General features: G+C 65.7%; 59 protein-coding genes and 1 pseudogene (1 of these 60 cut by a window edge). 23 read left to right on the top strand and 37 right to left on the bottom strand.

Features of this window, described 5'->3' with window-relative positions; translation table 11 throughout:
* Positions 1-221 precede the first annotated feature (221 nt).
* The 4 genes from FXF75_RS00005 to FXF75_RS00020 form a co-directional block, all read right to left on the bottom strand.
* Positions 222-1562 (bottom strand): glutamate-1-semialdehyde 2,1-aminomutase, encoded by a 1341-nt coding sequence (locus tag FXF75_RS00005; RefSeq protein ID WP_163519534.1) that lies wholly within the window; start codon positions 1560-1562, stop codon positions 222-224.
* Positions 1563-1615: 53 nt separating this feature from the next.
* On the bottom strand, positions 1616-2248 hold the full coding sequence (locus FXF75_RS00010) for a DsbA family protein (protein ID WP_163519535.1): 633 nt from the start codon (positions 2246-2248) through the stop codon (positions 1616-1618).
* A 74-nt stretch (positions 2249-2322) separates the two neighbouring features.
* Positions 2323-2739 (bottom strand): DUF5518 domain-containing protein, encoded by a 417-nt coding sequence (locus FXF75_RS00015; RefSeq protein ID WP_163519536.1) that lies wholly within the window; start codon positions 2737-2739, stop codon positions 2323-2325.
* A 173-nt stretch (positions 2740-2912) separates the two neighbouring features.
* The gene (locus FXF75_RS00020; protein WP_163519537.1) at positions 2913-4586 is read right to left on the bottom strand and encodes an ammonium transporter; all 1674 of its coding nucleotides are present in this window, start codon (positions 4584-4586) and stop codon (positions 2913-2915) included.
* 429 nt (positions 4587-5015) lie between these two features.
* Between FXF75_RS00020 and FXF75_RS00025 the strand changes: the two genes are divergently transcribed.
* Together FXF75_RS00025 and FXF75_RS00030 are read left to right on the top strand one after the other, a co-directional pair.
* Positions 5016-5510 carry a cupin domain-containing protein gene (locus FXF75_RS00025; protein ID WP_163519538.1) on the top strand — a complete coding sequence of 165 codons (495 nt, stop codon included), beginning with the start codon at positions 5016-5018 and terminating at the stop codon, positions 5508-5510.
* 148 nt (positions 5511-5658) lie between these two features.
* Positions 5659-6141 carry a hypothetical protein gene (locus FXF75_RS00030; RefSeq protein WP_163519539.1) on the top strand — a complete coding sequence of 161 codons (483 nt, stop codon included), beginning with the start codon at positions 5659-5661 and terminating at the stop codon, positions 6139-6141.
* 14 nt (positions 6142-6155) lie between these two features.
* Here FXF75_RS00030 and hemB read toward each other — a convergent pair whose 3' ends face one another.
* On the bottom strand, positions 6156-7139 hold the full coding sequence (gene hemB / locus FXF75_RS00035) for a porphobilinogen synthase (RefSeq protein ID WP_163519540.1): 984 nt from the start codon (positions 7137-7139) through the stop codon (positions 6156-6158).
* 181 nt (positions 7140-7320) lie between these two features.
* Here hemB and FXF75_RS00040 point away from each other — a divergent pair, with 181 nt between their 5' ends.
* Positions 7321-7995, top strand: coding sequence for a DedA family protein (locus tag FXF75_RS00040; RefSeq protein WP_375335514.1), 675 nt, complete (start codon positions 7321-7323; stop codon positions 7993-7995).
* 297 nt (positions 7996-8292) lie between these two features.
* On the opposite strand, the gene FXF75_RS00045 is transcribed toward FXF75_RS00040, so the two are convergent.
* From FXF75_RS00045 to FXF75_RS00060, 4 genes are all read right to left on the bottom strand, one after another.
* Positions 8293-10479, bottom strand: coding sequence for a heterodisulfide reductase-related iron-sulfur binding cluster (locus FXF75_RS00045; RefSeq protein ID WP_163519542.1), 2187 nt, complete (start codon positions 10477-10479; stop codon positions 8293-8295).
* Positions 10480-10562: 83 nt separating this feature from the next.
* Positions 10563-11270, bottom strand: coding sequence for an energy-coupling factor transporter transmembrane component T (locus tag FXF75_RS00050; RefSeq protein WP_163519543.1), 708 nt, complete (start codon positions 11268-11270; stop codon positions 10563-10565).
* Between the two features lie 22 nt (positions 11271-11292).
* Positions 11293-12000: an energy-coupling factor ABC transporter ATP-binding protein gene (locus FXF75_RS00055; protein ID WP_163519544.1), complete on the bottom strand. Its 708-nt coding sequence runs from the start codon at positions 11998-12000 to the stop codon at positions 11293-11295.
* Positions 12001-12024: 24 nt separating this feature from the next.
* Positions 12025-12609 carry a biotin transporter BioY gene (locus FXF75_RS00060; protein WP_163519545.1) on the bottom strand — a complete coding sequence of 195 codons (585 nt, stop codon included), beginning with the start codon at positions 12607-12609 and terminating at the stop codon, positions 12025-12027.
* 118 nt (positions 12610-12727) lie between these two features.
* Here FXF75_RS00060 and FXF75_RS00065 point away from each other — a divergent pair, with 118 nt between their 5' ends.
* Both FXF75_RS00065 and FXF75_RS00070 read left to right on the top strand, forming a co-directional pair.
* Positions 12728-13330, top strand: a complete 603-nt coding sequence (locus FXF75_RS00065) for a conditioned medium-induced protein 4 (RefSeq protein WP_163519546.1) — start codon at positions 12728-12730, stop codon at positions 13328-13330.
* Positions 13331-13627: 297 nt separating this feature from the next.
* The gene (locus tag FXF75_RS00070) at positions 13628-14296 is read left to right on the top strand and encodes a hypothetical protein (RefSeq protein ID WP_163519547.1); all 669 of its coding nucleotides are present in this window, start codon (positions 13628-13630) and stop codon (positions 14294-14296) included.
* A 119-nt stretch (positions 14297-14415) separates the two neighbouring features.
* Here FXF75_RS00070 and FXF75_RS00075 read toward each other — a convergent pair whose 3' ends face one another.
* From FXF75_RS00075 to FXF75_RS00090, 4 genes are all read right to left on the bottom strand, one after another.
* Positions 14416-14733 (bottom strand): HalOD1 output domain-containing protein, encoded by a 318-nt coding sequence (locus tag FXF75_RS00075; protein WP_163519548.1) that lies wholly within the window; start codon positions 14731-14733, stop codon positions 14416-14418.
* 209 nt (positions 14734-14942) lie between these two features.
* Positions 14943-15533 carry an L-threonylcarbamoyladenylate synthase gene (locus FXF75_RS00080; protein ID WP_163519549.1) on the bottom strand — a complete coding sequence of 197 codons (591 nt, stop codon included), beginning with the start codon at positions 15531-15533 and terminating at the stop codon, positions 14943-14945.
* A gap of 81 nt (positions 15534-15614) precedes the next feature.
* Positions 15615-16127, bottom strand: coding sequence for a redoxin domain-containing protein (locus FXF75_RS00085; protein ID WP_163519550.1), 513 nt, complete (start codon positions 16125-16127; stop codon positions 15615-15617).
* The gene (locus tag FXF75_RS00090; RefSeq protein WP_163519551.1) at positions 16127-16405 is read right to left on the bottom strand and encodes a glutathione S-transferase N-terminal domain-containing protein; all 279 of its coding nucleotides are present in this window, start codon (positions 16403-16405) and stop codon (positions 16127-16129) included. Before FXF75_RS00090 ends, FXF75_RS00085 begins: the two co-directional genes overlap by 1 nt.
* 197 nt (positions 16406-16602) lie before the next feature.
* Between FXF75_RS00090 and FXF75_RS00095 the strand changes: the two genes are divergently transcribed.
* Positions 16603-17925 (top strand): hemolysin family protein, encoded by a 1323-nt coding sequence (locus tag FXF75_RS00095; RefSeq protein WP_240334467.1) that lies wholly within the window; start codon positions 16603-16605, stop codon positions 17923-17925.
* Between the two features lie 103 nt (positions 17926-18028).
* Here FXF75_RS00095 and FXF75_RS00100 read toward each other — a convergent pair whose 3' ends face one another.
* From FXF75_RS00100 to FXF75_RS00110, 3 genes are read right to left on the bottom strand one after another with little or no spacing between them, the layout of a single operon-like run.
* The gene (locus tag FXF75_RS00100; RefSeq protein ID WP_163519553.1) at positions 18029-19222 is read right to left on the bottom strand and encodes an inorganic phosphate transporter; all 1194 of its coding nucleotides are present in this window, start codon (positions 19220-19222) and stop codon (positions 18029-18031) included.
* 50 nt (positions 19223-19272) lie between these two features.
* Positions 19273-19959, bottom strand: a complete 687-nt coding sequence (locus FXF75_RS00105; RefSeq protein WP_163519554.1) for a DUF5828 family protein — start codon at positions 19957-19959, stop codon at positions 19273-19275.
* Positions 19960-20017: 58 nt separating this feature from the next.
* Positions 20018-20239, bottom strand: coding sequence for a hypothetical protein (locus FXF75_RS00110; protein WP_163519555.1), 222 nt, complete (start codon positions 20237-20239; stop codon positions 20018-20020).
* A gap of 185 nt (positions 20240-20424) precedes the next feature.
* Here FXF75_RS00110 and FXF75_RS00115 point away from each other — a divergent pair, with 185 nt between their 5' ends.
* Positions 20425-20799 (top strand): cupin domain-containing protein, encoded by a 375-nt coding sequence (locus FXF75_RS00115; protein WP_163519556.1) that lies wholly within the window; start codon positions 20425-20427, stop codon positions 20797-20799.
* Between the two features lie 490 nt (positions 20800-21289).
* Here FXF75_RS00115 and FXF75_RS00125 read toward each other — a convergent pair whose 3' ends face one another.
* The 6 genes from FXF75_RS00125 to FXF75_RS00150 all read right to left on the bottom strand — a co-directional run bounded on the left by FXF75_RS00125 (position 21290) and on the right by FXF75_RS00150 (position 26120).
* On the bottom strand, positions 21290-23353 hold the full coding sequence (locus FXF75_RS00125) for a carbon starvation protein A (RefSeq protein WP_240334468.1): 2064 nt from the start codon (positions 23351-23353) through the stop codon (positions 21290-21292).
* A 192-nt stretch (positions 23354-23545) separates the two neighbouring features.
* Positions 23546-24514: an ArsA family ATPase gene (locus FXF75_RS00130; RefSeq protein ID WP_163519557.1), complete on the bottom strand. Its 969-nt coding sequence runs from the start codon at positions 24512-24514 to the stop codon at positions 23546-23548.
* Between the two features lies 1 nt (position 24515).
* Positions 24516-24812, bottom strand: coding sequence for a hypothetical protein (locus tag FXF75_RS00135; protein ID WP_163519558.1), 297 nt, complete (start codon positions 24810-24812; stop codon positions 24516-24518).
* Positions 24813-24999: 187 nt separating this feature from the next.
* A complete protein-coding gene (locus FXF75_RS00140) occupies positions 25000-25224 on the bottom strand; it encodes a zinc-ribbon domain-containing protein (RefSeq protein ID WP_163519559.1) in 225 nt (74 codons plus the stop codon).
* 70 nt (positions 25225-25294) lie between these two features.
* A complete protein-coding gene (locus FXF75_RS00145; RefSeq protein WP_163519560.1) occupies positions 25295-25702 on the bottom strand; it encodes an SRPBCC family protein in 408 nt (135 codons plus the stop codon).
* A 91-nt stretch (positions 25703-25793) separates the two neighbouring features.
* Positions 25794-26120 carry a hypothetical protein gene (locus FXF75_RS00150; RefSeq protein ID WP_163519561.1) on the bottom strand — a complete coding sequence of 109 codons (327 nt, stop codon included), beginning with the start codon at positions 26118-26120 and terminating at the stop codon, positions 25794-25796.
* 98 nt (positions 26121-26218) lie between these two features.
* Here FXF75_RS00150 and FXF75_RS00155 point away from each other — a divergent pair, with 98 nt between their 5' ends.
* The 4 genes from FXF75_RS00155 (at position 26219) to FXF75_RS00170 (ending at position 28193) form a co-directional block, all read left to right on the top strand.
* A complete protein-coding gene (locus FXF75_RS00155) occupies positions 26219-26398 on the top strand; it encodes a hypothetical protein (RefSeq protein WP_163519562.1) in 180 nt (59 codons plus the stop codon).
* Between the two features lie 107 nt (positions 26399-26505).
* Positions 26506-27054, top strand: coding sequence for a hypothetical protein (locus tag FXF75_RS00160; RefSeq protein WP_163519563.1), 549 nt, complete (start codon positions 26506-26508; stop codon positions 27052-27054).
* Between the two features lie 29 nt (positions 27055-27083).
* On the top strand, positions 27084-27761 hold the full coding sequence (upp, locus tag FXF75_RS00165; RefSeq protein WP_163519564.1) for a uracil phosphoribosyltransferase: 678 nt from the start codon (positions 27084-27086) through the stop codon (positions 27759-27761).
* A gap of 249 nt (positions 27762-28010) precedes the next feature.
* Positions 28011-28193, top strand: a complete 183-nt coding sequence (locus FXF75_RS00170; RefSeq protein ID WP_163519565.1) for a hypothetical protein — start codon at positions 28011-28013, stop codon at positions 28191-28193.
* A gap of 283 nt (positions 28194-28476) precedes the next feature.
* Here the strand turns inward: FXF75_RS00170 and FXF75_RS00175 are convergent, their stop codons facing one another.
* Entirely contained in the window at positions 28477-29325 is an 849-nt protein-coding gene (locus FXF75_RS00175) for a universal stress protein (protein ID WP_163519566.1), read from the bottom strand.
* Between the two features lie 180 nt (positions 29326-29505).
* Between FXF75_RS00175 and FXF75_RS00180 the strand changes: the two genes are divergently transcribed.
* On the top strand, positions 29506-29721 hold the full coding sequence (locus tag FXF75_RS00180) for a hypothetical protein (RefSeq protein ID WP_163519567.1): 216 nt from the start codon (positions 29506-29508) through the stop codon (positions 29719-29721).
* 333 nt (positions 29722-30054) lie between these two features.
* On the opposite strand, the gene FXF75_RS00185 is transcribed toward FXF75_RS00180, so the two are convergent.
* On the bottom strand, positions 30055-32154 hold the full coding sequence (locus tag FXF75_RS00185; RefSeq protein WP_163519568.1) for a S9 family peptidase: 2100 nt from the start codon (positions 32152-32154) through the stop codon (positions 30055-30057).
* A gap of 97 nt (positions 32155-32251) precedes the next feature.
* Positions 32252-33394, bottom strand: a complete 1143-nt coding sequence (locus tag FXF75_RS00190) for an ABC transporter ATP-binding protein (protein ID WP_163519569.1) — start codon at positions 33392-33394, stop codon at positions 32252-32254.
* A gap of 216 nt (positions 33395-33610) precedes the next feature.
* On the opposite strand from FXF75_RS00190, the gene FXF75_RS00195 reads away from it, so the two are divergent.
* From FXF75_RS00195 to FXF75_RS00205, 3 genes are read left to right on the top strand one after another with little or no spacing between them, the layout of a single operon-like run.
* Entirely contained in the window at positions 33611-34765 is a 1155-nt protein-coding gene (locus FXF75_RS00195) for a PotD/PotF family extracellular solute-binding protein (protein WP_163519570.1), read from the top strand.
* A gap of 1 nt (position 34766) precedes the next feature.
* Positions 34767-35702: an ABC transporter permease gene (locus tag FXF75_RS00200; protein ID WP_163519571.1), complete on the top strand. Its 936-nt coding sequence runs from the start codon at positions 34767-34769 to the stop codon at positions 35700-35702.
* Position 35703: 1 nt separating this feature from the next.
* Entirely contained in the window at positions 35704-36621 is a 918-nt protein-coding gene (locus FXF75_RS00205) for an ABC transporter permease (RefSeq protein ID WP_163519572.1), read from the top strand.
* A gap of 21 nt (positions 36622-36642) precedes the next feature.
* Here FXF75_RS00205 and FXF75_RS00210 read toward each other — a convergent pair whose 3' ends face one another.
* The 5 genes and pseudogenes from FXF75_RS00210 to FXF75_RS00230 all read right to left on the bottom strand — a co-directional run bounded on the left by FXF75_RS00210 (position 36643) and on the right by FXF75_RS00230 (position 41119).
* Complete coding sequence (locus FXF75_RS00210; RefSeq protein ID WP_309221767.1) at positions 36643-37641, bottom strand: prepilin peptidase; 999 nt, start codon at positions 37639-37641, stop codon at positions 36643-36645.
* 103 nt (positions 37642-37744) lie between these two features.
* Positions 37745-38005: a hypothetical protein gene (locus FXF75_RS00215; RefSeq protein ID WP_163519574.1), complete on the bottom strand. Its 261-nt coding sequence runs from the start codon at positions 38003-38005 to the stop codon at positions 37745-37747.
* 99 nt (positions 38006-38104) lie between these two features.
* Positions 38105-38494, bottom strand: coding sequence for a ferredoxin Fer (fer, locus tag FXF75_RS00220; RefSeq protein ID WP_163519575.1), 390 nt, complete (start codon positions 38492-38494; stop codon positions 38105-38107).
* Between the two features lie 63 nt (positions 38495-38557).
* Complete coding sequence (locus FXF75_RS00225; RefSeq protein WP_163519576.1) at positions 38558-39763, bottom strand: inorganic phosphate transporter; 1206 nt, start codon at positions 39761-39763, stop codon at positions 38558-38560.
* 106 nt (positions 39764-39869) lie between these two features.
* A pseudogene (locus FXF75_RS00230) lies at positions 39870-41119 on the bottom strand (inorganic phosphate transporter).
* A 226-nt stretch (positions 41120-41345) separates the two neighbouring features.
* Here FXF75_RS00230 and serA point away from each other — a divergent pair.
* The 5 genes from serA to FXF75_RS00250 all read left to right on the top strand — a co-directional run bounded on the left by serA (position 41346) and on the right by FXF75_RS00250 (position 45713).
* Positions 41346-42932, top strand: a complete 1587-nt coding sequence (gene serA / locus FXF75_RS00235) for a phosphoglycerate dehydrogenase (RefSeq protein WP_163519577.1) — start codon at positions 41346-41348, stop codon at positions 42930-42932.
* Positions 42933-43010: 78 nt separating this feature from the next.
* Complete coding sequence (locus FXF75_RS00240) at positions 43011-43835, top strand: M48 family metallopeptidase (protein WP_163519578.1); 825 nt, start codon at positions 43011-43013, stop codon at positions 43833-43835.
* A gap of 31 nt (positions 43836-43866) precedes the next feature.
* Positions 43867-44100, top strand: a complete 234-nt coding sequence (locus tag FXF75_RS00245; protein WP_163519579.1) for a hypothetical protein — start codon at positions 43867-43869, stop codon at positions 44098-44100.
* Between the two features lie 52 nt (positions 44101-44152).
* Positions 44153-44317 (top strand): zinc ribbon domain-containing protein, encoded by a 165-nt coding sequence (locus FXF75_RS21920; protein WP_205427105.1) that lies wholly within the window; start codon positions 44153-44155, stop codon positions 44315-44317.
* Between the two features lie 163 nt (positions 44318-44480).
* Positions 44481-45713: an MFS transporter gene (locus FXF75_RS00250; protein WP_163519580.1), complete on the top strand. Its 1233-nt coding sequence runs from the start codon at positions 44481-44483 to the stop codon at positions 45711-45713.
* 40 nt (positions 45714-45753) lie between these two features.
* On the opposite strand, the gene FXF75_RS22325 is transcribed toward FXF75_RS00250, so the two are convergent.
* From FXF75_RS22325 to thrC, 4 genes are all read right to left on the bottom strand, one after another.
* Positions 45754-46008, bottom strand: a complete 255-nt coding sequence (locus FXF75_RS22325) for a HAMP domain-containing sensor histidine kinase (protein WP_309221729.1) — start codon at positions 46006-46008, stop codon at positions 45754-45756.
* The gene (locus FXF75_RS00255) at positions 46005-47471 is read right to left on the bottom strand and encodes a histidine kinase N-terminal 7TM domain-containing protein (protein WP_240334469.1); all 1467 of its coding nucleotides are present in this window, start codon (positions 47469-47471) and stop codon (positions 46005-46007) included. Before FXF75_RS00255 ends, FXF75_RS22325 begins: the two co-directional genes overlap by 4 nt.
* Before the next feature lie 181 nt (positions 47472-47652).
* Positions 47653-47961, bottom strand: a complete 309-nt coding sequence (locus tag FXF75_RS00260) for a hypothetical protein (protein ID WP_163519581.1) — start codon at positions 47959-47961, stop codon at positions 47653-47655.
* 90 nt (positions 47962-48051) lie between these two features.
* Complete coding sequence (gene thrC, locus FXF75_RS00265) at positions 48052-49335, bottom strand: threonine synthase (protein ID WP_163519582.1); 1284 nt, start codon at positions 49333-49335, stop codon at positions 48052-48054.
* Between the two features lie 180 nt (positions 49336-49515).
* Here thrC and FXF75_RS00270 point away from each other — a divergent pair, with 180 nt between their 5' ends.
* Positions 49516-49983 carry a DUF6789 family protein gene (locus tag FXF75_RS00270; RefSeq protein ID WP_163519583.1) on the top strand — a complete coding sequence of 156 codons (468 nt, stop codon included), beginning with the start codon at positions 49516-49518 and terminating at the stop codon, positions 49981-49983.
* 39 nt (positions 49984-50022) lie between these two features.
* Here FXF75_RS00270 and FXF75_RS00275 read toward each other — a convergent pair whose 3' ends face one another.
* On the bottom strand, positions 50023-51033 hold the full coding sequence (locus FXF75_RS00275) for a CapA family protein (RefSeq protein ID WP_163519584.1): 1011 nt from the start codon (positions 51031-51033) through the stop codon (positions 50023-50025).
* A 327-nt stretch (positions 51034-51360) separates the two neighbouring features.
* Between FXF75_RS00275 and FXF75_RS00280 the strand changes: the two genes are divergently transcribed.
* A complete protein-coding gene (locus tag FXF75_RS00280; protein ID WP_163519585.1) occupies positions 51361-51831 on the top strand; it encodes a hypothetical protein in 471 nt (156 codons plus the stop codon).
* A gap of 45 nt (positions 51832-51876) precedes the next feature.
* On the opposite strand, the gene FXF75_RS00285 is transcribed toward FXF75_RS00280, so the two are convergent.
* Complete coding sequence (locus tag FXF75_RS00285) at positions 51877-52743, bottom strand: manganese catalase family protein (RefSeq protein WP_163519586.1); 867 nt, start codon at positions 52741-52743, stop codon at positions 51877-51879.
* Between the two features lie 173 nt (positions 52744-52916).
* Between FXF75_RS00285 and FXF75_RS00290 the strand changes: the two genes are divergently transcribed.
* On the top strand, positions 52917-53423 hold the full coding sequence (locus FXF75_RS00290) for a hypothetical protein (RefSeq protein WP_163519587.1): 507 nt from the start codon (positions 52917-52919) through the stop codon (positions 53421-53423).
* Positions 53424-53484: 61 nt separating this feature from the next.
* Here the strand turns inward: FXF75_RS00290 and argF are convergent, their stop codons facing one another.
* A protein-coding gene (argF, locus tag FXF75_RS00295; RefSeq protein WP_163519588.1) for an ornithine carbamoyltransferase crosses the window boundary here: on the bottom strand, positions 53485-54250 show its 3' portion. It continues 194 nt past the right edge of the window; 766 of the gene's 960 nt are visible here — the last part of the coding sequence; its start codon lies beyond the right edge, outside the window; the stop codon is at positions 53485-53487.

A 54250-nucleotide genomic window follows, 5' to 3' on the forward strand; every position in this document is an offset into this window, starting at 1 on the left:
GGGGTCCAGACGGTCGAGGTGGGCGCCGAGAAGATATCCGACTCCGGGAAGGTCCACGGCGTCCGCGTTCAACTCGACGACGGGAGCTACCTCCATCTCCCGTACGCGCGACTCTACGCCGTCGAGATGAGCGAGAAGGAGGGGAAAGTCGATTACTCGGAACCGTAGTTCGCCCGCGGTAGTTCCGGATGCGGGTAGCAGTTCACTGCGCTCCGGTCGCGCTACAGCGCGTTCTTGTAGGCTTCCAGCGTCTCCTCCACGTCCTCTTCGGTGTGGGCGTAGCTGAGGAACTGGGACTCGTACTGGTTCGCGGTCAGGAAGACGCCCTCCTCGCGCATCGCGGGCCAGAAGAGGCGCTCCCAGCGCTCGGTCTCGGCGGCGTCAACGTCGGCCTTGTTCTTCGGGCAGTAGTCGAACCGGGGGCAGTCGGGGTCCTGCCGACACCCGGCCTCGCACTGGCCCGAGAGGTCCCGCGGCCCGTCGCGCGTGAACACGACTTTGAACATGCTGTCGTACCCGGTGACGGTGTACCGGGGAGCCTCGTCTTCGAGGATGTCGGTGAGGCCGGAACGCAACCGGTCGCCGAGGTCGCTGAGGTGGTCGTACACGTCGTTCTCGGCGGCGTACCGGAGCATCTCCAGTCCGGCCGTGAGCGAGAGCGGGTGGCCCGAGTAGGTCCCTGCCTGAAACACGTCGCCCGTCGGCGTGAACGACTCCATGATTTCGGCGGGTCCGCCGACCGCGCCGACCGGGAAGCCCCCGCCGATGACCTTGGCGAAGGTGGTGAGGTCGGGGGTGACGCCGAACTTGCCCTGCGCGCACTGGAGGCCACCGACGCGGAACCCGGTCATCACCTCGTCGAATATCAGGAGCGCGCCGTGGTCGTCGGTAATCTCGCGGAGGCCGTCGAGGTAGCCCTCCACCGGACCCACCGACGCGCAGTTACCCAGAACCGGTTCGGTGAGGACGGCGGCGATTTCGTCGCCGCGCTCCTCGAACACTTCCCGAACCGCCTGCTCGTCGTTGAACGGGACAGTGATGGTCTCTTCCGCGAACGCTCGGGGAACCCCGTCGGAACTCGGCGACCCGACGCCGCCCGACTTCCCCTCCACGAGCGTCGATTCCTGCGCGCCGTGGTAGCCGCCCTGCATGACGACTATCTTGTCCCGGCCGGTGTAGCCGCGGGCGAGGCGGACCGCGGAGGTGGTCGCCTCGGTGCCGGAGTTGACGAAGCGAAGCATCTCGACGCTCTGGACGTGGCGCGCGATGAACTCCGCGAGTTCGACCTCGACCTCGGTCGGCGCGCCGTACATCGGGCCGTCCGAGAGCTGGGACTGAATCCGCGACTCGACCTCCTGTGGAAGGCCGTGGCCCAGAAGCAGGGGACCGTAGCCCATCACGTAGTCGATGTACTTGTTGCCGTCGGCGTCGACGACGTGCGCGCCGTCGCCGCGCTCGACGAAGAACGGGTACGGTCTGACCGCCCGGACCGGGGAGTTGACCCCGCCGGGGAGGACCGACAGCGCCCGGTCGTACAACTCGCGGGAGTTCGCGTCGTGCATACCGTAGCCTTCTGGTTCGGGGCTAAAGTCGATTTCTGTCTGGCCGACCGGCGTCAGGCACCCTCGACGAGTCGCTCGAACTGCTTGGGCGGAATCGCGCCGCGAGCGCCGTGCCCGTCGAAAGTGAAGGTCGGAATCCCCGAGACTCCGCGCTGTTTGGCCGCCTCGAACCGCTGTTTCATCTCCTGTTCGAGTCCGTCGTCCTCGATGGCGTCGTACACTTCGTCAGCGGGGACGCCGGCGCTCTCGGCGATGTCCGCGATGACCTCGGGGTCGCCGATGTCCCGGCCGTCCTGCCAGAGCGCCTCGAACGTGCGCTCGTGGAAGTCGAGGAACGTCTCCTCGTCGTACGCCTGCTTGACGTACAGCGACACCTTCTGGGCGTCCCACGAGTCCACCTCCAGCGAGTAGTCCAGCGTCATGTCCACGTCGTACTGCTCTTTCAGGCGCTCGACGTTCTCGCGGACCTGCGCGAAGTAGTCGTCGTCCTTCCCGTCCTCGACGTCGTGGTCGATGCTCCCGTCCGGTTGGCGCTTGTAGCCCCGCAGGTCGAAGACGTGCCACTCGACCTCCGGCGGGTCCTCGGTCTCTTCGAGGTACTCCTCCATCGCCGCTTTCCCGAGATAACAGAACGGACAGACGTAGTCCGAGAAGACCGTGAGCTTGTCCTCGTCTATCGTACTCATACCCTCTCGTTGGGTTTCGAGAGGCAAAAGCCCCTCACTCGAAGCGGGGTCTGCCCCTTCCGGCCGCGCTCCGCTCACAGTTCGCGTCGGAGGTACGCCCCGAGCGCGCCGCCGAGCGCTCCGGCACCCACGAGATAGCCCACGACGACGACGAAGAGGAACCCGGCGAACAGTCCGCTCAGCGCGAAGAAGGGGTCCGCGCCGAGCAGGAACACTCCCACGACGACCCACGCGAACAGGAAGGCCGGAATCGCCGCCAGTGCACCGGCGACGGCACCGACCGTCGCGCCTTCACCGAGGTCACCCCGCTGGAGGTAGCCGGCGACCCCGCCGCCGACGACGGCCGAGAACGGGAGGACCGGCGCACCCACGACGGTGACGACGGCACCCACGAGCGCGTTCAGCAGGGTGTTCGGGTCGTCGTTCCGCGGGCGCTTCTCGTCGCCGGGAGAGTAGTTCGTAGACCGGACAGTGGTCCGTTCCTCTTCCATACCCAACACTTCCGCCGAGAGATGATATATGTTGGCCGTTTCGCGGACCGAGTGAGAGCGGCGATACTGAAAAATGGAACTCGCAGGAAACCGGGGGAGAGCCGAGAATCGGAACCGCCGGTGTCCGTGAGGGCGTTCAGCGGCGACCGACACTCGCCGCGGACGAGGCCCCCTTACACCGCCTCCGTCCCGCGAACGCCGGTCCGGACCTGCACGGCGTCCTCGACGGGAATCACGAATATCTTCCCGTCGCCGGGTTCGCCGGTGTCGGCGGCCTCGCGAATCGCCTCGACCACCTCGTCGGCGGGCACGTCGGCGACGACGCACTCGACTTTCACCTTCTGGTGGAGGTCCACCGTGTACTCCTCGCCGCGCCACTGGCCGGTCTTCGCGGGTTGGCTCCCGCGGCCCGAGACGTTCGTGACCGTGAGACTCGGCGCGCCGACCTGCGCGAGCGCGGTCTTCACGTCGCTGAGGCGGTCGGGCCGGACGACGGCGGTAATCATCTTGATTTCACCCGTGTTCGGCAGGTCACCGGCTCCGTCAGCACGCAGACCGCCGGCACCGTCGGTCCGCACTGCGCTGCCCTCGGACACCTCGGGACGACCGAACTCGGGGTAGGTGTCCACGCCGTGTTCGGCGATGTCGAGACCCTCGCGCTCGTGTTCGGTGCTGACCCGGGCCTGACCGAGCAGTTTCAGGACGCCGAAGACGAACGCCGTCGCGCTGACGGTCCAGAGCGCGATGACGCCGACGCCGATGGCCTGCGCGACGAAACTGACCTCGTAGCCGGGAATGGCGAAGAACGGGAACAGGAGCGCCCCGAGGACGCCCGCCGACCCGTGGACGGGGAAGACCGCGCACACGTCGTCGATTTTGAGCTTCCGCTCCACGAACTCGAAGACGACCGGAAGCTGACCGCCGGCGATGAGACCGACGACCAGCGCGCCGACCCACGTGATGGCGTTCGTGTTGCTGGTGATGCCCACCAGACCGGCGAGCATCCCGTTCGCGACGTAGAGGGTGTCCACCTTGTCGGTCTTGATTAGCGAGACGGTGCCCGCACCTATCGCGCCCGCCGCCATGCCGAGCGTGGTGGTCAGCGCGACGCGACCCACCGTGTCGGCGAACGCGCCGAGCGCGAGCGCGCCGTTCTCGACCACGAAGACGCTCGCGGCGGTGCCGACGTTGAAGCCGTACCAGCCGAAACAGAGGATGAGCGTCCCGAGGACGGCGAACGTCACCGAGTGGCCGGGGATGACGTTGACCGACCCGTCGTCGTTGTAGCGGTCCATCCGCGGCCCGAGAATCCACGCCGCGGTGAGGCCGGCGATGCCGCCCATCCCGTGGACGATGACGCCGCCCGCGAAGTCTTGGAAACCCGGACCGATGCTCGTGAGGAAGCCGCCCGCCCACGTGAAGCCGACGACGACCGGGTAGATGACCGCCGACAGCAGGACGGTGTAGGTCACGTAGGCCCGAAGCTTCGCCCGGCCCGCGACAGCGCCCGAGACGATGGTCGCCGCGGTCATGGCGAACACCGCGCCGAACAGCCAACCTATCCACGAGTCCGACCCGCCGTCGACGTAGGCGAAGGGGTCGGCCGCCCCGCCGACGACAGACGAGAGACCAGCCCCGACGAGGAAGTAGACGACGACGCCCACGCTCCACGTCAGCATGTTCTTGGTCAACTGGTTGGCGACGTTCTTCGACCGGACCTGCCCCGCCTCCAGCATGGCGAAGCCCGCGTGCATGAAGAAGATGAGGAAGGTCACGGTCAGGACCCAGACGTTGTTGACCCCGCTGGCTATCGACCCGGGGTCAACCTGCAGGGGCGCGCCTAGCATTCCGACCCCTCCGTCGGGAGTTCGACCAAGTCGTCTGGACGACTGTTCAGGAAAATCTCGTATTCTTCTGGGTTCGTGTGTTCGCTCACGATATACTGTGACGGGAAAACAGTACATAAGGATAAGCGTTGAAATTCTACAGAATATTGCGTCTACGATAGACGGTCGTCCGATTTAAAATCGGATAATATCGATATAAGGTTGTATTCCGTCCAGAAACCGGACGTTCGGGCGTTCGGTTTTCGGACGTTCGTAGGGCGGGGTCGGCGGACGGGGTGTCGTCCCGCCGGTCGGAGGCGCGCGCGACGGAAACCGGATTCGGAAGCGCGTCGAAGGCCCGAGAACGGCGACTGCACCGTCCCGACAGGTGCGTTCGCCGTCCCGCCTCGTCGGCGAGACCTTTTCGGAGTCGGCGTCGTATTTCGACGCATGACCGACAGCGAGTTCCGCAAAGTCGCGGTCGAGGACCTGCCCGACGCTCCCAATCCGACTCGGCACAAGAAGGAGGTGGACGAGGCCGTCGGCGCTACCGAGTTCGGGTTCAACGTCTACGTCGCCGACCCCGGCCAGCAGTTGCCGTGGGGCGAACACCGACATCCGAACCACGAGGAACTGCTGTACGTCGTCGAGGGCGAGATTCGCGTCGAGACGCCCGACCGCGACCACGACGTGAGGGCGGGCGAGGCGTTCTTCGTGCCGCCCGACGCCAAACAGCGCACGGTCGCGACGGGCGAGGGACCCGCGCGGGTAATCGCGGTCGGCGCGCCGAAGGCCGACGACGGCGCAGTCATCGAAGAACGATGTCCGGAGTGCGGCGACGAGACCGACCGCGACTACGAGGAACGTGACGGCGGCGACACGTACGTCCTCTACTGCGGGGACTGCGGGACCGAAGTCAGGCGAATGACCGCGGGGCCGGAGTAACCGCAGTTCGTAGCCTACTCTCCTCGTTCAGCTCACGTAACACTCTGAACTGCGCCGGTTGCAGTGTCGCTGTTCTGGGGAACTCCGTCATAGACCCTCTGAACGAGAAATTCACAAAGCATTTGTTACATTTCTGCAATTCCAGCGTATGAATCGCCGTGCCTTCCTTACATCGCTCGGCACAGTCAGTGCGACCGGTCTTGCCGGATGTTCAGATGTCCTGAACGACGATATCCCCGCTGGGAGTCTCCAGTTCGAGAACCGAGACGACTTACCACATGTAATCGGGGTTTCGGTCGTAGACGTTGGTGCCGAACCACGGTCAGAACCGGATAGGTACGGCGTCGCTGGTGACGTATCGGTTCCACCTCAGCAACGAGAGTTGACTGCCTCGTCGTCAGTCGCGCCCGGGGAAACTCAGACGTTTAAGAACATCTTCACCGAACCGGTGTACTACTTGGTCGAATTCACAGTTGATGGTACAGTTCCCGAGACCGGTGGGCGAATTCCCTTCAATCCGTCACCCTCTGGCAGAGAGTACGACAACACCCTCATGGGAGTCGTATATGCGTCTGGTGAGTTTTCGTATGGTGTTAGCTCGACGGGCAACGCTGGTCGATTTGAACAGTAGAGAATTGAGTCCTCTCAGAGGCTCTCGGCCACGTCCTCGGCGAAGTACGTCAGAATCAGGTCCGCGCCGGCACGCTTCATCGACACCAGCGACTCCATCGCCACCTCTTCCAGATTCAGCCACCCCTTCTCGCTCGCGGCGTGGAGCATCGCGTACTCCCCGGAGACGTTGTACGCGGCGACCGGGTGGTCGAACTCCTCGCGGAGGTCCCGGACGATGTCGAGGTAGGGGAGCGCGGGCTTGACCATCAGCACGTCCGCGCCCTGCTCCACGTCGAGGCGGACCTCGCGCAGGGCCTCGCGCCGGTTCGCGGGGTCCATCTGGTAGTGCCGCCGGTCGCCGAACGCTGGCGCGCCGTCCGCCGCGTCCCGGAAGGGGCCGTAGAACGCCGACTCGTACTTGGCGGCGTAGCTCATGACGGGCACGTCCGAGAAGCCCGCGTCGTCCAGCGACTCTCGGATGGCGCCGACCATCCCGTCCATCATGCCCGAGGGCGCGACCATGTCGGCCCCCGCCTCGGCGTGGGAAGTGGCGATTCGGCCGAGCAGGTCGAGGGTCTCGTCGTTCTTCACCGTCAGGCGCTCCTCGCCTTCGCCAGCGCCCTCTTCCAACACGCCGCAGTGGCCGTGGTCGGTGTACTCGCAGAGGCAGACGTCGGTAATCACGTAGGCGTCTGTCTCGGCGGTCACGCGGCGGGTCGCCTCCTGCACCACGCCGTCCTCGGCCCACGCCCGGGTGCCGCGTTCGTCCTTCGACTCCGGGATACCGAACAGCATGACCGCCTCGACGCCGGTGTCGAGGATTTCCTCCACGCGCGCCACCGCGTCCGCGACGGGCACGCGCTCGTGGCCCGGCATCGACTCGATGGGAACTCGTTCGTCGGTCGTCGCGTCCACGAAGACGGGCGCGATGAGGTCGCTGGCGTCCACGTCGGTCTCGCTGACCATCTCGCGGAGTCCGTCCCGTCGGAGGCGACGGGGCCGGTCGGTGAGGTCCATATCGGTCCTTGCGGCCCCCTCGTCAAAACCGCGTCGCTCGCGGTCAGTTCGGTCGGGGGCAGCGCGGACGCGCCTCGATGGAGGTTCTACTCGGTCGGGGTCACAACGCATTTAGTACCGCCAGTCGATACGACAGTCACGAATGCTGTCCCCGCTCGCTCTCGTCGCTTCCGACGCGCCAGTGGCACTCGGAGTCGCGCTGTTCGTCGTAGGTGCACTGCTGTCGAACGCGACCGAACCCGGCGCAGTCCGAGAGTTCTTCGCCGACAACGGTCTCGTCCTGCTCACGGCCGGTATCGTCCTCGCGGCGGTGGTCGGCGTCGGTCTTTTCTTCGTCGGGAACAAGGAACTCGCCAAGGCGTGGCTCGACCAGTACGGCCTGCTCGCGCTCTTTCTCATCCTGATTCTGGAGGGCGCGATGTTGCTGTACTTCGCGCCGAGCGAGAGCCTCGTCCCCCTCGGCGTCACCCTGCTGGCGGAGTCCTCGACCGACTACGCTACCATCGCGGCGGTCATCGCCGTCGCGGTGGTCGGCGCGACCATCGGGCAGTACGCGCTGTTCCTGCTGGCCAAGCGCGGCGGCCGGGAGTACTTGCTGGAGAAGCGGTGGTTCCGCATCGACGAGAGCCAACTCGACCGCTTCGACGGGTGGTTCCAGAAGTGGGGCCGTGTCGTCGTCCCGGTGAGCAACGCCCTGCTGTTCACTCGGGGGATGCTCACCGTGCCCGCGGGATTCGCCGAGATGAACGACGCGGAGTTCGTCGTCCTCTCGGCGCTGGGGACGCTCGTCTTCCAGACGTGGCTCGCGGCCGCGGCGCTCTACGCGCTCGAACTCGGCTTCCTCGGATTCCTCTGAGTCGGACCGCCCGTTCCGCACTCGACGAAACTCGGCCCGCTACCCCGTCGCGTTTTTCGGCGAAGTGGTATGCGTCAGACCTAACAAGTTGCGGGACGTAGACCGATTTGCGCTCGCGTGCCGACCTCATCGCGTGCCATGCCATGAACGCCACGCGAGCGCACTTCTGCCGCGATGGGTGCGGCAGTCGCTCTCTTTCGATACTTCCACTCGCCAACTGCCAACACGTATCGTCCCCGCCTTCGACGACGACTTTGACGTGATAGTCTCCCGTCTCGACCCGAAAAGGCTCGCTACTTAATCCGCCGCGACTTCGACCTGCTCTTTCCGACCGATGGCGTCCACCAGCAACTCCGAGACGTCCACGATTTCGATGTCGTCCTCGTAGCCGCCGGTCTTCCGGCCGTCCTCGTACATCGTCATGCACATCGGGCAGGCGACGACGAACTTCTCGACGCGGCTTCCGGCGTCGGTGTCGTTGAGGGCCTCCCGCAGGCGCTCCTCGCTCGGCTTGGGGTCCTCGTCGAAGTCCATCCAGAGACCGCCACCGCCGCCGCCGCAGCAGAACGAGTTGTCGCGGTTGCGGGGCATCTCGTCGAGTTCACAGCCCGTCGCCTTCACGATTTCCCGCGGGGCCTCGTACTCGTCGTTGTACCGACCGAGGTGGCAGGGGTCGTGGTAGGTGACGGTGTAGTCGAGTTCGGTCCCGGAGAGGCCGAGTTCGGTGAACAGGTCTTCGACGACCTGCGTGTAGTGGAACACGTCGTCCTCGGTCCACTCGCACGCCTCGAACTCCGGATACTCGTTCTTGAAGGTGTTGTAGCTGTGCGGGTCGGTGCAGACGATTTTGTCGTAGTCGCAGTTCTGAATCGCCTCGGCGTTGTCCTCGACGAGCATCTCGTAGAGACCCTCCTCGCCGACCCGGCGCACGTCGTTGCCGTCGGCCTGCTCGTCGTCGTAGAGGATGCCGTAACTGACGCCCGACTCTTCGAGGATGGTCGCCAGCGACCGCGCGACCTTCCGGTTGCGCTCGTCGAAACTCGGGTAGTCGCCGACGTACCAGAGGTACTCGACCGACTCGTCGCGGGCGTCCGGAATCTCGAAGTCCAACTCGTCGGCCCAGTCGGGGCGCTTGCGCTGGGGTTCGCCGAACGTGTTGCCGTTCTGGAACACGTTCATCATCGTGTCCTGCACGTTCGGGTCCATCTGGCCCGACTCGGTCAGGCGGCGGTTCATCTGCGTGAACTGCTCGACGTGTTCGATTTCGACCGGACAGGCGTCCATGCAGGCCATGCAGGACATGCAGGCCTCCATCGTCTCGCTCGCGATGACGCTCTCGCCGGTCGCCACGCCCCCGTCGGTCGCGGCTTCCGCTCTCCGGCCGGGCGAGTAGGTCTCATCGACGGTGGCGTCCGTGATGATGGGCATCTCTTCGACGTTCCCGGCGTCGCGGTCCTCGCGGTACCGCTTCAGGTCGAGGATGACGTCCCGGGGGTCGAGCGGTCGGTCCGACGCCTTCGCGGGACAGACCGACGAACACCGGCCGCACTTGGTGCAGGCGTCGTGGTCGAGCAGTTCCTTCCACGAGAAGTCCTCGATGGACCCGTGCCCGATTTCCTCCGGGCTGGCGTCGTCGGGGACGCCCGGCAGGCGTTTGCCCGCCTTCTCGTCGCGGGTGACGACGTTGGCGAACGACGAAATCATGTGGAACGGCTTGGCGTACGGAACCGAGGCGACGAACGCCAGCGCGAGCAGTGCGTGGGACCACCAGATTACGGGGTAGGCCGCGGTCGCCATCTCGGGGCTGACCCCCGCGACCGCCAGCACGTCGTACACGAACCAACCGACGAAACTGACCGTCTCGAAGGAGACGTCGCGGGTCGCGCTCGTCCCGAGGATGCGGACGCCCTCGGTGACGTAGCCGCCGACCCCGAGCAGGAACAGCGACCAGACGAACAGGTCGTCCTCGGCCGAGGTGTGGCGACCCCACAGTCGGTGATTCTGGACCCAATAGCGCCGGTAGATGGCCATCCCCACGCCGACCACGAACAGCAGGCCCATCGCGTCCATCACCAGCGAGTACGAGAGGTAGAACGCGCCCTTGAAGAACGACTCTTGGCCGAGTCCCTTGGTCCAGAAGTCCATGTCTATCATCAGGATGGTCGTCCCGATGAGCAGAGTCAGGAACCCCCAGAAGACGAACGCGTGCATCAGGCCCGCGTAGAGGTCGCGGTTGAACTGCTTCTGGTTCGAGAAGACGATTTTGGTCGCCGAGGCGATGCGTCCAGACAGGTCGTCGAGGCGGTCGAACCACGAGTCGGTCCCCTTGGCGTACGTGGCGAACCGCTCGTAGACCCCGAACGCGAAGATGGCTATCGCCACCGCCGCGAGGTAGTAGAAGATGGCCTCGCCCAGATGACCAATCTTCCAGAAGGTCGGGCGGGTCGCCTCGCTCCCCGCCTGCGCCAGCACAAATCTTGCCATGTTTTACACGGGGGAGACGATTCGCTTAAGTTTTACCGACTCAGGCAGCTTCCTCTGTCAAAAACGCACTCGAAGTTTACAGTTCAGGCGACCGCCCACGCCAGCAACGCGACGCTCGCGGCCACCACCGGCAGGTCGGCCCGGGAGAACGACAGGGGCGGAAGCGTCGGATTCCACGCGAAACACCGGGCGCGGAGCGCGAGCGCGAACCTGTCGGCCCGCGAGAGCGCCCGCGCCAGCCCCGAGACGCCGACGAGTCGCATCCGCTCGACCAGCCCTCGCTGGTCGCCCAACCGGGCGGCCGAGGCGTCGCGAATCCGGCGCAAATCCGCCTGCAGGACCGGCAGAAACCGGAAGACGAAGCCGACGCCGGTGCCGAGCAGTCGGCCGGCCTTCCCCGGCACGACGCGCTGAATCGCAGCTCGCGAGTCCCGGACGGGGGTCGTCCGGAGGTAGGCCGCGCTCACGAGCAGGACGAGCACCACGCGATAGCTCGCTAACAGGCTCTCGACGCCCGCCTCCCACCGAATCCACGGCGCGCCGAGCGTCAGCGACGAAATCACCGGTCCCGCTAGCAGGAACGGGAAGACGAACCGGTACTCAACGAGGGCCTCGCGCGCGGCGACGCCCGACGCTCGCAGAACGACGAGCGCGACGACCGTCAGCGCTAACAGGCCGCGCGGGGTCGTGTGCGCGAACGCCGCCGCCGCGAACGCGACCTGAAAGCCGAGTTTCGTCCGGGGGTCGAGTCGGTGAGCGAGCAAGTCGCCCGGACGGTAACTCAGTGTCACTGTCGCTCACCGCGCTTCCGCGTCACGGGACGCGAATCCCCAGTTCCGGCAGTCGCTCGCGCACCTCGGCGGGCGGGGCGTCCACGGCCACCTGCCCGTCCGCGAGCGCGACGATTCGGTCCGCGAGTTCGAGCGCGTCTCTGAGGTCGTGCGTCACGAGGACGACGCCGGTCCCCGCGTCGCGGAGCGCTCGGAGTTGCTCGACTACCGACTCGCGCGCCGGAGCGTCGAGACCGGTGAACGGTTCGTCCAGCACGAGGTGTCCGGGGTCCATCGCCAGCGCCCCGGCGATGGCCACGCGCTCGCGCTCGCCCCCCGAGAGTTCGTCGATGCGCTCGTCGCGGCGGCCCGCCATGTTCACGGCCGCGAGGGCCTCGCCGACACGTCGGTCGATTTCCTCCCGCGCGAGGCCCAGATTTTCGGGACCGAACGCAACGTCCGCGCCGACCGTGGCCGCGACGAACCCGTCGCGGGGTTGCTGGAACACCATCCCGACTCGGGTCCGGGCGGCGACGAGGTCCTCCGAGACCGGCGTGTCGTCCACCAGCACCTCGCCCTCGTCGGGGTCGAGCAGGCCGTTGAAGTGGCGAACCAGCGTGGACTTGCCGGACCCGTTCGGTCCGGCCAACACGACGAACTCGCCGTCGGCAATCGTCAGGGAGACGCCGTCTACCGCCGCAGGTCCGTCCTCGCCGCCGTACCGATGGCGCAGGTTTCGAGTCTCTATCATCTGGTCCTCGTGAGTCGTCGGGGGCTACTCCGCCGCTATCTGGTCGCTCCGGACGACGCCGACTGCGGCGGCCATCTTGAACGCCTCGGCCGGGATGAACGCCACCGCGGCCGTGAGAAACGCTTTTTCGAGCGTCATGTCCAGCACGAGCGCGAATCCGACCACGCCGAAGGCGTAGATGATGACCGTGCCGACCACCATCGCGCCGACGAGACGGCCGAGTCCGCGCTCGGCAGGGTTGCGAAGTCGAAGGCCGCCGTGGGCGATAGCGCCGATGGCGAACGCCGCGAGGGGGTACGACCAGAGGTATCCGCTCGTCGGTTGTACCCACAGTACAGCCAGTCCGGCTGACCCACCCGCAAACACGGGTGCGCCGACCGCTCCGGCAGCGAGGTACAGCACCATCGAGACGCCGCCCCAGATGGGACCCAGCAGAATACCGGCGAGGAAGACGCCCAGCACTTGGAGACTCACCGGGGCGGGCGAGAAGGGGTTGGGGAACGAGACGTAGGCGAACGCGCCCGTGAGCGCGGCGAGCAGGGCCGCCCGCGCGACGTTCTCCGCGGTCTCTTCGCCGACCAACTCGACTGACGCAGTGTCGGTACTCATGGTCGCCAGTCTCTCGTCAACTGGGATTATATCTTCGGTTGACGCTGCCCCTCCGGCGTCCGTCTCGCTGCCGACAGATTTTTATACCACGGTCCCGACCCACCCACATCATAGAATAATGGACGAGAAGACTGAGGAACTCCGTGACATCTTCATGGATGTCACCGACGAATCCACCGTCACCGAACAGCAGGAGGAGACCCACGGGTCTCTGAGTTCGGAGGCGGCGGTCGAGGAGCGCCTCGAAGAAGTCATCTCGCGGATGCGCGACCACTACGACTTCGGAACGACGCTCTCGGACGAGGAACTCGTGACCGTGGTCCGGGGCTTCTACGCCGGCGACTCCGACGCGGAGATTGCCCGGGAACTCGGCGACGCCTCCCTCGGCAAGACCGTCTCGCGCGCCCGCATCGACCTCCATCTCATCCGCGACGCCGACGAAGACGCGCCCTTCGACTTGGACGACCTCCGAGACCTCCTCGACGCCGACGCTTCCACCGGCGAGTGCGCCGAGGAACTCGACGTGAGCGAGTCCACGGTCCGGCGCTACCGCCGGGTCGTCGAGGCCCAGCAGGAACGCCGCACCGTCAACGACCGGTTCCGAAACGAGTTCGAGAACGTGCTTCAGGACCGCGAACTCTCCGACCGGATGACCGAGGGCGTGCAGGAGGACGGTCTGGACGACGCGACCGAGGGGATGGAGACGAACGTTTCCTTCTGAAACTTTTACTACGGTCGAGCGCGCCTACGGTGCGCTCTCCCTTGTAAAACTTTCATGAAAAACACCGGGAGAGCGTCGCTCTCCCGAGCCGTCGTTCGCTTTGGTCCTCCCTTGGTCCGCTCGCTCGGGGCGCGCCCTCGCTCGCACGGATGCTAGTTCCGCACCGGTTGCTCAGTCGAGCGTCTGCTGTCGGCAGTCTGGCCGGGCGCTTGCTGGCCGTCAAAGAAACATTTCCCTTTCTTTATCACTGCTAGAGTTGGCCAAACTTTATCTCTGAAGCCGGGACGAACCCTTTCCGTGTCGAAGATTCCGTTCAGCGAACTCGAAACCGCGGCGTACTGCCCGCGGAAACTGTACTACCGGCGAGGGGAGGACGACTTCGAGGTGCCCGAGCGAGTCGCCGAGCGCCGCGACCTCGCCTTCCGGTACGGCGATTTGCTCGACGCCCCCGACGAGCGCCTCGCCGACCTACCGCTGGCGGTCGGTCCGACCGAGTTCAGGTCGAACCTCGACCACGCCAGACGGCGGTTCGACGGGGCGTGGCCCGCCATTCGAGACCCGAACGAGCGCGACCGACTGACCGAGGGCAAGGACTGCCGGGGCGTCGTCCACAAAGTCCTCGCGCTCGACGCGCCGACGCCCGCCATGGTCTTCACCGGCGACCCGCCCGAACAGGGCGTCTGGGAACCACAGACGGTGCGAGCCGTCGCCGCCGCCAAGGCGCTGTCGTGGACGTTCGAGCGACCGGTCGAACGCGCCTTCGTGGAGTACCCCGCCCACGGCGTCGTCCGCGAGGTCGAACTGAACGCCCGCCGCAAAGCCGCGTACCGGACGGCCGTGGGGGCGGTTCGGTCGCTCGACGGTCCGCCGCCGCGACTCCGCGGTAGCGCGAAGTGCGACGCCTGCGAGTACCGCTCGGAGTGCGGCGTCGTAACCCGGTCGTTGAAGTCACTACTGGGGTTCTGAACTACGAGTCCCGGACGAGCACTAGTATCACCGACGGCGCTGGTTCGACCCTATCGAGCACTGCGCTCGGGTCTCGTCGAACACCTCGTTCTGCTTCCCCCGAACACTCAGACTCGGCCTTACCGGACGCTCTGCTCCGGGTTGTCCACGCGTTCGCGGACGACGATGTAGCCGTCGTCCTCGATTGTCACCTCGTAGGCGGAGATGGTGAACGTCACGCGCAATCGTTCGGACCGTTCGGCCGTCGTCTCGTACAGGCACTCGAGCGCGTCGCCGTCGATGCTGTCGTACAGACGAACGTCCAGATTCTGCGGTTCGACGTTCTCGACTGCGGCGAGCGCCTCGACGACGGCATCGCTGACGGGACCGTCACTGTCTCGGTCGTGGTTCGCTCGGTAGAGTATCTCCGAGTTCGCGTCCGTAGTTGCAATCGACATTGTCTGTCCCTACTAACACCGTAGTCGTAGCCTTCCTTTGTTATGTCCCGCCTGATATCTGTGCCACGGACTCTCACCGCGGGTTCAGTCGTCGCTCGTCAGGGAGTAATCACCGCCTACGTCCGACTGCACTCGGTCGGTTTCGAGAGACCGGGGGCGACGACCGCCGCGACCCTCCGACCTCGCGTCGCACTCTCTGCCCTCGCGAGTCACTCCCGTAGCCACGCCGCTACGTCGTCGGCGTTCGGTCCACGGCGGTGAATCTCGGCGGACTCGACGTTCACGACGGTGCTCCCGGTGTCACCCGTCTCGCCGCCGTCGAGGACGACCGCGGCGGCGTCTCGAATCTCCGCGTCGAGGTCGGTCACGTTGGTCGCGCTCGGCCGCCCGCTCACGTTCGCGCTGGTAGCCGTGACGGGCGCGAACTCACGCAGGAGAGCGAGCGCGACCTCGTGGTCGGGGACGCGAACGCCCACGCGCTCGCGGCCCCCGGTCAGTGCGTCGGGGACCGTCTCGCGCTTCTCGCACAGGACCGTCACCGGGCCGGGAAGGAACTTCCGCATGAACCGCTGTTCGCGGTCTGTCGCCCGAACGTACTCCAGCGCGGCGTCGGCGTCGGGCACCGCCAGCGAGACCGGTTTGTCGCGCGACCGGTCTTTGGCCTCGAAGACGCGCTCGATGGCGTCCTCGTTCAGTGCGTCCGCACCGAGTCCGTAGACGGTCTCGGTCGGGTAGACCACGAGTTCGCCGTCCCGAACCGCGGTCGCCGCTCGCTCGATGTCGTCGGCGTCGGCGCTCATCGAGCGAACGTTCGCGTCGAGCGGAAAAATGCGCGTCGGTCCAGCGGTGCGTCCCCCTCGGAGTCGCGGAGTGCGCTGGGGCTACTGCGATTCGATGGCGGCTTCGACCTCGTCGTAGTCCGGGAAGTCGGGCCACTCCTCGGCGACCCACACGTACTCGACAGTTCGGTCCTCGTCAAGCAGGAAGACGGCGGGCCGCGGTTCGCTCACGCCCGCCATCCCGTCGAGGTCGTGGACGATGCCGTACTCCTCGGCGACGCCGTTCTGCGGGTCGCTGAACAGTCGGTAGTCCATCCGGCGCTCCTCGACGAGTTGCTTGTGGGCGTAGGGGTCCGAGATGGAGAGACCGACGACGGTGAGGTCGCGGTCCTCGTCCCAGTTACGGTCTCGAATCTCGTTCCACATGTACGTCGCGGGAAACGCGCCGTCCATCGTGAAGAACACCAGCAGGACCGGCCCCTCGTCGGTCAGGTCCGACAGCGAGGCGTCTTCCCAGTACTCGTCGTTGACCAGCGGTCGGGTGAAGTCGGGCGCGGTGTCGCCCTCCGCGGCGTGGTCGATGTCGGGGAGCGAGACGACGTCGAAGTCCGGCATTACTCGGCACCTCCCGCGCCGTATGTCCGGTCGAGGTAGTCCACGATGTTGGCGCTCTCGCTCATCGTGACGCCGGTGTTCTCGTCCACGATGGCCGGGACGGTTCGCTTGCCCGAGATGCGCTTGACGACGTTGCGGTCGCTGTGCATCGGTTCCACGAACCGCGAGCGGTAGTCGAGGTCGTACTCCTGTAGCTTGTTGACCACGCGCTCGCAGTACGGGCACGCCTGCAAGCGGTACAGGGTTATCGCCGACTCGGCGCTGGTTGACTGGCTCATGAACGAGTATTGTCCCGAAAGCGCCGTAAGGTCTTCGCTCGCGGCAGTCCCGCGTCACGTCGCGGGAAAAGAATAAAGAGTTAATCCCGTCCACTTGCAAGTTGGATTGTCGAATGGTGCCATTCCCGATGTCTACGGTCGCGTTTGTGGGGCCGACCCCGATAGCGGAAGTGTTGGGCGTTCAGGTCTCGAGAGCGATGGTTACGTGGGGTGGTGCAGTAGTCATCGTCCTCCTCATCGCGCTCTCCGGATTCTTCTCGTCTTCGGAAATCGCCATGTTCTCGCTGGCGAACCACCGGGTGGACGCGCTGGTCGAGGACAAGGTGCCGGGCGCGGAGACGGTCAACGAACTCAAGTCCGACCCGCACCGCCTGTTGGTGACGATTCTGGTCGGCAACAACATCGTCAACATCGCCATGTCGTCGATAGCGACGGCGCTCGTCGGTATGCACGTCGAGAGCGCGGGGATGGCAGTCCTCCTCTCCACCTTCGGGATTACCTCTCTCGTTCTGCTGTTCGGCGAGTCCGCGCCCAAGAGCTACGCGGTGGAGAACACCGAATCGTGGGCGCTCCGCATCGCTCGCCCGCTGAAACTGTCGGAGTACGTCCTCCTCCCGCTGGTCGTCCTGTTCGACTACCTCACCAGAGTCGTCAACAAGGTCACCGGCGGGCGGTCGGCCATCGAAACGTCGTACGTGACCCGCGACGAGATTCAGGACATGATAGAGACCGGCGAGCGCGAGGGCGTCCTCGAAGAGGACGAGCGCGAGATGCTCCAGCGCATCTTCCGGTTCAACAACACCATCGCCAAAGAGGTCATGACCCCGCGTCTGGACATGACCGCCGTTCCGAAGACCGCGAGCGTCGAGGAGGCCATCGAGACGCTGGTCCAAGGCGGCCACGAGCGCGTCCCCGTCTACGAGGGGAGCCTCGACAACGTCATCGGCGTCATCCACATCCGCGACTTGGTTCGGGAACAGACCTACGGCGAACACGACCACCTCGAACTGGAGGACGTGATTCAGCCGACTCTCCACGTCCCCGAGAGCAAGAACGTGGACGAACTTCTGACCGAGATGCGCGAGAACCGGATGCAGATGGTCATCGTCATCGACGAGTTCGGAACCACCGAGGGGCTGGTGACGATGGAAGACATGGTCGAGGAAATCGTCGGCGACATCCTCGAAGGCGAGGAGGAGGAACCCATCGAGTACGTGGACGACGACACCATCATCGTGCAGGGCGAACTCAACATCGACGAGGTCAACGAGGCGCTCGACATCGAACTGCCGGAGGGCGAGGAGTTCGAGACTATCGCAGGGTTCATCTTCAACCGCGCCGGTCGCCTCGTCGAGGAGGGCGAGGACATCACCTACGACGGCGTGCGCCTCCACGTCGAACAGGTCGAGAACACCCGCATCATGAAGGCCCGCGTGACGAAACTCGACGAGGTCGAACGCGCCGAGAGCGAGGGCCAGCGAGAGACCGAAATCGAAGAAGGCGTCGAGACCGAAGGGTAGGTTTCTTCTCGAAGTCGCGTTTTCGCGCCCGCGTCACCGCTGAGTCTTCCGCCGCTTTCGAAGCAGAAGTCGTCTCTGCTAAAAGCACTCGTCTACGACTCGATTAGCTCACCGTGTCGATGAGCGTGAACGCGCCGTAACCGACGCCGATGGCCAGCACGAGCGACGCGACCCACGCCAGCACGGTGAAGCCCATCTTCCGCTTGCTCACGCTGCTACCGCCCTCCGCGGCGAACCCGCTCCCGACGATTGCGCTCACGATAATCTCGTTGAACGACACCGGAATCCCGAAGAAGACCGCGACCTGCGCGATGGCGAACGAGGGGATGAGCGCCGCGATGGACCGCCGGGGACCCAGCGCCGAGTAGTCCTGCGCCAGCGCCTTTATCATCCGCGGCGCGCCGGTCCACGACCCGGCGAGCAGGCCGAGACCGCCGCCGACGAGGACCGGCACGAGCGGAATCTCGAAGGGGTCCAGCAGGGGGACCAGCGGTCCGATGGCGAGACCGACCTGCGACCCGCCCGCCGAGAACGCCACGAGGCTCCCGAGCGCGAGCAGGAAGTGGCGCTGTCCGGCGTCAAGGTCCCGGTGGACGTCCCACGCCAACAGTCCGGCGATGAATCCCGCGACCGCGAGCGAGACGACGATTCGGCCGGTCTCGAACCCGGCGACCGCGGGCAGCGACAGCGCGTCGGCCGCGGTCTCGGCGACCGATTGGCTCACGTCCGGCGGCCCGAATATCACGAACTTGACGTTGGCGATGATGAGACCGACGAAGCCGCCGAGCAACGGGATGACGACCCCTTCGGAGGTGCGCTCGGACCGGAGGAGTCTGGCGGTCGTGTACGCGATGGTACTGCCGACGACCGGGGTCAGAACCCACAGCGCGGAAATCTGGCGGTACTTCGCCCACGCCGGGTCGCCGCCCATCGCCAGTCCGACGCCGACGATGGCCCCGGTGACGGTGAACGCCGTGGCGATGGGATAGCCCGTGAAGACGCCGATGGCGACAAGTATCGCCGCGACGAGCAGTCCAGTCGTCGCCGCGATGGCCGTCAGTTGGACCCCGCCGATGAGTTCCGTACCGACGGCTTCCGAGACGTTCGCGCCCTGCAACACGGCTCCGAAGAAGCCGAGGAGACCGACGAAGAATCCGGCCCGCATTACGGAGATGGCGTTCGCGCCGACGGCTGGTGCAAACGGCGTGGACCCGGACGACCCCGCGCCGATGGCCCACGCCATGAAGAGGCTGGCGATGCCTGCGATTACCAACGTTACGACGCCACTCCCGACCATGCTGCGAACCTATCGCCGACGGTAGAATAGTGTACCGGCTTCTGGACGACTCAAGTCGTCTTCGAGTGCGGCTGTTCGGGTTCCTCGGGCGCTTCGACGCCCTCCGCGGCCTCGGCGATGTCCGTGTCCTTCTCGGTGGCGACGTGCCACCGGTTGACCTCGTCCTCGTAGGCAGCCAGTTTGTCGCTGACCGTCTGCTTGAGTTGGTCGTCGTTGATGTTGACCTCGAAGACGAACTCCTCTTCGCCGTCGCCCCGGCCGACCTGCTGAACGTTCGCGCTGATGAGGTCGTTGTCGAAGTAGTAGGGTGCGAGTCGGGTCATCACCTTCTGGTAGACGGTGTCCTCGACCTTCCGCAGGGCCTTCCGACTCGCGGAGTCGGCCGCGCGTGCGACGTAGCTCACCGAGTCCTGCCACTTGCTCACGGCCTCGTCGGTCTCCTCGTCCTCGAGTTTCTCGTAGGATTCGCTTATCTTCTCGCCCGCGGTCTTGAGGTCGTCGTCGGGCGTCTTGCCCTTCTTCTCGCCCTTCCCTTCGCCGACGGACGCCTGCTCGGCGGTCTTCTCTGACACGTCCTCGCCGAGTCGCTCGTGGTGTTTGGGTCGCCACTCTTCCCACTCCTCGTAGGCGTCGCCGGAGACGTCGGCCTCGCGGAGTGCCTCCGTGATGCGCTCGCCGTGTTCGACGATGTCGCCCCACGTTCCGCGGAGCTTGAATCCCGAAACGCTCTCTTCCATTGGTAGACCTTCTAGTTCGGGGTCGGTATACGCTTGTCGGGTGCTGTCCGTCGTGCGACTAGCGACCGTACGTCAAGCGGGTCGCCATCTCGTCGAGGCGGCGCTTGAGTCGGCCGAGCCAGACCTGATGCCTGTTGGCCGCCTGCATCTCGGTTTCCGGTACCTCGATGCGCGCACCGTCGAAGGGGTTGTGCCCGGTGCGCTCGCCGTCCGCTCCCGTCATCGAGACGACGCTGGTCATCGAGCATCGGCCACACGCTTCGGTTCGTTTGTCGTCCATGCGGACCACTTGCACGATGGTTGGGTGGTCGGGGTATTAAGGTTTCGGCGGTGAGACGGAGCGAACGCGAGACCGACCTGTGTCGGAGTTCGCCCGACGTAGCGGACGTACTGCGACCCTCGTGCGACGCAGGAAACCTTCGCCTCGTCCGAGAGTATTTAACCCCGTGAGAACTGTGGTCACGCATGGGATATCACGTCATCGACCCGGACACGGTCGAACCGACGCCCGACCGACCGTGCGTCCAGCGTGCGCTCGGGGACGTCGCCGGGTTGGAGAACGTCGCGCTCAACCTCTACGAGGTCGAACCCGGCGAACAGATTCCGCTGGCGTACCACTATCACGACGACCAGGAGGAGGTCTTCTACGTCGAGTCCGGCGAACTCCACGTCGAGACGCCCGAGGGCGAGAAGGTCGTCCCGGAGGACAACGTCCTCGTCGTGGAACCGGACAGTCCGCAGCGAGCGTTCGTCCCCGACGCCGCCGAGGAGACGGTCCGGACGCTCGTCCTCGGCGCGCCGTCGGTCGACGACGTCCACGCCTACGACCCCGAGTCATGAGCGACGAGACCGCCGAGTCGGAGCGACGTGAGGGCGAACGCGCTGACGACGCCCACGCTCCCGACGACGCACAGACTCCCGACGACGTGCCGGACTGGGACGACGAGTACGTCGACCGAGTGAGCGACCGCTTGATGTTCAACTACGACCTCGAAAAGGAGTACCGCGTCCGCGGCCGGACGTTCACGATGTACGGCGAACTCCGGATGGAGTCCCAGAAGCACTTCCTCCACCCGTCCGTCAACTACGCCAACTACGAGGCTCGAGAGCATCTGTTCGTCCGGCGCGCCGAGACGGTCTCGCGGGCCGACCTCGACGAACTGGTCGAACTCGGCCACGACCTCGCCGACGAGTGGATAGACCCGGACGAGGAACACTACGGCACCGAGTTCACCTTCGCGGTGGTCGTCCCCGAGGTTCCCGACGAGGTACGCGAGTACGTCGCCGGGTTCGAGGACCGAACCCTGCTCAAGTTCGGCTACTACGGCCACTACGAAGTGAACTTACTCGTCGCCGCCCCCGAACGCGAGGAGGCCGTCGAGAGCCAGAGCGCCGACGTGGCCACCGCGTTCCGCACGTGGAGCGACGTGACCGAGGAGCGGTCGGGATTGTTGGCCCGACTCGTCGCTGCGATTCGAGGGTGAGCCGTCACTACGAGTCGAGGGTAACTCCTCCTGCGAGTCGAGAGTGAACCCATTAGGGGTCGCAAAAAACGAAAGAACGCCGTCGGTGCGTCAGTCGCTGCCGGGTTCGCCGCCGTCGCGACCGCCGCTCCGCGGCCGCCGCGGACTTTCTGAATGTTTCTGTACCCCATCCGAACCAGCGACAGCGCCAGTCCGATGAGGACCAGCGCGAGTACTATCTGGGTCACGGCCGACAGCGTCTGCACGGTCGTCATCTCGGCCGGACTGTTCTGGATGAACTTGACGTAGAGGTTGTCGTGGAACGCGAGCCACCCCAGTCCGAGGATGGTCATCGTGCCCATCAGCGCCATCGGGACGCCGGTCGAGATGAGCTGTTTCGAGTCGTCCCAGTTGGCCAGCCAGACCGTCGCGGTCAGTAGCGCGAGCGCCGCGAGCAGTTGGTTCGCACCGCCGAACAACTGCCAGAGCGTGAGCCACGACCCGCTGGTGATGAGGATGTACGCCGGGACGCCCTGTATCGCGGCGTTGGCGTAGCGATTCTTGGCCACCTCGCCCGCGCCGGACGCGTCCGTGCCGACGATTTCCTCGACCATGTACCGACCGAGGCGGACCGCGGTGTCGGTGGAGGTCAGCAGGAAGCTGACCAGCACCAGCGCCATGAACGGACCGCCGAACGAGGTCGGGATGCCGAACGACGTGAGGATGATGCCGCCGCCGCTGGCGAACGTCGGGAGCGCGAGACCGATGCCGCCGCCCACGTCGGGCGCGACGATGGCCACGGTCGCGAGCGCCACGGTCGCGAGCAGGCCCTCGCCGAGCATCCCGCCGTACCCGATGGTCCGGGCGTCCGTCTCCTTGTTCAACTGCTTGGCGGTGGTCCCCGAGGAGACCAGCGCGTGGAATCCGCTAATCGTCCCGCACGCGATGGTGATGAACAGCAGCGGGAACAGCGGCGTTCCCGTCGCTCCCATGAAGCCCTTGTACGCAGCGAGCTGAATTTCGAGGGGCTGGGACGCCGAGCCGAACACGGTGCCGACGATGATAGCCAGCAGCGCGCCGCCGACGCCGGTGTACAGCAGGAACGACGACAGGTAGTCACGCGGTTGGAGTAGCATCCACACCGGGAGTGCGCTCGCCAACCCGCCGTAGAGGATGATTATCGGTACCCACGCCGCGGTGTTCACGCCGAGACTCGACGCCCCGGGAATCCACTGTCCGCCGCTGAACAGCACCGTCGTCCCCGCGGGATACGCCGACCCCGACGCGGCCGGGAACAGCGCAAGCGGGTACTCGATGCCCGCGAAGACCCCGCCGAACACGCCGGTGACGAACACGACCGTCCCGAGTAGGAACGGGAGGTTCAGTTGGTAGAGGTAGACGCCGAAGACGAACGCGAGCGCGATGTATACGAGGCTCGCGGTCGCCGCCTGCGGGAAGGCGTTGAACACGATGGCCACCACCAGCGCGAACACCGCCACGACGAGGATGATGGTCAGGAACGCGAACCACAGCAGCATGTTCTTGCCGCGTTCACCGACGTACTCCCCGATGATGTACCCGATGGACTTCCCTTCGTGTCGCAGACTGCTCGACAGCGATACGAAGTCGTGGACCGACCCCAGCAGGGGGTTCCCGATGGCAATCCACAGCAGTGCAGGGACCCAACCCCACACGACGCCCGCCGTAATCGGACCGACGATAGGCGCACCGCCGGCGATACTCGAATAGTGATGCCCCAGTAGCACCGGTTTCTTCGCCGGTACGTACTCCTGCCCGTCTTCGTACTTGTGTGCTGGCGTGTCGCGGTCGTCGTCGAGTTCGACGAACTGCGCGAGGTATCGAGAGTAGCCGAGATACCCCACGCTGAAGAGCGCGAGAACCGACAGCACCATCCAAATCACTTGCACCATGGTATGCGACCTCGTCACGAGAAACGGAAAACACGGACTTAAAGGTTGTTCCTCAATTTTACCAACAATTGATAGCTACGATGACCGACAGCAGGTCGCTCACCGCCCGTAGACACCACTACGCTGACATAGAGGTACGAAAACTGATACTTGGTTCTGCTTGAAAACTTTCTGGCTACTCCGTCCCCACGCTCAGACGCTCACCTCCGGCGCGACTTCGATGTCGAGTTCGTCGGAGACGTCGTCTAACAGGTCCCCCTTGACCTCTTCGACGCGCTGTCGGATGCGGGCAACGACGGGTTCGGCGAACTCGTCGTCTATCTGACTGATGCGCTCGTGTTCGGTCGCGTGTCGCTGCCGGAGGTACTGCGCCCCGGTCCCCGCCTCGTCGGACTCGGGTTCCGGCGCGATTTTGTTGATGACGAGTCCCTCCACGCCGAGACCGTAGTCCGAGAGGTCTCCGATGGCCCGCCGCGTCTCTCGAATCGAGAGTTCGTCGGGGTTGAGAACGAGGAAGAACGTGGCGTCGTTGCGCAGCGTCTCGCCGGCGAACTCGAACATCTCCTTGCGCTCGGTGAGACGGGCGATGATGGGGTCCTCGGCGGTCTTCTTACGGGCCTCGCGCTCGCCGATGGCCGCCTTCTCGTAGAGGTCGATGCTCTTCTCGCGTTTCTTCACGAGTCGGTCAATCCACCCTTCGAGGAAGTCCGGGAGCGAGAGCAGGCGGAGGGTCCCGCCGGTCGGCGAGGTGTCGAAGACCACGCGGTCGTACTCCTCGGAGTTGCGCATCACGTCTATGAACCGGTCGAACAGCGCGGCCTCGTACGCGCCGGGCGTCCGGTGGGCGAGTTCGATTTGGCGGTCGATTTCGTTGACGATGGAGGGACTCACTTGGTCGCTCATCGTGCGCTTTATCTCCTGCATGTGGCGCTGGACCTCCTCGTCGGGGTCGAGTTCCATCGCCCAGAGATTCTCGTACCCCTCGACCGCCTCCGGGTCGTCGCCGAACTGTTGGTCGAACACGTCGGAGGTACTGTGGGCCGGGTCGGTCGAGACGACTAGCGTCTTCAGTCCCGCGCGCGCACTCTTGAGTCCGTACGCGCACGAGACCGTCGTTTTGCCGACCCCGCCCTTGCCGCCGAAGAAGACGAACTTGTTCATGTTAGAAGTGGTATTGTTGGCCCTTGCGCTCGATGAGGGATTCGCGGTCCCACATCCGACGCTCCCACTGCTCGAACTCCTCGCCGAGATACGGCAGTAGTTCGGCGGTGTAGTAGGAGACCGGACTGGGGATGCCGAACGCGTCGGCGAAGCACGCGAACATGAAGGTGTCCTCGGTGTCCTCGGCCTCCTTCTCGATGAGTTCGAAGGCGGGATGCTCTATCATCCCGTGGTAGAGACCGTGGAGCCACTCTTCGAGATATTCGCGGTACGCCTCGATTCGGTCGGCAACTGTCATCGTTTATCACGAAGTCGTTCCGTCGATAAAAGGTTGCCGCACACCGTCGAGGCGGGCCGTTTCTTCGGTTCTCTCCCACGATAATTTGATTTCTCAAGCGAGGGAGGCGATTCCTGCACGCGGTTGCGTACCGGGTGCATCTCTCCGGCGCGACGGACGCCGACGACCGACCGCGAGCGACGCCGACTCAGCACGCACACCCCGTCGAGTCCGGTGACCGCTCGAACTCCATCTCGTCACCGCACTCCGGGCAGTCCGGGGCCGACTCTCCCTCCACTTCCACGTCTCGGACGCGCTCGCTGCAGTCGTGACACCAGTACGCGCCCTTCGATTCGGTCGCCGCGGCGTCGCCGCGGTTCGGCGACTCGGTGGACGCCTGCAGGAACTCCTTGACTGTGCCTAACACTCCCATGACGTGAACGTTTCCGGACGCGGCCTTAAAAGCTCTCTCCGGTCGTGGGGTCGTATTGCATCTCCGCCGTTCACACGTCCTCGGCCAACCTGTCGAGGGCGCGCCGAAGTTCGCCCTTCCGTTTCCACGCGGCGATGCGGTCCGAGACGGCGGCCACCGGCAGGCCGAGACTAACCGACGACCGCATCGTCACCCTGCACCCTTCGTTCTCGGGTTCGACCGAGAGTTCGGTCTCCATCGACTCGAAGGGTCCCGCCTCCCCGCGCTGGCGGTAGACCAGTCCGTCCGCGCGCTCCTCGAAGTCGAGGTGTATCGTCAACCCGCGCGCGCTGGCGGTCACGGTCCACCCATCGTCGGTCGCCTCGACGCCTCGGACCTCGAAACTCCCCTCGTACTCGACCACGGTCTCGGGTGTGAGCGCTCGCTCGACCACCGAGGGCGGCGCGGGGACGAACGCCGAGACTTCGACTTGACGCATCGTCGGCCCTACGCAGGTCGGAAACAAAGCGTTACGGTTGGAGGAACGCGCGGCGGACGAGCAGCGACCGGCAAATCGACAGTCCGAGCCTTCAGACTACCGCGTGCAGCAACGGGAGCGAGAGGAGTGCGAACACTCCGGCGACGACCAGACCGCCCAGCACGATTCGCCGGAGGCGGAACTGCGCGGGTATTTCGTTCCGGAGTTCCGGGCGAGCGGTCCAGACGAATCGGTAGTAGGCGAGTCCCGTGACCGCCAGAAACGCCATCGTGGAGTAGCCCAGTCCGCCCGCCAGCTCCGCGCCGAACGCCATCAGGTAACTGGGACCGAACGTGTAGCAGAACAGGAACCCGAACGCCGCGACCACCAGAAACGGGACCGGGTCCACCGGCGTGCCGAATCGGTTCCCCCATCGCATACTCGACCTTCTCGCTCCGGCGTCTTCGCTCTGCTGGCCCGCCGCGAGGCGGCGCTGTCGGGGAAGAGATAAGTCGGTGTGCGAACGACAGTCGGGCGATGCCGAACTCGAAAGGCGACCCGCGAGTGTTGTTCGTCATGAACCTCGTCCTGTCGTTCGCGTTCGCCTCGCTCGCCGTCTGGGGGTTGTCGTATCTCGGTCTGGTAGCGTTCACGTGGCAGACCGTCGCGGCCGCGGCCGGTCTCGTGATGGTCCTGACGTATCTCGTCGTGTGGTAGCCTCGACAGTTGGCAGACGCCGAGACGGACTCACACTGCCCGCTATCGAAACGGCCCGGTACCCGGCTACCGAAAGTTTATAACGCCCGATTGAAACCGGGTCTGTAATGTCGAAATCGGCGCACAGCACCGCGAACTGTCCCCACTGCGGTAGCCCGCTCGACCACCTCCAGCGCGGGTGCGAGTCCTGCGAACGCCGCATCTCGTGGGACTGGACCGAACCGTGCCCGGCCTGCGAGGCCGCGGTGAACTACGCGACCCGCCCATCGTCGTGTCCCGAGTGCCGGACCGACCTCTCGGTCTGGGACGGCATCGCCGCGCGAGTGCTTCGAGAACGCCACCACGCGGACCTGCGCATCGCCAAGGACGCGGTTCCCCACCCTACCAGCGCCGGGTTCGTCTGTCACACCGGGGACCCGAGGGGCCAGCGCGCCGACTACCGGCGACCGCTCCCCGACGGGAGGGGTATCCACGTCAAGGCGTTCGCCGACAGGTACGAGGTCCACTGGGACAAGGTGGACCCCACCGAGGACTTCCTCGGCCACGTCGTCGCCGACGCGCCTCACTGGCTCCTCGTCGGCGGTTTCCTCGGGTTCAAACTGGCTCGCTGGCCGGTCGGACTGACGCTCGCTCTCGCCGCCCATATTAAGAGATAAGCCCCCGCGCCCCGCGAATACGGATAGAGATGACCATCGAAGACCGCGGGGACGCCAAACTCCTCACCCACGCGCTCGCACAGGACACCCTCTCGAAACTTCGGGACGTAGAGACCGAGCAGGTCGGCTTCCGGAAGGGTCTCGTCAAACTCGGCCGCATCTGCGGCTACGAAATCATCGACGGCGCGATGGAGACCGAGTACGTCTCTATCGAGACGCCGCTGACCCAGACGACCGGCGAACGCGTCAAAGGACTCGACGACGTGGTCATCGTCAACGTCCTCCGCGCGGCGACTCCCTTCGTGGAGGGACTGCTCAAGGCGTTCCCCCGCGCCAAACAGGGCGTCATCAGCGCGGGCCGCGACGAGGAGGCCGGGCGCGGCGAGGACGGCACCTTCCCCATCACCATCGACTACGTGAAACTCCCGGAGATTCAGGAGAAAGACACCGTCATCGTCGCCGACCCGATGCTCGCTACCGGTTCGACGATGTGCGCGGTCCTCGACGAGGTGCTGAACGAGCAACCGAATCCCGAGGACCTGTTCGTCCTCTCGGCGGTCAGCGCGCCCGAGGGCCTGCTCCGCGTCGGCGACGAGTTCGACACGGCCGACCTGCTGACGGTCGCCATCGACGATAGACTCAACGACGAGGGGTTCATCGTGCCCGGACTCGGCGACGCCGGCGACCGGGCGTTCCGGACGAAGTAAGCGGTTCCGCCCTACAACCGGAACACCCGCGACGCCAGCGACCCGCCGCCCTTTCGCGCCATAATCACGGTCCCCTCGGCGCGACGTTCGACTTCCCGTGGGGCCGAACCGATGACTCGCCGTCGAATCGTGTCCGTTCGGGTCGCGCCGAGGACCCTGACGCCGTGGCGCTAGGACTACAAAATAGATGTAGGTAAATTTACAGTCTTGGAGGGATTATTGTACCCTGAGATTGGATGCACTTTAAACATGGTAAAAAGAATCGCAGATAGGGCTATGGTTATCTTATCTTCTGGTGTAGCACTATACCTCTCGTACGAGATTGCTAACAACAGTGTAACCCAGCTATTACTTGCAATAATACTTGTGGTAGTTTTCTCGGTATTTGTAAAATATATAAAGGTCCTTGCAGCCAAGGTGACTAATTTATAGTGTGGTATGTAGGAAATAGGCCGATAGCCGACTTCAAGAGCGACCTACTGGCTCTGTTCTCAGTACTAGCGGTCCGACGTAGTCGGTATCAGTTTCGACCTTCACGACGTTTTCGAAGTTCGTGGAGAATTCTCACTGCATCTGCCGACTCATCTGATTCGACGTGCAGTTCGGCTAGCACGTCACCGAGACGCTTGTCGCTGTTTGACCGCTCGCGTCGAACTCGACTATCTACCCCATCGACTGTCTCCTTGCTCCGAATCGGAAAAGCCGTGTTCCCGCCCTACAACCGGAACACCCGCGACGCCAGCGACCCGCCGCCCTTTCGCGCCATAATCACGGTCCCCTCGGCGCGACGCCCGACCTCCCGCGGGATTGAACCTACGATGCGCCGCCGGAGTGCGCCGGTCCGAGTCGCACCGAGGACCGTCACGTTCCGCGACTTCGAGGCCGAGACGATTTCGTCCGCGACCTCGCCCTCCCGAACCTCGGTCTCGACCGCGACCTCCGAGAGCGAGTCGGCGGTGCGAGAGAGCAGGTCGCGGGCCGCCGACTCGTCGTCCGGCGACGCGACCACCCGCAGGAGGTCCACGCGAGCGTCGTTGGAGACCGCGATTGCCCGCGCCACGGCGGCGGCGAGTCCGGCGTGGGGACTCTCGGCGACCGGCAGGAGGACGGACTCGACCTCCCCGGCGAGCGCGCCGATTTTCTCCACCAGCACGTCGCAGTCGGCCCGGCGCAGGATGCGGTCCACGTTGGTCCCGAGGACCGCGTTCTCCCGCGTCCGCTCCTGCCAACCGAGCAGTAGGCTGTCGCAGTCGCGTTCGGCGACCGCCGCGAGGACGCCTCTCGATACCGACGAGGCGACGAAGAGTTCCCCGGAGACCGTGACGCCGGTGCCGGAGGCGACCGACACCGCCCGGTCGAGCAGCGCTCGGCGCTCGCCGCCGAACTCGCGGGCGATGACCTCGTCGGTGAACAGTGCGAACGGCGACTCCTGTGGCGTGACGACGACGCCGACGACGAACACCTCGCCGCCTCGGTCGCGGGCCACGTCCACCGCGGTCCGGACCAACTGCTCGGCGTGGTCGGGGTTGCCGACGGCGACGGCGATGCGGTAGTCGTCCGCCATCACCGAACCCACACCACCGGCGAGCAAAAGTGTTCGTGTCAGATACCTGCGTTCGCTGACAGCGTCGTTACTCGCTCCGTCGCGTCCGATTGCCGTATCGCGTCCGTCTATTGGGTCATGTCACGAGACCGAGCTACAACTTCGCCAAAACCTATATGCCCGCCCGACGGACGCCAAAGCATGACCGACGACGAGGACCCCTGCAACGACTGCGGCGACCCCGTCTCGGACGCGCTCGCCCGAACCGTCCGGCTGACCGTGGACCGCTCGCAGATTGACAGCCAACGGCTCTGTCCCGAGTGTTTCGCGGACTGGATTGACCGCTACGAGTCCGAGATGCAGCCCGACGACCATCCGGCCGTCGCGGACGCCGACGCAGACATCATCGTGGACTGATTCGGCCGTTCCCCGTCTGACGAACCCCTCCGTATCGACTGGAGAACCGACCGAGGCGGAGAAGTTTTCGAAAATTTTAGGCGCTAATGAAATGGTGGTGGAATGTGGAATATATATCTCGGGAGGGATTCCTGTCACTCGGAATCGACGGTCGTCGAACCCCTTCGTTTCGAGTGTAAAACCGCCCGACTGCGGCGCGGTTTTCCGCGTGCGAACCTCTACCGAAGCCGACCCCTGTGTGCGAAAAATGACCAAAGTAGCGTTGCGGATAACCGAGGAGATAGTGACCGCGACGCCACGCGACGGAGTTACGTGTCTGTCCGCGTCTCCCGGTTATTCGCCGCCTGTTTCTTCGTCGCGGTTCGCATCGCCGTCTTCGCCATCTTCGCCGTCTTCCGCGTCATCGTCTTCCGTCTCGCTCGCTGACAGTCCCTCGTCGCCGCGCTCCAGCGCCCTCGGCGCGTCGTGGTGGTCGGAGTAGCCGTCGAACCACCGCACGATGCGTTCGAGGCGGTCCACGACGTGGGCGGGTTCGCCGCTTCTCGACAGTTCGTGACCCTCGCGGGGGTACCGAACCAGTCGGGTCTCTACGCCGTTCTTCTTGTACAGCAGGTAGAGCATCTCGGCGTTGTTCACCGGAACCCGGAAGTCGTCGTCGGCGTGGACGAGCAGGGTCGGAGTGTCCACCTCGTCGGCGTAGGCCGTCGGCGACTGCTCCCAGAGGAACTCGGCGTCCTCCGAGGGAGTGGTGTCGAAGTCCCACTCGATGAGTTTGAACGCGTCGGTCGAACCGTAGAAACTGTTGAGTTCGTACACGCCGCGCTGGCTGACCGCACCCGAGAAGCGGTCGGTGTGGCCGACTATCCACGTCGTCATGTAACCGCCGTAGCTTCCGCCCGTGACGAACATGTTGTCCTCGTCCACGTAGTCGCGCTCGGCCACTTCGTCCACGCCGGCCATGACGTCTTCGTAGGCGGGCGGACCCCATTGCCCGCCTTCGAGCGCGGCCATGAACTCCTCGCCGTATCCGGTCGAACCTCGCGGGTTCGACCAGAAGACGACGTAGCCCCGCGCCGCGAGCAGTTGGAACTCGTGCCACATCGTCCCGCTGGTGCTCCACATCGCGTGCGGTCCGCCGTGGATTTCGACCGCGAGGGGGTACTCCTCGTCCGAATCGAAGTCCGGCGGCGTCAGCACCCAGCCCTGAATCTCGCCGCCGGAACCGTTCTCGAACCGAATCTCCTCGGGTCGGGAGACCGCCCGCTCGTCGAGATAGTCGCTGTTGATTCGCGTGAGTCGCCGACTCTCCGCGCCGCCGAGCGTCGAGACGAACACGTCGCCGGGGTGGTCCCACTCCGACCGGACGAACGCCACCTTGTCCTCGCCGACCGTGGCGTCCCCGACGTGACCCTCGCCGACCACGCGCTCGGGGTCGGCGCTGGCGTCGGCCGGTGCACGCCAGACCGCGTAGTCTCCCTCGTCGGGCGTCAGGAAGTAGAGGCTCTCCTCGTCGGGACCCCACTGGACCGCCATCCCCATCGCGAGGGTGCGGTCCAGCGACTCGGTCGGGGTCGTCACTTCGCCGGTCTCGGGGTCCAGCACCTCGATTTCGGTCTGGCGGAGCGTCGCGTTCTCTTCGGGCGTGTAGGCGTACGCGAGTCGCCCGTCGCTCGCGGCCGCGAGCATCGGCGTCCACCCCGTCGTCTGCGTGACGGTTCCGGTCTCCTCGTCGGCGTCGAGGTCGTACTCCGCGACGTCGATGACGATGTTGTCGTCGGGGTCGCCGGTCCGTCGCGCGCCGTAGTAGAGCGTCGTCTCGTCGGTCCACTCGGGTTCCACGTGGTCGTAATCGCCGTCGGTCAGCCGCCGAATCTCGTCGTCCTCTCCTTGTAGGCCCGCGACGTAGACGTGCGAGCGTTTACCGTCGAAGTACCGCTCTCCGGCCCGGTAGACCATCCGGTCGATGACTCGCGGGTCAGGCTCTTCGGGTTCGAAGTCCTCGCCGTCGAGACCCGTGTCGCGGCCCTCCTCGCGGTCTTCCGCCGTGACCTGCTGGACGAACGCGATTCGGTTCCCGTCGGGCGACCACGCTATCTGCGAGACGCCGCCGACCACGTCCGTCACCTGTCGGGCCTCGCCGCCGTCGGTCGGCATCACCCAGAGCTGCGGTCGGTCGTCGTCCGCACCGCGAGTGCTGACGAACGCGAGGCGGTCGCCGCTCGGACTCCACCGCGGCTGGCTGTCCACGCCCTCGCTGACGGTGAACTGCCGCGGGGAGCCGCCACCGACCGGAACGACGTGTATCGCCGCTTCGTACTCGTCGTCGGCCGCGGGGACCTTCCGAACGAAGGCCACGCGCTCGCCGTCCGGCGAGACGCGCGGCGCTTCGACCTGCACAATGTCGTGATAATCGCACGCACGGACCGTTTCCATACGGTTCGACTACGAAGCGACGGACAATAGGGTTTCGATTCGTAACTTGAGCCGCGTTAGCACGGGCGACCGAACGACCGACAAGCCCGTCGGTCGCTCAATCGAACACTACGGGTGCGTCGTCCGAGAACCGGAACGACGCCCGTTCGCCACGCTCCACCCGTTCGCTGCGACCCTGCATGACGACCGACAACTCCAGTCCGTCGCCGACCGAGACCACGTAGTTGGTCTGGTCACCTTGGAAGTAGCGCTCGACGACCTCGCCTTCGAAGGTGGTACCGTCCGAACGGTCGCTCGACGCCGCGTCGCTCTCGGCCAACGAGATGTCCTCCGGCCTGAGCGAGACGGTCACGTCGCCCTCCCGGACCTGCTCGTCGGGAACGAACTGAACGCTTTCGTCGCCGCCGACCGCCACGACGGTCCGGCCGTTCCGGTTCGTCGCGCGGCCGTCGAGCAGGTTGGTGTCGCCGATGAAGTCCGCGACGAACGCGGTCGCCGGGTTTCGATAGATATCCTCGGGTGCGCCGACCTGTTCGAGCTGCCCCTCGTTCATCACGGCGAGGCGGTCCGAGAGGGTCATGGCGACCTCTTGGTCGTGAGTGACGTAGAAGAACGCGCCACGGGTCTTCTCGTGAATCCGCCGCAACTCGACCTGCATCTGCTTGCGGAGTTTGCGGTCGAGACTCGACAGCGGTTCGTCCAGCAGGAGGACGCTGGGTTCGTTGACGAGCGCCCGCGCCAGCGCGACGCGCTGTTGCTGGCCGCCCGAGAGGTCCATCGGGTTGCGGTCCTCGTACCCGCCGAGGTCTACGAGTTCGAGGTAGGTCTCGACTTTCTCCCGGCGAACCTCGGCCTCCGGCTCACCAGCGGACACCTCGTCGGGGTCGAGTCCCATCTTCTTCAGTCCGTACGCCACGTTCTCGCCGACGGTCATGTGCGGGAACAGCGAGAGGTGTTGGAAGACGAGGTTGGTGTCGCGGGCGTCCGGCGGCACGCCCGCCATGTCCCGCCCGTCGATGACGACGTCCCCGTCGGTCGGCGTCTCGAATCCGCTTATCATCCGGAGCGTGGTGGTCTTGCCGCACCCCGACGGCCCGACCAGCGAGAAGAACTCCCCGCGCTCGATGCGGAAGTCGATACCGTCGACCGCCGTCACGTCGCCGAACTCCTTGCGCACGTCGTCGAGTTCTATCAGTGCCTCTCCCCGCGTCGCCGTCCGTTTCTCTCCCTCGGCCGCCATACTGTCCGGTACCCGACGCGGACACAAAACGATAGTTGATTGTGAACACGGCTCGTGATATGGATTAACCGCTGCGATTCGAGTGGAGAACTCGCCCGGTCTCCGCGACGTGAAAATTCGTCGCTGTCCGTCGAATTTACTCTACGTACCGCCCATAATATGGGTCAATTTTTATTACGTTTCCTGAAGCCACTACACCGTGGGTGGGGACACCAAATGACACAATCGAAACGCGGACGAAACGAGCGTAGCGCTGACGCTTCGAGCGACGTGACGCCGTCGAGACGCCGATTTCTCGGTGCGGTCGGCGCGACCGGACTGGCCGGTGCGTCGGTCGTCGGGAGCGTATCCGCACAGACTCCGACGCTCAACGTTCTGACGTGGGAGGAGTACGGCGACCAGAAACTGCTCAAACCCATCGAGGAGCAGGTCGGCGTCAACATCAAAATCACGAAGTCCACGTCGTCGGCCAAGATGTTCTCCAGTTGGAACGCTGGCCAGTACAAGCAGTACGACATCGCCATCCCCAACAACAACTACGTCCCGAAGATGATGAACGCGGACCTGCTGGCTCCGGTCCCGCAGGACGTAGTCACGAACCAGCAGAACATCTACGACACGTTCCAGCAGTTCGCGCAGAACCAGTTCACGAGCGAGGGTGACGCCTACGGGGTGCCGATTCGGTTCGGGTGGTACGGCTACTCCTACGACTCCCGGAAGATTCCGGACCACGACCCGACCTACGAGATTCTGTTCAGCGAGGAGTTCGAGGGCGTCAACCTGAAGAATCAGGTCGTCATGTACGACAACCACTTCAAGGCCATGAGCGCGGCGGCGCTCTACCTCGGGATGCAGGACGCATTCAAGGGGAAGCAAGTCAGCCTCTCCCAGCAGCAGATAGACGAGGTCAAGCAGACGATGATAGACCAGAAGCCGCTGCTGCAGGGGTACATCGCCGCGGACCCGACCTACATCAAGTCGTTCCGACAGGGCAACTTCCTCGTCGGTCAGTCCGGCCGGAACGAAATCGTCGAGATGAAAGTCAACGGCGACGACTGGCCCAAGATGGCCACGCCGAAGGAGGGGTCGCTGGCGTGGTTCGAGTCGGCCGTCGTCTCGAAGGCCTCGAACAACAAGCGGAAAGCGTGGGAGGTCGTCAACGAGTACATCTCGCCGAAACTGGGCGCGACGCTGGCGAAGGTCGGCTACTCGCCCAGCGTCAACCCGGCGACACAGGAGTACCTGACCGAGCGCCAGAACAACCTGTACGGGGCGATAGACCCCAAGCGATTACAGAACTTCATCCCGTTCAAGGCCGTCGAGAACGAGCGGGCGTGGATACAGGCGTGGGAGGAAATCAAGGTCGCCTAACGTGGCTACCGAAACCTCCGAGCGCGGCCAGTCCGCGCGCGAGCAGTTCGTCGGCGCGTTCACCTCGCGGGCGAACAAGTTGGGGATAACCGCCGGACCGGCGCTGGTCTGGCTGTTTCTCCTGTTGCTCACGCCGCTGACGTTCATGGTGGCGGTGAGTTTCACGAACGTCGACCCCCTTACGTACCAGATAATCTGGGAACCGACCCTGAGCAACTACGAGCAGTTGTTCGCCGGGCAGGGGCCGTTCTGGCAGACGGCGTTCTTCCAGTCGCTCGCGCTGTCGTACTTCATCGCGGCCGTGACGACGGTCCTCTGTCTGGTGTTGGCGTTCCCGCTGGCGTACCTGCTCGCGCGCCGCGGCGGCACGACGTTCAAGGTCGTCATCTTCCTCGTGCTGCTGCCGTTCTTCACGATGTACCTCGTGCGGGCGTACTCGTGGTACCTCATGTTCGGCCAGAGCGGTGTCATCAACAGTACGCTGGTCCGAACCGGGCTGGTGGACGGTCCGCTCGGCGTGTTCAACTATGGCGTCCCGGCCATCATCGTGGGGCTGACTCACGCGTACTTCCCGTACATGCTGCTGTCGCTGTACGCCAGCCTCGACGGGTTGGACTTCTCGCTCACCGAGGCCGCGCGGGACCTCGGTGCCAGCAGGACCGAGACGCTGAAGGACGTCATCCTCCCGCTGGTGCTTCCGGGCATCATCAGCGGGAGTCTGTTCGTGTTCGTGCCCGCGCTGGGCGCGTTCATCACGCCGCGATTCCTCGGACAGGGGAAGGTGCTGATGATAGGGCAACTCATCGAGGAGCGAATCAACTCGCTGTACGCCATCGGGTACGGGAGCGCGGCGTCGATGTTCATCGTCCTGAGCATCGTGGTCGCGTTCGCGCTGGCGTTCCGGTACGTCAGCATCGAGGACCTCGGGGGTGTCTGAGATGGCGACCGAGACCGAGTCCGGAACCGAAACCGAGCGCACGACCGCGACCGAGCGAGACGCCGGGACCCGGATTCTCGACCACGAGCGCAAGGAGTGGTTACTCGGCCGTAGCCTGTACCTCGTCGCGGGCGCGCTGCTGATATTCCTGTGGATTCCGCTCGCGGTGATGATTATCCTCTCGTTCACTGTCAACGCCAGCACGTTCTTCCCGTTCCGAGGGGTCACGCTGGCCCACTACGCCGCGACGTTCGCGGACGGTGCGCTGATGACCTCGCTCTGGCACAGCGTGCAAGTCGCGACGCTCGCGGCGTCTATCGCGACGGTACTCGGGGTGCTGGCGAGTTTCGCGCTGGCCCGGTACGCCTTCCCGCTCAAGGAGACCTACCGGACGTTCGGCATCTTGCCGATGGTGATTCCGGGCGTCGTGCTCGGCATCGCGCTGCTCATCTACTTCCGGACGCTGCTGCCCCAGTTGTTCGGCATCGAGATTACGCCGGGGTTCTGGACGGTGGTGCTGACCCACAGCGTCTACGGTCTCCCGTTCGTCCTGCTCATCGTGACCTCGCGGCTCTACACGTTCGACGAGTCGCTGGAGGAGGCGGCGCGAGACCTCGGGGCCGACCCGCTGACGGTGTTCCGGGACATCACGCTCCCCATCGTCGCGCCCGCCATCGGTGCGGGGTTCCTGTTCGCGTGGATTCGGTCGTTCGAGGACTTCATCCGCGCGTTCTTCGTCCGCGGGACGATGGACGTGCTGACGACGTCGATGTTCTCGATGATAAAGTACGGGACCGCGCCGAAGATGAACGCCATCTCGTCGTTCATCGTGTTCGTCATCGCGGTGGTGCTGGCGGTGGCGATGAACGTCGGCAACGTGACGGAAATGGTCGCCGGAACGGAAGGCGAGGAGGAGTAGGTCCTCCGCCCTTCGCGACTCTCACGCGAGTCCGAGTAGTTCCAGCGCGCCGAACAGCAGGTCGCCGTAGGTCAGCGCCACGACGGTACCGACGAACAGCGGGACGACGAACGGGATGCCCGGCGAGACCCAGACGCGGTCCTCGGTGACCAGCACGTCCAGTCCGTCGCGCAGACCCTCGGGCGTCGTCCCGTACGCGCCGTGGTCGATGTCCGCGAGGAACGCCGCCGCGCCCCACGGGTCGTCGTCGGGGGCGTCCGACTCGCCGACGGGTTCGCTCCGTTCGAGCGCTCCGCCGTCGGTGCGGACCTCCTCGACGCCGGTCGAACCGTCGCCCGGCGGATTCGGGTCGGCCGGGAGGGTCGCCGGGTCCCGGAAGCGGTCGGCACGCTCGCGGACCTCCGCGAGCGTCAGGCCGCGCCACCGGAGGTACATCCGCACTGCGTCGAGGTCCACGCCGTTGCGAGTCACCCCGTCGGGGGTCTCCAGCAGGCGGCCGTGTTCATCGGGAACCGCGTCCCACGATACCGGCCTGCCGACGAACATCACCGACGAGAACCGCCCGGCGGCGGCGTTGCGCGCGAGGACCGCGAGGGGATAGAGCGCGCCCAGTAGCACCGTGTTCGTCAGGATGGTCAGCGAGAACACGCCGACCGTGGTGTGCTGATGGGGGAGCGCCCAGTTCAAAACTTCGTAGGTCGGATAGGTGGGAAAGAGCGCGGCGACGACGAGGAACGCCTTCGCGTCCGCACCGCCGAACGCCCGGAACCACCAGAAGGCGAGTACCAGCGGCGCGACGAACCCGAGGCTAATCGCCGTCCGGAGTGCGAACGCTCTGGTCTCGTACGGCGTGCCGGTCCACGCCTGCCACCCCTCGACCGCGAGCAGAACGACCGCGAGCGCGGCGAGGGGGTACCACGTCCGGTTCGGCACGCGGCGGGTCTTCACGTCCCGCCACGCGGCCCAACCGAAGACGGGGACGACGAGCAGTCTGAGTAGGTCGGGTATCGAGGCGTCGATGGGGGAAGCCACGGCGTAGTATCTCTCCGTAGCCGAGGTTTGTTTCGGCATCGTATATAAATGTAAGAGGAGCGGCCGAGGAGCGACCCGAACTGAACCCCGCTTACGCGCTCTCGTCGGTGCCGTGAATCGCGTCCACTCGCCACGACGTACCTCCCTCGTCGCTCCCCACCAACGTCGCATCGACGGTTCCCGACGACTCCGCCAATCGCTCGAACAGGTCCGCGTCTCCGTCGGGGAGGGGGACGGCGACGTACTGGTCGTCCGAACTCCGGAGGACCACCTCGCGCTCGGTGGCGTCGACGTTCCAGACGCTGAAGGTGTCGCGCATCGTTCGGCCCGAACCGCCGGGTTCGTCCGTCATCTTCCGACGTGACGTCGTCCACTTCCGTAAAACGCACTGCTGGCGAGAGCTATCGCTGGTGGACCGTGTCGGCGCAAAAAATCGAACCGCGAGTCCGGTCTATATGACGCGGTTCTGGAGGTAGTCGAGGTGCTTGGCGTTGTAGACGATTTTGACCTCGTCGGCGGCCGCGCTGCCGATGCAGGTCAGGCGGACGTTCTTCTCTTCGACCTCTTCGTCGGAGAGAATCTGCTGCATGTCCATGTCGATTTCGCCTTCTTTGACGATGGCGGCGCAGTTCGCGCACGCACCGGCGCGGCACGAGAAGGGCCAGTCGTAGCCCTGAGCCTCCGCGGCTTCGAGGATGTACTCGCCTTCGGCCACTTCGAGCGTACCGTAGTCCTCGTCGCCGAGGTCCGCGTCAGCGGCCTGCTCGAAGAGGTCGTCGTCGTCCATGTCCCAGCCCTGGTCGTCCAGAACTTCGTAGTTGAGGTATTCTACAGTTGGCATCAAGCCGATGGTTCGACCGCGACATGGTTAGTAGTTATTGTTTCACGGCGAGACCCGCGGACGCTACTGATAAATCGGGAAGAACTCGAACAGGAGGAACGAGGCCAGCGCCGATATCGTCGGCGTCATAATCCAGAGCATGATGACGCGGCCCGTCGAGGACGGGTCGAACAGGTCCTTCGTCTGGAGTTCCGCCGGGTCCTCCTCACCGATTCGCTGGACTTCCTCTTCGGGTTCGGCGGTGAGGGCGTCGACGGACATCTTGGACTCGCCGTCGCCGCGTTCGTCGTCCGCCTCTTTCTCGCCCCGGACAGCGGTGGCCGCGGCGTCCCTGACTCTGACCGCCCGCGTCGCTCGTCCCCACCCGAGACCGATGATGCACATCGTCGCGCTGACCGCGAGGCTGGCCGGGATACCCAGGTACGACAGGAAGGTGATGAGCGACGCCGACACTACCTCTACGATGAGCGCGGCCAGCAGGGGCAGGTCGGTGAGGTCGTTGCCGACGGTGTCGAGGGTCCGGCGCGCGATGGTGAACGCGCCGAGCGCGATGGCACCCGCGGCGAGGAGAATCCCCTGATTGATTCCCAGTTCGCGGCTTCCCACGAGGGGGGCGACGGCGTTCGCTACGTTGCTCGCGCCCGCCGAGAACGCCATGTAACACCCGATGACGACGACCAAGATGCTACTGATTAGCTCCCGCCTGTTCGTCGTCGCACTCGGGACCGGATACGGAATCGACGCCACGCGGTTGTACTCGAAGAGCGGTCCCTCCGAGCGGTCGATGCGGAACCACACGTCGAGGTACGGGTAGAGGTAGCGCCCGATGACCGCACAGACCCAGAACGCGACGATGGGGGCGACCAGCCACCATGAGACTATCTGGCCCATCACGCCCCAGTCGATGTCGCCCGCCGCGACGCCGAGACCCGCGATGGCCCCGACGGCGGTCATCGAGGTGGAGGCGGGCACGCCGAACAGGTTCGAGACGAGCAGCGCGAGTCCCACGAAGAAGAGGACGCCCACGCTCGCGGGGAGCGTGAACAGCGCCGCGGGGACGATTTCGCCGCCCATCGTTGCCACGACGTTCCGACCGACAGTCCACCCGCCGAGCAACGCGAACGTCGCCATCAGTCCGGCCGCGCCGAGTTTCGAGAGGACGCCGCTCCCGACTGCAGGGCCGAACGCGACCCCGGTCGAGGAGCCACCGATGTTGAATCCGACGAAGACCGCGACGGCGAGACCGACGAGGAGGAGTACGCTAATCACAGTCGATATATCGTACGAAAACCCTTTAAATGGTGTTGATTACCTCTCCGCCACGTCGGGGTCGTCTCGCCCGTGTCCGAGTCCGCCGACTCCACCGGCCGAACCCTCACGAGGTGTAGACCGGAAAGACGCTGAACAGGACGTACGAGGCCGTCCCGGAGAGCGATGGCGTGAGAATCCAGAGGAAGACGACCCGGGCAGTCGCCGCAGGGTCGAACAGGTCGCTGGCGTTCACTTCGCCGAGGTCCTCACCGATAGGGACGACTTCATCCGACTGGTCGCTCGTCGCAGACTGTCCCGCGGTCCGGCCTCGGTCCTCGTCGGGGACTGGCCGACCGCTCCCGTTCGTCATCGGTCCCGGAGCGTCTCCGTCAGTGCCCTCCCCGGCCACGGCCGCCTCCGCGGCGTCCGCGACGGTGGTGGACCGCGACGCCCGACCCCATCCGAGACCGACGATGCTCATCGTCGCGCTCACGGCGAGACTCGCGGGAATATCGATATACGAGAGGAACCCGATGAGGCTGGCGCTGACGGTTTCGACGACGAGCGCGGCCAGCAGGGGCAGGTCGGTGAGGTCGTTGCCGACGGTGTCGAGAGTCCGGCGCGCGATGGTGAACGAACCGACCGTGAGCGCACTCGCACCGATAGCGACGTACAGGAGAAGTCCGTCACCGAACGTCCGCGCACCGTACAGCGGCGCGACGGCGTTCGCCACGTTGCTCGCGCCCGCCGAGAACGCCATGTAACACCCGATGACGACGACGAGGCCGTTCCCGAGCAGTTCGCGGCGGTCGTCCCGTCCGCCGCTCCGACGGGGACCGACCCGACCGAGAGTTCCCGCCAGTCGAGGATAGGTCCCGACGACCGCTCGATTCGGAATCTGGCCGCGAGATGCGGGTAGAGGTACCGGCCTACGACCGCGCAGGCCCAGAACGCGACGACCGGCGACAGGAGCCACCACGATAGTATCTCCCCGATTTTCTCCCAATCGAGGAAGTTCCCGGCTACACCCATCCCCGCGATGGCCCCGACGGCTGTCATCGAGGTGGAGGCGGGCACGCCGAACAGGTTCGAGACGAGCAGGGCGACTCCCACGAAGAATAACACGACGATTCCCGCGACGAGGTTGAAGTGGCTCGCCGCGACGATTCGGCCGCCCATCGTCTGGATGACGCCCCGCCCGAGGGTGGCCCCGCCGAGGAAGGCGCACCCCGACATCAGGGCGGCAGCCCCGAGTTTCGAGAGGACGCCGCTCCCGACCGCGGGACCGAACGCGACCCCGGTCGAGGAACCGCCGATGTTGAACCCGACGAACACGGCGACCGCGACGCCGGCGAGGAGGAGGACACTGGCCACGGCTCAATAGACGACGAACTGACAGTTAAAATTTGTAGATATCGAACCACGAATCCGCACCGCTGGCGTCGCATGGCGACCGATTCCGGGAGACGACTGACGGTACCGGAGACGACGAACGATACCCGAGACCACGGACGCGCCGACGGTCACCGCTCCGGACCGAGTTCTGGCAAAAGGTACAGGGTGAGAAAGGGTTATCCCCGCGGCACGAGTTTCGGTACGCATGAAAGTACTCGTGACGGACCCCATCGCAGACGCAGGTTTAGACCGACTCCGTGAGGCGGGTCACGAAGTCGAAACCGCGTACGACGTGGAAGGCGACGCGCTGCTGTCGGCCGTCTCGGACGCGAACGGTCTCATCGTTCGCTCGGGAACCGACGTGACCGAGGAGGTCTTCGACGCCGCCCCGGACCTCGTCATCGTCGGGCGCGCCGGTATCGGCGTGGACAACATCGACATCGACGCCGCGACCGAACACGGCGTCATCGTCGCCAACGCGCCGGAGGGCAATGTCCGGGCCGCGGCCGAACACACGGTCGCGATGGCGTTCGCCTCGGCGCGCTCGATTCCGCAGGCCCACATCCGACTCAAGGACGGCGAGTGGGCGAAGGGCGACTACCTCGGCACCGAGGTCAACGGCAAGGCGCTCGGCGTCGTCGGTCTCGGCCGCGTCGGTCAAGAGGTCGCCAAGAAACTCGACTCGCTCGGCATGGACCTCGTGGCCTACGACCCCTACATCAGCGAGGACCGCGCCAAGCAACTCGGCGCGGAACTCGTCGACCTCGACGAGTGTCTCGACCGGGCGGACTTCCTCACGGTCCACACGCCGCTGACGCCCGAGACAGAGGGTCTTATCTCCGACGAGGAACTCGCCCAACTCGAAGGCGGCTATCTGGTCAACTGCGCGCGCGGCGGCGTCGTGGACGAAGACGCGCTCGCGGAGGCAGTCGAGGACGGCGTCCTCGCGGGTGCGGCGGTGGACGTGTTCGCCGACGAACCCATCTCCCCCGACAACCCTCTGCTGGACGTGGAGGACGTGGTGGTCACGCCCCACCTCGGAGCCAGTACCGAGGCCGCACAGGAGAACGTCGCCACCAGCACCGCCGACCAAGTGGTCGCGGCGTTCGCCGAGGAACCGGTCGTCAACGCTCTGAACGCGCCGTCCATCGACGAGAGCGCGTTCCCCCGCGTCGAACCGTACATCGGTCTCGCCGAGACCGCGGGCAAAATCGCCACGCAACTGCTCGACCAGCGCATCGACTCCATCGAGGTCCACTACGAGGGCGACATCGCCGAGGAGGACGTGGAACTCGTCACCGCGAGCGCCCAGAAGGGCGTCTTCCAACCGCTGGAGTGGCAGGTCAACGCGGTCAACGCGCCCCAGATAGCCGAGGAGCGCGGCGTCGAAGTGACCGAGAGCAAGACCCGCCAGACCGAGGACTTCCAGAGCCTCGTCCGCGTGACGGTCTCGGGCGACGACGAGTCGATTAGCGTCGAAGGGACGCTGTTCGCCGACGACGACCCGCGCATCGTCCGCGTGGACGACTACCGAGTGGACGCCATCCCGCACGGACACATGCTCGTCGCCCGGAACAAGGACGAACCGGGCGTCATCGGGTTCATCGGCACCGTGCTCGGCGACCACGAGGTCAACATCGCGGGGATGTTCAACGCCCGCGAGGCCATCGGCGGCGAGGCGCTGACGGTGTACACCCTCGACGCGCAGGTCCCCGACGACGCCAAGGAAGTGCTGGAGAACGACGACCGCATCATCGAAGCGCGGTACATCGAACTGAACGGCGCGGAGTAGACTCCTTCGACGCGATTTTCTGGCCGAGTGCCGCTCGACAACCACCGCCTATTAGTGTCGTCGCTGGGACTCTCGCCCGTGAGACATCTCGGACTCAAGGCACGAATGGCGGTCGTCGGGTCGATGCTGTTCGCGTTCTACGCGGTGGCCGCCGTCGCGGCGATGGGCGTGTTCGGCTTCCCGCCGATACTCGTCGTACTGGGGAGCGTCGCGTTCGTCGGCGTGCAGTACAAAATCGGCAAGTGGGCCGCGCTCAGGAGCGTCGGCGCGGAGGACATGCCCGAGGACCGCTTCCCGGACATCCACCGACAGGTCGAATCGCTGTCGAAGGAGATGGGCATCGACAAGCCTCGGTTGATGGTCGCCAGCATGGGCGTGCCCAACGCGTTCGCGGTCGGGCGCAAGGGCGACGGGACCGTCGTCGTCTCGGAGGAACTCCTCCAACTGCTCTCCCCCGAGGAGGTCGAGGGCGTCCTCGCGCACGAACTCGCCCACATTCGGAACCGCGACGTGGTGATGATGGTCCTCGGACAGGGCGTCGCCTCCATCGTGGCCATCGTCGCCCAGTGGGCGGTCCTGCTGACCGGCGACAACGACCTCGCGGACTTCTTCCTCGCCATCGTCGTGGGCCAGATAACTCAGATGCTCGTGATGGTGTTCGTGTTCGCCATCTCGCGCTACCGCGAGTACGTCGCCGACCGAGACGCCGCCGACGAAATCGGCGGCGGGGAACCGCTCGCCTCCGCACTGGAGAAGATTAGCCGCGGGAGCGAGCGCGGCGGGGAGTCGAAACTGGACTCCGACGTCAGTGCGCTCTGTATCTTCGGCGACGGGACGGGCTTGGCGCGACTGTTCGCCACCCACCCGCCGGTCGAGAAGCGAATCGAGCGCCTGCGCAACTGATGGGACCGCGTCCAATGGAGCGATACGACTGATGGACTTCCGAACCCTGCTCGCGGCCGTCCTCGGCGTGGGTCTCGGCGTCTTCTTCGTCGCGTACCCCGAGGCGGTCGTCCGCGCGCACACCGCAGGTCGAGGACCGACCGGTCGGGGCGGCGAGTACGGCGGCGACGAATCACCGTCGGACCGCTGGCGGCGACTGGTCCGACTCGTCGGCGTCGCGGCTATCGCGCTCGGTCTCTACTTCGGGGCGAGCGCGCTCACGTAGCAGCCGGTGGTTATTTCCGTCTTCTTTGCGACTAGTCAGCACAGTAACTCCCATGAGCCTCTTCCGCGACCTCGGCAAGCGAGCCGAGAAACTCAAACAGCAGGTGGCCGCGTCGGACGAGAAGACGTATCGGTGCGCCGACTGCGGGACCGAGATACACACCGACGGCGAGGCGTGTCCCGACTGCGGCGGCGACGACGTGCGACGGGTTCAGTGAGTCGGTCGCTCTACCGACGACCGCGGCTTCGTAGTCGCAACACCGACGTTCGGACGGAACACTGTTCTCGGGAAACGCCTCTCGGGCAGTCACTGCCCAGCCAGTTCCCAATGCGTCTGCCGGAAAAGCCGAACTGAAATACCTCGGCCCCGTCGCTCCGAAAGTGTCCCACGGCCACGCAGACGAATCGGACGCCGACGAACCGGAGGAGCGCCTGCTGACCGGCTACTCCGGCCGCCTCCTGCTGGCCGTCTCGCTCGGGTGGGCCGCCATCCAGACCGGGCGACTCGTCCTCTCGCCGCTCCTGCCGACCGTGATGGACGACCTCGCCATCACCGAGTTTCAGGCGGGACTGGCCTTCACCCTCCTCTGGGGTCTCTACGCGCTCTGTCAGTACCCCAGCGGTCGGCTCTCGGACAACCTGACCCGCAAGAGCCTGCTCGTCGCCGGACTCTCGCTGGTCGTCGCCGGATTCGCGGCGTTAGCGAGCGCGCCGAACTACCTGCTGTTCCTGCTCGGGGCCGCCGTCGTCGGGACGGGCGCGGGCCTCTACCCGACCCCGGCGCGGGCGCTGGTCTCTGACCTGTTCGTCGAGCGCCGCGGGCAGGCGTTCGGACTCCACACCGCCTCGGGCGACGTCGGCGGTGCCGCGGCCGCCGGACTCGCGGTCGCGGTCCTCGCGGTCGCCGGGTGGCGGTCGGCCTACGTCCCCGTCGTGGTGGTCCTCGCGGGCGTGGCGCTCGCGCTCCACGTCTGGGGCCGCGAGGCGTACGTCACCCCGGACGTGGACCGCGCGGCCGTCGCCGCCGGACTCGCCGACGCCCGAGCGACCGCGGTGCGACTCTGGCGGAACTCTCGGATGCGGTGGCTCCTGCTCGCCTACGCGCTGTACGCCTTCACGTGGCAGAGCGCCGCCGGGTTCCTGCCGACGTTCCTCCGGGTCTCGAAGGAGTTCCCGGCTGGACTGGCCAGCGGCGGGTTCGCGGTCCTGTTTCTGGTCGGCGCGGTCGTCAAACCGCTCTCCGGGTCGCTCGGCGACCGATTCCCCCGGGCCGGAGTTGCCGCGGGGGCGATGGTGGTCGCGGCGGTGGCGCTCGCCGGACTGCTGGCGGCCTCCGGGACCCTCGCGGTCGGACTCGCCGTCGTCGCGTTCGCAGGGGGCCTCATGGCCTACCCGCCGGTGATGCAGGCGCTGTTGATGGACACGTTCCCCGATGGGAGCATGGGCGGCGACCTCGGCGCGACCCGGACCGTCTACATCGGTCTCGGGAGTCTCGGGCCGAGTTACGTAGGGTTCGTGGCGGGCCGAGTCTCCTACGACGCGGCGTTCGCGGGATTGCTCGCGTGTCTGCTCGTGAGCGCGGCGATAGTCGTCCGGTTAGCGCGCACGGAGTAGCCCCTGAGTCGTCTCCCGTGCCGGACGTGACCGCGGAACACTACTCGACCGGCGCGGGCGGAATTTCGACGCCGCGAATCTCGAACCGCGCACCGCCGTCCTCGCTCTCGGTCGTGCGAACCTCCCAGCCGTGTCGCTCGGCGATGTCGCCGACCACGGCCAGTCCGACGCCGGTCCCGTCCGCCGTCGTGGTGTACCCCCGTTCGAACACCCGCCCGCGTTCGTCCTCGGGGATTCCCGGTCCGTCGTCTTCGACGTAGAATCCCCCGTCGAGCGACCCGACCCGGACGGTCACGTCGGAACGACCGTGTTCGACGGCGTTATCGTCCTGTGGACGATGCCCGTGGAGCCGTGCTCCACGGCGTTCCGGAACAGGTTCTCGAACGCGCTCGTCAGTTGCCCCTCGTCGGCGAGCACGCGACGGTCGGTCCCGTCGAACGTTATCTCCGCGCCCTCGGTTTCGACGTTTCGCCACGCGTCCTCGGCGACTCGCCGGAGGCGGAGACTGTCGCAGGTCGTCGTCCTCTCGCCCTTCGCGACGGCGAGGACCTCTTCGATGATGTCGTCGATGCGCTCGTGGGCCGAGTCCACTTTGGTGAGACGCTCGGCGACGGCGTCGGCGTCGTTCGCGTCGCGGGCGAGTTGGAGGTTGCCCTGCGCGACGTTGAGCGGATTGCGGAGGTCGTGTGCGATGGTGTGTCCGACCTGTTCGAGTTGCTCGTTCTGGCGTTCGAGGTGTCGCTCGTGGCGCTTGAGGCGGGTCACGTCGCGGAGGAACACCGTCGTTCCCCGGACTGAGTCGTTCGACAACGACGAGAACTGCACGTCGAAGTACCTGCGCTCGCCGTCGTCCTCGACGACGACCTCCGTGCCGGACTCGCCGTCGTCGTAGCGTTCGACGAGTTCCGTGTGTTCGCCGCAGGCGTCGGCTATCGGTCGGCCGACGAACGTGTCGGCGGTACCCCATCCGAACAGGTCGCGGGACGCGGGGTTGGCGTCCACGATTCGGTCGTCGCCGTCGAGGACGAGGACGGGGTCGTCCGTCTCCTCGAACACCGTCGCTCGGCCGACGGGAACCGCGTCGAGGAAGTCGTACTCCGCTATCGCGTACCCGAACGCCAGCCCCGACACCGCGACGAACACCTCCGGTTCGACCGTCGTCAGTCCGGTGTAGAAAAGGAAGGAGGCGAGCCAGGGTACCGTGGTCCCCGTGAGGACCGCGAGCGTCTGGCGGCGATACAGTCTGTGGGACCGGACTAATCCGTGGAACAGCAGGACCGTGCCGACCCCGTTTACGAGATTCGAGTACGTCCAACTCAGCCAGAACACCGGCCCGAAGCTTCGGCGAACGATGACGATTCCGCCCACGGTGACGATATCGCTCGACGTTCGAACGAGGTGGTGGTACTGGTTCGTCCACGAGAGCGCTACCGTCGCTATCATCGGAACGGCGAGAATTGAGAGCGTCCGTCGGTTCGCCCACCGTTCTCGCCCGGTGTACTCGCAGGCGAAAGCGAACCACGCGAGCGGGACGACGGCGAGACCGACGTACTGCACGTTCACCCAGAACAATTTCCCGGACAGCGTCACACTCGCGGCTTGCAGGGCGTTCCCTGCGGTCCAGAGTGACGCGGCCCCGGTGAACACCGCGACCGGGACCGCTCCCGCCGTCTGCCGTCGCTGCCACGCGAACGCGGCGACGCTGGCGGTGATGACCGCGGCGAGTGCCGACAGCACTACCGAGATTGTGATTTGCATAGTACTCGGAAACAGCGTACACATGCGAACCACTCTACATAAACGCTCGCACGGGATTATCACGGGTTGAATTAACTAGCTTTGAGCCTGCTATCTTACGATAACTGATTTATACCGCTAGTGTAAGAATTAAGTAAATTAAAAACGACTGCGGTGTATTCGTTCGAGCAGACGAACGACGTTATCTGAGCCAATCCCGCAGTCGCGCCACCAGCGTCGGTCCCTGCTTCCGACCGGTCCACTCGAAGTCGTCGGCGTCGTCGGCTTTCGCGTCGGCGATTCGTTCGCGGTAGGATTCGGTCCGGGCCTCCAGAATCCGCTCGTTACGAGCGACGACCGCGTCGAGTCGGGACTCGGTTCGACGGAGTCGCCGCTCGAGCGTCTCCACTTCGTCGGCGAGTCGCGCACGTTCGGCCAGCAGGTCCTCGTACTCGCTCTCGGACGGTCGCCGGTCGGGGTCGTGAGTGCGTTCGGGGGTCTCGATACTCACGCAACTACAGACGGAGTCGAGAACCAAAAAGTCGCGTCAGACGAGGGTGTGACGTGTCTGACGGGCGAACGACGGCGTTTCGACTGGAGGTTACTCCCGCGACTCGCCGAGGTGGTCGAGTACGCCGTCGGTGTCTGCCGGGACGGGTTCGGGTTCGGCCCCCGCGGCCGCCGCGGCGTCGGGGTCCTTCAGCAGGTGCCCCGTGGTCAGGCAGACGACCTGTTCGTCGGCCGCGATTTCGCCCGACGCCCGGAGTTTTCGGAGGCCCGCCACGGACGCCGCGCTCGCGGGTTCGACACCGACGCCGTCGCGGGCGAGCGAGCGCTGGGCGTCGGTAATCTCCTCGTCGGAGACCGCGACCGCGGTGCCGCCGGTCTCGCGGATTCCGGGGAGCGCCTTCGGCGCGTTGACCGGATTCCCGATGCGGATGGCGGTCGCGCGGGTCTCGACGTCTTCCCAGCGCCGGACCTCGTCGTTGCCCTCCTCGATGGCCTCGACCATCGGGGCCGCGCCCTCGGCCTGCACGCCGGTCAGGGCCGGGACTTCCTCGGGGGTGAGCGACCCGGCCGCAACCTGTTCGCGGAACGCCTTGTAGAGGGCCGCGGTGTTGCCCGCGTTCCCGACCGGCAGGACGATGCGGTCGGGCAGGTCGCCGGTCTGGTCGCGGAACTGTTCCAGCATTTCGAGACCGATTGTCTTCTGGCCCTCGAGTCGGAAGGGGTTGAGCGAGTTCAGCAAGTAGGCCTCGCCGCGGTCGGCGAGGTCCGAGACGATGTCGAGGCACGCGTCGAAGTTGCCGTCCACCTCCAGAATCCGCGCGCCGTGAAGGCTGGCCTGCGCGACCTTCCCGGCCGCGACCTTCCCCGCCGGGAGGAGGACGAGAACCTGCGTGTCGGCCCGCGCGCCGTAGCACGCCAGCGCCGCGCTCGTGTTGCCAGTGGACGCGCACGCGAGTCGGCCCACGCCGAGTTCCTCGGCCACGCGGACGCCGACGGTCATGCCGCGGTCCTTGAAACTCCCGGTCGGGTTCATCCCTTCGTGCTTGACCCGGAGGTCCGCGACGCCCGTCTCGTCCTCGATGGTCGGGACCTCGTAGAGCGGCGTGTCGCCCTCCTCGATGCTCACGCCGGAGGCGAACGGGAGCGCGTCGGCGTACCGCCAGACGCCGCGCTCGGTCGAGTCGGCGAAGTCGTCGAGCGAGGGGTGGTCGGCGTACCGGACCTCCAGCAGACTGTCGCAGTCGGGGCACCGGTACCGGACCTCCTCGAACGGCGCGCCGGTCCAGTCGCAGTCGATACAGGCCAACCAGACGCCGTCGTCGGCTACGTCCGGTGCGGACTCGACTCCGGCGTCGGCCAACGTCAGGTCGGTCATTGGCGATTGGAAGGCGACCGACGGGGAAAAAGGGGCCGGTCGGCGGCAGATTTGTCCCGGACGCGGAGACGCGCGGCCTCCGGGTATCACACCTGCCAGCACCTTCTACTCGACCTCGGCTGTGCGACGGGACTGCACGTCCACCCAACGGGGATGTTGTCCGTGGGAGACGTTCAGAGTATGGCTTCGGAAACCAGCACGGCGGTCGGAACGCCAGTCGAACAGTTCGCGTGGAAGGGCGGCGCACTCGCCGGATTTCTCGGCGGCATCGTCATGGGTGCGATGCTCACGATGCAGATGCGACCCGTCATCGAAGTCGCCATCCCCTCGATGTACGGGCTGGCGGGTCTCCCGGCGGGATGGCTCGTCCACCTCTTCCACTCGGTGGCCCTCGGAATCGTGTTCGCGGCCGTCGTCGGAGCGTTGCCGACCACCGTGAACTCGACGGGCAAGAGCGCCGCCCTCGGCGTCGGCTACGGCGTCGTCCTGTGGGTCGTTCTCGCCGCGGTCGTCATGCCCGTCTGGCTCGGCGCGGTCGGCTTTCCGAAGGCACCGCCGCTCCCCAACTTCAATCCCACGAGTCTCGTCGGCCACGTCGTCTACGGGCTTGTTCTCGGTGCGGCGTTCCCCTCCCTCCGCGATTCGTAGGCGGACGGCCCTCGTAGCACGTCGGTTCGGGTGTCGCCGTCAGGGTTCCAGCACCAGTTCCTCACCGTCGGTCTCGAATCGGGTCCCGAACCCGGCCGACAGTTCACGCATCCGTTTCCTGCTCCACGCGGCCGCTTCCGCGCTCGCCTCGTGGACCGCGAAGTCGTCGATTTCCGTCGGCAAGAGCCGCAGTTCGGAAATTTCCCCGTCTTCGACTCGGACCTCGAAGAGGAAACTCCGGTCGTTCCGGAGGTCCGAATCGACCGCGTAGTCGTCCACGAAGTCGCCGCAGTCGTAGAGGACGGGCGTCCCGTCGTGGACCTCGACCGCCTGAAAGACGTGGGCGCTGTGGCCGTGGACTAAATCCACCCCGCGCTCGGCCAGCCACCGACCGAACCGCCGGAAGTGGTCGGGCGGTTCTTCGACCATGTTCGGTCCCCAGTGGAGCGCCACCACCAGTAAGTCTGGGTCGGTGCGCCGAGCGCGGGCCAGCATCTCCGCCATCGTCTCGCGCGCCTCGGTTTCGTCCGACAGGTCGAGGTACGCGGTGCCGGGACTGTCGGGTCCCGCGGCGAACTCGGGCGTGTTGTCGGTTGCCGAGACGAACGCGATTCGCATGTCGTCGGCGGCGGTGTCGTCCGAGTCGCCGACCTCGACCGTCGCCGGTGCGCGGGCCGCCTCGCGGTCCTCCCCCGCGCCGGAACGCGCGATGCCCGCCGAATCGAGGCGGTCGAGCGTGTCGAGCAGCGCGTTCTCGCCGAAGTCCAGCAGGTGGTTGTTGGCGAGATTCGCCCACTCGACGCCCGCTGCGTCGAGCGCGGACACCGCCCAGTCGGGGTCGGCCCGGAAGTGAAACGGCCGGTGTGTCCGGGTCCACCGTTCGCCGCGAGTCGAGAGGCAACACTCCAGATTGACGAAGAGCGCGTCGAGGGACCGCAGACGCTCGGTGAGGTCACCCCAGACCGCGCTCACTGGTCGATTCCGGCGACGTTGGGTCTCGTCTACCTTTCGACCGAGCATCACGTCGCCCGTGAATCCGAGTCGTGCCATCCGTTTCCACCCCTCCGTTTCACTTCGAGCGAGGTAGACAAAAGCGTACGCCCGATTCCGCCGGACGGCACCGTGACGAACCCGAGATATCGCTCGTTGCCCACCTGCAACGACGGGGTCGCCGGTGACGGACCCGGTCCTCCCGCCGAATTCTCGGATTGACGACGATACGGCGACCTGAGTGACTCACGCGACCGAACGTAGCGTACCGAATCGGCGCTAAACGTGCCCGTAACCGCTCGTACCGCCACGTAACCGAACGCTGTATCGGTGAACTGGAGCGAACGACCACCTCTGTTCTTGGTCTCCGCTCCCGAACGAAGAGACATGGCGCGACGCGAAACCGCGGTCGGCCGCGAGCGACCGTTCAGACGGCGATGGCTGGGCGGCGCGGTCGCCGGACTCGTCGCGGGCGTCGTCTTCGGTCTCTACCTCCAGTTCGTCGCGGGCGTCTTGCCCGCGACCGGCGGGTCCGGCGGGACCGAGACGCTGGCATCCGACTGGGCGGTTCACCTGTTCCACAGCGTCGTGTTCGCGCTCGTCTACGCCGGTCTGACCAGCTGGCCCCGCGTCCAAGCCTCCGCCGACCGCCCCGCGACGGGCGCGATACTCGGTGCGGGATACGGGGTAGTCGTCTGGACGGTAGCGGTCGCGGTCGCGTTCGCGTTTTGGGCCGTGGCCAACGGGGTGTGGGTCCTGCCGATTCCGAGTCCGAGTTGGGTCAGCCTCGCGGGTCACGTCCTCTACGGCGCGGTTCTGGGCGTCGGGTTCGCCGTCGTCAGGTCCCGACCGACCTGATTCGCGTCCGGCCGCGACGGACCCACAGTCGGCGGTCAACCGACGTTATTCGTTCGTACTCGTGTCGTCGATGCTGGAGTCGCCCGTGCTTCCGCCTGCTTGGGACGCCTCGTTGTGCATCTGCTCGATGGCCTTTTCGAGCTGTGGGTTCCCGCCGCCGGGTTGCGTGCCGAACGAGAACTCGCCCTTGCCGTCGATGGACACTCCTTCGGTCCACCGCTCGTGGGGGTTCTCGCGCTCCTCGCGGAACGTGGACATGAACTCGTAGTTGAAGTCCTGATTCTCCTTCTCCTGCGGGAAGCTGGCGGGGACCGGAAGCGTCTCGCCCAACTCTTCGAGGACCGCGTGCCACTGGTTCTGGTGCATCGTGTCGCGGGCGATGAGGTACGCGAGCATGTCCTTCATGCCGGGGTCGTCGGTCATCTCGTACAGCCGCGTCGCCAGCAGTCGCCCGGTGGACTCGGCCATGATGTTCGCGTACATGTCCGCCGCGAGGTTCCCGCTGGCGACGATGAAGTTCCCGCTGAAGGGGTTGCCGTTGGCATCCACGGGCATCGCGTGGAGTCCGGCCGACAGCGCCTGTCGCGGCTGACCGCCGCTCATCATCGCGTCGATGACGGCGTCGTTCTCGCGGGCCTCCCGGCGCATCTCCTCGGGCGCGCCCTGCAGGTTCTTCGAGACGGCGGTCGCCAGCATCTCGATGTGGCCCAACTCCTCGGCGGCGGTCTCCATCAGCAGGTTGCGGTACTCCTGTCTCTCCTTCGGCTGTCCGAACGCTTGGAACATGTACTGGAGCGCGACGCGCATCTCCCCCTCGACGCCGCCGATGGCCTCCTGCAACATCTTGGCGAACTGCGGGTCCGGCTCTTCGACTTCGACTTCGTACTGGAGTTCGTTGTCGTGGTAAAACACTGTAATTCCCCCGCCGTAATCAACCACGACGACGCCATAATCTGTTTTGGCTGTTGACATTCATATCCTGCTAGTTGAATGTTCAGTTAGGTTCCGTCGAGGGTCGTAGTCCGAGTTCCGACCCCCGCGCCGGAAGGTGAAAGTTGATAACAGGGGACTCGAAATCCGGCGCTATGTACTCTTGGCAGGCGACGTGGACGCCCGACGGCGATTCGCCGGCGGACCGCCGCGTCCGATTCGAAGCCGACTACGACCGACTCGCGGACGCCGACGTTCTCACGAACGCGTACCGCGCGACGCGGCGGCAGAAAGTCATCGACGAGTACGCACTTGCTAGATACTGGGACCTCACCGACCTCACGGGGACCTACGCTAAAATCGAGGACACGCTGGGAGAACAGACGTACCCGGAGTTGACGGCGTGGTTAGAGCGACGCCCCGAAGTCGTCGCCGTCCGCCCGCGGACTCCCGTCGTGGACGTGCTGCTCGACTCGACGGACGACGGCCACGAACTCGAACGGGCGCTACGGGATTGGCTCGACGCCGACATTTCGGCGACTGTCGAACGCACGACGACGCGGAAACCGGGCACGAACGGTAGCGTCGGACAGGTTGCCCGCCTCCAACTCCGGACGCAGTTCCACCTCGACGGGACCGTCGAACGCCACGCGGCAGACTAGCGGTGCGTCGTAGCAGGAGTGAGACGACGGCGAGAACGTCCCGCTTTCGATTCCCTGTCCCTCAGTGCGCGCCGAGAAGATGGGTCAACAGCGCCTTCTGGGTGTGCATCCGGTTCTCGGCCTGTTGCCAGACCACCGCCCGGTCGCTCTCCAGCACGTCGCCGGTAATCTCCTCGCCGCGGTGGGCGGGCAGACAGTGCATCACGTCGGCCTCCGGCGCGGCCGCGAGCAGGTCGTCGTTCACCTGAAAGCCGTCGAAGTCGCCGAGTTTCTCCTCGCGCTCGTCCTCTTCACCCATGCTGACCCACACGTCGGTGTACACCACGTCCGCGCCCTCGACGGCGGTCTCGGGGTCGTGGACGACCTCGGGTGCAGAACCGCGCTCGTCGGCGCGCTCCAGCACGCCGTCGTCCGGTTCGTACCCCTCCGGGGTCGCCATCGTCAAGTCGAGTCCGGCCATCGCGGCCCCGATGGCGAACGACTGGGCGACGTTGTTACCGTCGCCGACCCACGCGACGTCCACGCCCTCGAACCCGTCGAACCGCTCGTAGACGGTGAAGAGGTCTGCGAGGGTCTGACACGGGTGGGCGTCGTCCGAGAGTCCGTTTATCACCGGGACGGTGGCGTGGGTGGCCATCGATTCGAGCGCCCCGTGGTCGAACACGCGCGCCATCACCGCATCGACGTAGCGCGAGAGCGCGCGGGCGGTGTCGGCGACGGGTTCGCCGTGGTCGAGGTGCGTCGTGTCCGGCCCGAGGTAGACGGCGTGGCCGCCCAACTGGGTCATCCCCGTCTCGAACGAAACCCGCGTCCGGGTGCTAGGCTTC

Source organism: Halorussus sp. MSC15.2 (assembly GCF_010747475.1).
GTDB lineage: Archaea > Halobacteriota > Halobacteria > Halobacteriales > Haladaptataceae > Halorussus.

What these genes read in the sequence shown, in the direction of transcription:
- FXF75_RS00055 (WP_163519544.1), bottom strand. Translation starts at nt 12,000, where the DNA reads ATGATAGAGACTCGAAACCTGCGCCATCGGTACGGCGGCGAGGACGGA.
- FXF75_RS00135 (WP_163519558.1), bottom strand. Translation starts at nt 24,812, where the DNA reads ATGACAGTTGCCGACCGAATCGAGGCGTACCGCGAATATCTCGAAGAG.
- FXF75_RS00175 (WP_163519566.1), bottom strand. Translation starts at nt 29,325, where the DNA reads ATGGCGGACGACTACCGCATCGCCGTCGCCGTCGGCAACCCCGACCAC.
- FXF75_RS00080 (WP_163519549.1), bottom strand. Translation starts at nt 15,533, where the DNA reads ATGAGCGCCGACGCCGACGACATCGAGCGAGCGGCGACCGCGGTTCGG.
- serA (WP_163519577.1), top strand. Translation starts at nt 41,346, where the DNA reads ATGAAAGTACTCGTGACGGACCCCATCGCAGACGCAGGTTTAGACCGA.
- FXF75_RS00115 (WP_163519556.1), top strand. Translation starts at nt 20,425, where the DNA reads ATGGGATATCACGTCATCGACCCGGACACGGTCGAACCGACGCCCGAC.
- FXF75_RS00190 (WP_163519569.1), bottom strand. Translation starts at nt 33,394, where the DNA reads ATGGCGGCCGAGGGAGAGAAACGGACGGCGACGCGGGGAGAGGCACTG.
- FXF75_RS00140 (WP_163519559.1), bottom strand. Translation starts at nt 25,224, where the DNA reads ATGGGAGTGTTAGGCACAGTCAAGGAGTTCCTGCAGGCGTCCACCGAG.
- FXF75_RS00005 (WP_163519534.1), bottom strand. Translation starts at nt 1,562, where the DNA reads ATGCACGACGCGAACTCCCGCGAGTTGTACGACCGGGCGCTGTCGGTC.
- FXF75_RS00010 (WP_163519535.1), bottom strand. Translation starts at nt 2,248, where the DNA reads ATGAGTACGATAGACGAGGACAAGCTCACGGTCTTCTCGGACTACGTC.
- FXF75_RS00290 (WP_163519587.1), top strand. Translation starts at nt 52,917, where the DNA reads ATGTACTCTTGGCAGGCGACGTGGACGCCCGACGGCGATTCGCCGGCG.
- FXF75_RS00075 (WP_163519548.1), bottom strand. Translation starts at nt 14,733, where the DNA reads ATGTCGATTGCAACTACGGACGCGAACTCGGAGATACTCTACCGAGCG.
- FXF75_RS00145 (WP_163519560.1), bottom strand. Translation starts at nt 25,702, where the DNA reads ATGCGTCAAGTCGAAGTCTCGGCGTTCGTCCCCGCGCCGCCCTCGGTG.
- FXF75_RS00020 (WP_163519537.1), bottom strand. Translation starts at nt 4,586, where the DNA reads ATGCTAGGCGCGCCCCTGCAGGTTGACCCCGGGTCGATAGCCAGCGGG.
- hemB (WP_163519540.1), bottom strand. Translation starts at nt 7,139, where the DNA reads ATGGACCTCACCGACCGGCCCCGTCGCCTCCGACGGGACGGACTCCGC.
- FXF75_RS00030 (WP_163519539.1), top strand. Translation starts at nt 5,659, where the DNA reads ATGAATCGCCGTGCCTTCCTTACATCGCTCGGCACAGTCAGTGCGACC.
- upp (WP_163519564.1), top strand. Translation starts at nt 27,084, where the DNA reads ATGACCATCGAAGACCGCGGGGACGCCAAACTCCTCACCCACGCGCTC.
- FXF75_RS00270 (WP_163519583.1), top strand. Translation starts at nt 49,516, where the DNA reads ATGGCTTCGGAAACCAGCACGGCGGTCGGAACGCCAGTCGAACAGTTC.
- FXF75_RS00045 (WP_163519542.1), bottom strand. Translation starts at nt 10,479, where the DNA reads ATGGCAAGATTTGTGCTGGCGCAGGCGGGGAGCGAGGCGACCCGCCCG.
- FXF75_RS00150 (WP_163519561.1), bottom strand. Translation starts at nt 26,120, where the DNA reads ATGCGATGGGGGAACCGATTCGGCACGCCGGTGGACCCGGTCCCGTTT.
- FXF75_RS00100 (WP_163519553.1), bottom strand. Translation starts at nt 19,222, where the DNA reads ATGGTCGGGAGTGGCGTCGTAACGTTGGTAATCGCAGGCATCGCCAGC.
- FXF75_RS00130 (WP_163519557.1), bottom strand. Translation starts at nt 24,514, where the DNA reads ATGAACAAGTTCGTCTTCTTCGGCGGCAAGGGCGGGGTCGGCAAAACG.
- FXF75_RS00060 (WP_163519545.1), bottom strand. Translation starts at nt 12,609, where the DNA reads ATGAGTACCGACACTGCGTCAGTCGAGTTGGTCGGCGAAGAGACCGCG.
- FXF75_RS00185 (WP_163519568.1), bottom strand. Translation starts at nt 32,154, where the DNA reads ATGGAAACGGTCCGTGCGTGCGATTATCACGACATTGTGCAGGTCGAA.
- FXF75_RS00180 (WP_163519567.1), top strand. Translation starts at nt 29,506, where the DNA reads ATGACCGACGACGAGGACCCCTGCAACGACTGCGGCGACCCCGTCTCG.
- FXF75_RS00155 (WP_163519562.1), top strand. Translation starts at nt 26,219, where the DNA reads ATGCCGAACTCGAAAGGCGACCCGCGAGTGTTGTTCGTCATGAACCTC.
- FXF75_RS00160 (WP_163519563.1), top strand. Translation starts at nt 26,506, where the DNA reads ATGTCGAAATCGGCGCACAGCACCGCGAACTGTCCCCACTGCGGTAGC.
- FXF75_RS00125 (WP_240334468.1), bottom strand. Translation starts at nt 23,353, where the DNA reads ATGGTGCAAGTGATTTGGATGGTGCTGTCGGTTCTCGCGCTCTTCAGC.
- FXF75_RS00280 (WP_163519585.1), top strand. Translation starts at nt 51,361, where the DNA reads ATGGCGCGACGCGAAACCGCGGTCGGCCGCGAGCGACCGTTCAGACGG.
- FXF75_RS00205 (WP_163519572.1), top strand. Translation starts at nt 35,704, where the DNA reads ATGGCGACCGAGACCGAGTCCGGAACCGAAACCGAGCGCACGACCGCG.
- FXF75_RS00095 (WP_240334467.1), top strand. Translation starts at nt 16,603, where the DNA reads ATGGTTACGTGGGGTGGTGCAGTAGTCATCGTCCTCCTCATCGCGCTC.
- FXF75_RS00275 (WP_163519584.1), bottom strand. Translation starts at nt 51,033, where the DNA reads ATGGCACGACTCGGATTCACGGGCGACGTGATGCTCGGTCGAAAGGTA.
- FXF75_RS00065 (WP_163519546.1), top strand. Translation starts at nt 12,728, where the DNA reads ATGGACGAGAAGACTGAGGAACTCCGTGACATCTTCATGGATGTCACC.
- FXF75_RS00085 (WP_163519550.1), bottom strand. Translation starts at nt 16,127, where the DNA reads ATGCCGGACTTCGACGTCGTCTCGCTCCCCGACATCGACCACGCCGCG.
- FXF75_RS21920 (WP_205427105.1), top strand. Translation starts at nt 44,153, where the DNA reads ATGAGCCTCTTCCGCGACCTCGGCAAGCGAGCCGAGAAACTCAAACAG.
- FXF75_RS00090 (WP_163519551.1), bottom strand. Translation starts at nt 16,405, where the DNA reads ATGAGCCAGTCAACCAGCGCCGAGTCGGCGATAACCCTGTACCGCTTG.
- FXF75_RS00195 (WP_163519570.1), top strand. Translation starts at nt 33,611, where the DNA reads ATGACACAATCGAAACGCGGACGAAACGAGCGTAGCGCTGACGCTTCG.
- FXF75_RS00170 (WP_163519565.1), top strand. Translation starts at nt 28,011, where the DNA reads ATGGTAAAAAGAATCGCAGATAGGGCTATGGTTATCTTATCTTCTGGT.
- FXF75_RS00025 (WP_163519538.1), top strand. Translation starts at nt 5,016, where the DNA reads ATGACCGACAGCGAGTTCCGCAAAGTCGCGGTCGAGGACCTGCCCGAC.
- FXF75_RS00110 (WP_163519555.1), bottom strand. Translation starts at nt 20,239, where the DNA reads ATGGACGACAAACGAACCGAAGCGTGTGGCCGATGCTCGATGACCAGC.
- FXF75_RS00215 (WP_163519574.1), bottom strand. Translation starts at nt 38,005, where the DNA reads ATGACGGACGAACCCGGCGGTTCGGGCCGAACGATGCGCGACACCTTC.
- FXF75_RS00105 (WP_163519554.1), bottom strand. Translation starts at nt 19,959, where the DNA reads ATGGAAGAGAGCGTTTCGGGATTCAAGCTCCGCGGAACGTGGGGCGAC.
- FXF75_RS00015 (WP_163519536.1), bottom strand. Translation starts at nt 2,739, where the DNA reads ATGGAAGAGGAACGGACCACTGTCCGGTCTACGAACTACTCTCCCGGC.
- FXF75_RS00245 (WP_163519579.1), top strand. Translation starts at nt 43,867, where the DNA reads ATGGACTTCCGAACCCTGCTCGCGGCCGTCCTCGGCGTGGGTCTCGGC.
- fer (WP_163519575.1), bottom strand. Translation starts at nt 38,494, where the DNA reads ATGCCAACTGTAGAATACCTCAACTACGAAGTTCTGGACGACCAGGGC.
- thrC (WP_163519582.1), bottom strand. Translation starts at nt 49,335, where the DNA reads ATGACCGACCTGACGTTGGCCGACGCCGGAGTCGAGTCCGCACCGGAC.
- FXF75_RS00255 (WP_240334469.1), bottom strand. Translation starts at nt 47,471, where the DNA reads ATGCAAATCACAATCTCGGTAGTGCTGTCGGCACTCGCCGCGGTCATC.